Below are 57,671 nucleotides of genomic sequence, written 5' to 3'. Positions count from 1 at the left end.
TCAGGTGGTCGAGGAAGTACGACCTTTCATCGCCCACACGGTGCTGCAATGCCTGCGGGGTGCCTTTGTGCAACTGGTAGCAGTGCTGGCCAAAGGCCCACAGCTCCTTGTGCACGAGGTAGCGGTACAGCAGGTGGCTTACGTTCTTTGCCTGCCCGTCCGGCTTCGGGGCCTTGCGCTCCTCCAGCAGGTCTTTGGCATTCCCGATCAGGTACAGCCGGTCCATGGGGCGGGTGAGGGCCACGTACAGCATGTTCAGGTTCTCGATAAAGGTTTTCTCAATCTCGGTGCTGTACTGCTCTGTCAGGATAGTATTCTCCAGTTTAGAACTTATGTTAACTGCCACGCTGCGCAGCTTGCCCGTCACGCTCACCCCGTCCGGCAGGTGGCTCCACATCAGCGAGCCCCTTTTGGGCTCCGTGCCCCAGTCCGCAAAAGGCACAAGCACGACAGGGTAGGCGAGGCCCTTGGACTTGTGGATGCTGGTAATGGTGATGGCGTTACGGTCTTTGGGGGTGTTGATGCTCAGCTTTTCCTTCTGCACATCCCAGTAAGCCAGGAAGTTGTTCTGGTTGTTGCTGTTTTTGAGGCTGTATTCCAGCACCAGGTCCAGGAAGCGGAAAAGGTACTCGCTCTCGTTGTTCTTGCCGAGCAGGTCGAAAACGCGGATGAGCTTTTCGGTGAGTTCGTAGATGGACAGGTTGCCCGTCTCGCGCTCCTGCACATCAAAGCCAAACACGCGCAACTGATCAAAGAAGGATTGGTTCTCCTTCTCATTGGCAATGTCGGCAATGGTTCTGGTCATCTCCACATCGGGCACCGACTCCAGCGCCACCTTGCACACCAGGTACAGGGCCTCCGACTTTGCCAGCGAATCGTGGGGGCGGTTAAACACGCGGAACATCGCAATGATCAGGTTGATAACCTCGGCAAACTGCAACGACAGGGAGTCCTGCGAAATAATGCTGAAGCCTTTTTCCTTAAGGAAGTTGGCGATGAGCTTGCTCTTTATGTTGGTGCGGCAAAGGATGGCCATGTCCTTCAGTGCATAGCCCTCCTCCCGGCAATGGTTTACCAGCTGCAGCACCATGTTGAGTGTACTCTCGTCGTAGGTAAGCGCTTTTTCCTGCGTGTAGCCTTCGTAAAGCTCCCCGGTGCGGCTGCAGCTGTTCAGGTCATACTTGTAGTTGCTGTCGTCGTCGTGGGTGAACATCACCTGTATGTGGCCGCCGCTTTTGTCGCTGCCTGTGGGCACCTGCTGCGCAAAGTCCTTGTCGTAGATAGACGTGAAGATGCCAAACTGCGGATGGCTCTGGCTGATGAAGGTAAAAAGCTCGTTGTTAAAGCCGATGATTTCGGAGCGGCTGCGGTAGTTGGTGCTCAGGTTATTGGGCTGCAGCGCCTGGTCCACCGACTCATACCGCTCCCGTATAAGCGGCCCGTGCCGCCGGTTCTCATACAGCTGGCGGGTGCTGTTCTTATAAAGGTGCAGGATCTGCTCCATCTCGCCGCCTCGCCAGCGGTAAATGGCCTGCTTGGCATCGCCCACCACCATGCTGAAGTGGCCGGAGGCCAGGGCATTGTCCACGAGCGGGAGCAGGTTGTTCCACTGCAGCACCGAGGTGTCCTGAAACTCGTCGATCAGGATGTGCTTATACTTCTCGCCGAGGCGCTCATAGATAAACGGTACCGGCTCCTTCAGCACAATATCAATGATGCGCTTGTTAAACTCGGAGATGTGCACGGTGTTCTTGTCCAGCTTTATCTCCTGCAGGCACTTCTCCAGCTCGTTCAGCAGCGATACTTTGTACAGGTGCGGCACCACCTGCTGCACCAGCGTAAAGGTGGCGGCATACTGCTCCTTTATACTTTCGATATGGAAGTACAGCTCCGTGAGCGGCTCCTTAATGCTGTCGATCTGCGCTTTGGCGTAGGCGCTGGCCTTGCCGCCGTACCACTTGTCTTCCTCCACCGTTTTCTGGGCGTTGCTGTTGCCGTAGTTCAGGTCCACCGACTTCAGCCAGGTGTTAAAGTATGACCAGATGCCGCGGGTGCTCTGGTAGAGGTCGGCAGGGGAGACGTCTGCGTTTCCGAAGAGCTGCATGGCCTGCTGCGCCGCCTCCTGCACCGTTTCGGCCACCTGCTGCTGCACCAGGAACAGTTGCTCGCGCACCTCCTTAAAATCCTCCAGGCTCAGCTGCTGCAGATCCGTGATAGCCTCGTACACCTGCTCGTTCAGCAGGTTACGGGCGAAGTCCATCAGGTCGTCGGGCAGCATGGTCCAGCTCTTGCCTTCGCGGGCCTTCTCCAGGGCGTACTGCTCCAGCGTCTGCGAGAGCAGGTCTTCTTTTGAGTCCGTCACCTTGTCCAGCAGCAGCGAGACGGCGGTGCTCAGCAGCGTGTTGGAATCCAGGTCTACCTCGAAGTTCTGCGGGATATTCAGCTCGCGCGTAAACGCCTGCACAATCTTGTTGACAAAACTATCGATGGTGCTCACGCTGAAGTCGGAGTAGTTGTAGAGGATCTGCCGGAACAGGCTGGCGGCACGCCGGCGCACCTCCTCCTTGTCCAGTTTCTCCTCCGGGTACTCCAGCTGTAAATCCTGTGTTATACCTTCGAGCAGCTCCTCGCTTTTCCGTTTATCCCTCTCCGGCAGGCTGTTGTCGTTAAAGTTTCGCAGGGCCCCCAGAATTCGCTCCTTCATCTCAGCGGCAGCGTCGTTGGTGAACGTGATGGCCAAGACCGAGCGGTAATAGTCCGGGTCGCTGCTGTGGAGCGCCAGCTTCAGGTATTCCTTTGTCAGGTGATACGTTTTGCCGGAGCCGGCCGAGGAGGAGTAAATCTTAAAAACTGATGGCATTGCGATGGTATCTATACTTTAAAGATACAGCTTTGGCAAGGCACCAATCAAGCCTCAGGCTAAAAATATTAGCAACGCATATGTAAACCCCATACCCACAGCAGCTTATTCCACAACAAAGCCTCTACCCGGAAAGGGCAGAGGCTTTGTTATACGGGCGGCGCAGAGAGCTTTTCCGGCTATTGCGCGTATACCAGTTCTCCTTTCGCCTCCTGGGCTAAAGGAGCAAAGTCTTTCACACACACATGGTACATAATACGGGCCATGGAGAGCGAGTAATCGGTTATAAGGCAGTGCTGCTGCTCGGCGCTCATCAAGGCCTTGCTGCTCCCTAAGTTAAACTTGTTCAGCTCTATCACTTCATCAAAATTCTGGCGAAGAACCTTCATGGCTTTAAACGAAAGCTCATTGAAGTAAACCGGAATCACCTGGCACACGGCATAGCTTCCTTTCTTGCGCTCCTGGGCAATCATCTCACACAGCGCGTCGATGTTAGTTCTGTCAACATCAGAGAGGATAACATAGAAAACATTGCGGCGGTCGGCCGTCAGTGTTCTGGCCGGCACGCTGCCCAGCAGCATGTTGCGGTTGATTTTTGCTCCTTTCTGGTGGAACGTCTCGTCCTTGAGAATCTTGTTATGGATCTTAAAAGCCAGTGCACCTGAGGCAATAAGGTTAAAATCTTTGCCTTTTGTTGAGATTTTGGAGAAGTGTAACATAGTATAGGACTTTAGGGGTTAGGGATTATGACAAGTGTAAGACTAACGGAAAAGGTTTAGGCAGCGCACTGAACAGCAACTACGAACACCACCATTCGCTAAACCGGTGCGTGCGCATGGCGCCAAAAGGCAGGAACAGCTCTGCAACGGTGCAAATTTCAGCTTGTAGCATTTGTATGGAGTGTTTTAGTAAGCCTAGGGGTAACGGTTGCAATAAGATATACTACGGCTGATCTGTGCAAATTATTCACGCCTTTGTATTAAAAGTGGCCAAGTATCTAAAAACCAGGGTCAACTGCATCTTTTTACGAGCCGCGATTTCCGTTGTTACCATATTCTAATAATTTATTTAACTTAAACACTAATGTAGAAAAAAAATTCCATTATATAAATCCTCTGTACAATAATCAGCCAACGGTTTATTTTCAGGGGTGAAACTCACGCCACAAGCGTCCAATTGCGCCCAAAGCATATAAATCGAGGCATCTGTAGTATATGTCAAAAAAAGTCCCTACCTTTGCGCCCTGTTTGGAACAGTCTGATTTACAGATAACTGGATATACCTCGTTGGCTACGCTAGTTGTTTTTATTTATTTGTCGCTCTCGTATAAAGCAGAGAATGGTTGATCAGCAGGCTGCCTCCAGATATTTCAGTTATTAAAAAATTAGATGAACAAAATCAGATTTGAAGAGCTTCCGCTTTCGCCGGAAGTACAGCGAGCCATCGCTGACATGGGTTTCGAAGAAGCCTCTCCCATCCAGACAGAAGCAATCCCGGTTGTTTTATCAGGTAAAGACATCATCGGCCAGGCCCAGACGGGTACAGGCAAAACCGCCGCTTTCGGCATCCCTACCATTGAAACCGTTGACCCAAGCGACAGAAGCGTGCAGGCCCTTATTCTGTGCCCGACACGCGAGCTGGCTATCCAGGTTTCCGGTGAGATTCAGAAACTGGCCAAGTATAAGCAAGGCATCAGCGTGGTTCCGATTTACGGTGGCCAGAGCTATGACCGTCAGCTGCGCGCCCTGAAGCAAGGCGTTCAGATCGTGATCGGTACGCCGGGCCGTGTCATGGACCACATCCAGCGCGGTACCCTGGTGCTTGACAACGTTAATAAAATCATCCTGGACGAAGCGGATGAAATGCTGGACATGGGCTTCCGCGAGGATATTGAGTTCGTGTTGGAGCGTATCCCGGAAGACCGTCAGACCATCTTCTTCTCGGCTACCATGTCCAAGCCGATCATGGAGATGACCAAGCGCTACCAGACCGACCCTGTGCTGGTTAAGGTAGTGCACCAGGAGCTAACGGTAACGAACATCGACCAGGCGTACTTTGAGGTGCGCAACAGCGCCAAGCAGGAAGTGCTTTCGCGCCTGCTGGACATGTACAACCTTAAGTCAGCCATTATCTTCTGTAACACGAAGCGTATGGTGGATGACCTGGTAACCGGCCTGCAGGCCCGCGGCTACTTCTCTGACGCCCTGCACGGCGACCTGAACCAAAACCAGCGCTCTGCGGTAATGAACAAGTTCCGCAACGGCACCCTGGAGATACTGGTGGCAACAGACGTGGCAGCGCGTGGCCTTGACGTGGAGAACGTAGAGGCCGTGTTTAACTACGACCTTCCGCAGGACGAAGAATCTTACGTACACCGCATTGGCCGTACAGGCCGTGCCGGCAAGTCTGGCAAGGCGTTCTCTTTTGTAGGAGGCCGCTCAGACGGGTACAAACTGAAGGACATCATGCGCTATACCAAAGCCAAGATTGTTCTGCAGCAGGTACCGTCGCTGGAAGACGTAAATGAGATCCGCACGAACATGTTCTTCGATAAAGTGAAGGAAGTGCTGGAAAAAGGACACCTGGCCAAGCATGTAGCGCGCATCGAGCGCTTCGTGAACGAAACCGACGGATACACACCGCTTGACGTGGCGTCAGCCTTGCTTAAAATGAGCATGAAGGAAGCCAAGGTGAAAGAAAAGGGTGCAGATGCCGAGAAGGGGCTTAGCGCCGCCAAAGAAGGCATGGACCGCCTGTTCATCACAATCGGCAAGAAAGACCGTGTGCATCCGCGCGACCTGATCGACCTGCTGGCGCAGAACTCCAGCATTCCGGAAGGGCGTGTGGGCGATATCGACCTGTACGACAAGTTCAGCTTTGTGGAAGTGCCAACAGAGTACACGGCTGAGATCGTGGAAAACATTGGCCGCGTAGAGTATGATGGCCGCATGGTGATCGTGGAGAAATCGCAGAAGAAAGGCTCAGGCCCTAAAGAAGGCGGTGAAGACTTCGGCTTCGGCGGCGGTGGCGACAGAGACAGAGACCGTGGCGGCCGTAGAAGCGGCGGCGGTTTCCGTGGCGGCGATCGTGACCGTGACCGTGACCGTGGTGGCTTCCGCGGCGACAGACGCGGCGGCGGCGACCGTGATCGTGACCGTGGCGGAGACAGAAGAAGCGGTGGCGGTGGCTTCCGTAAGAAAAGATTCTAAGCATCCCGCAACCAAGGCACTTTGGTGCCGTATAATAAAGTATTACAGCCCAGAGGATTAAAACACTTGACAGCTGAAAGAAAAGGCCGACTTGAAACGTCGGCCTTTTTGATTTTAAAATTATTTAACAAAAGCATAACCTTCCTCTACAGCAGCCCGTAAAAGGGGTATCATAAAAAGGTTGGAAGATTAAGCTAGCTGCTTCGGCAGTTAGATTTGACAAGGGTAACATCAGACGGATGTTACCCTTGTTGCTTTTAGCCTGTTATGATGGTAGGGCTTTAAGCCTTCCGGCTGCCTCACGGCTCCAGCCGCTGCGATACCGACAGGAGAGGAGAGACGGTGGGCGAACTTCAGCTGCACCTCCTCCTGAAACATCTTCTTAAATGATTTAGACAATCCATTAACAGCATTGCAGAAACAAAAAAAGGAGCCTCTTGAGGCTCCTTTCATACGTTTATTAGCTGTGGTTACGCGCCTTTAGAAGCATCCCGCAGAGAGCGGATGTGGTCATGCGCGTTTTTGATATCATTGTACTGTTGTTCCACAATCGGCTTCAGGTTGCCGGGAAGGTTCTTGTTTAACGCCTCCTGGTAAGACTTAACGGCGTAATCCTCACCGCGCTCGCACTCCGCCAGCACACGGTGCCTGTCTTTGGACGACAGGGCAGACTTGATGTCGATCCATGCTCTGTGCACGGTTCCCTCCAGGGAGCTCGACTCATCGTCGGTGTGGCCCATCTTGTGCAGCTGGTCCTGCAGTTCGGTGATCATGCTATCGCGCTGCACCGCATACTTGCGGAACAGGTCCTTCAGGTCCTTATCCTCTACATCTTCAGAGGCGGTCTTATATCCTTTGGCACCATCCTTACAACGTTCGATGAGGTGATGCACCGTAGAGAATACTTCTTTATTGTTTTCCATAGTTTTATCCATATTAGTTTCTATATGCTATATTACTGATATGGAATCTTTTTTGTTTCCAAAGCAGGAAGCTTAAGACGCAGGGGCAGGGACGGGTGCAGCCATTTGCCGGCCGGCCAGGAAGCCGGTGGTCCAGGCAGCCTGAAAGTTAAACCCGCCCGTGATGCCGTCGATGTCCAGCACCTCTCCGGCAAAGTATAGCCCCGGCTGCAGTCGGCTCTCCATGGTCTTCATGTTCACCTGGCGCAGATCAACGCCGCCGCAGGTAACAAACTCCTCCTTAAAGGTAGTTTTACCGTTTACCTCCACGGGCAGCCGCAACAGCGCCTCCACCAGCTTATTCGTATTTTTGGCCGGGAGGTCTGCCCACCGTACCTGTTCCGAAATGTCAGCTAACTGCGACAACCCGCGCCAGAGCCGCTGCGGCAAACCGAAGAGCGGGTTAGTGGCAACCGTTTTCTTCGGGTGCGCCTGGCGAAACTGCTGCAGGCTCTCCCGCAGGCTCTCCTCGCTAAACTCCGGCACCCAGCTGATAAGGGCTGTAAAGGTGTACTTCTGCTCAAAAAAATGACGCGCTCCCCAGGCGGAGAGCTTCAGCACGGCAGGGCCGGAATACCCCCAGTGGGTGATCAGCAGCGGCCCCTCATACTCCAGCTTTTGCCCGGCAATACGCACACGGGCCTGCGGCACCGACACCCCCTGCAGCTCTTTGAGCGGCGAGGAGGGCACGTTAAAGGTAAACAGCGACGGCACCGGCTCCTGGATCGGGTGGCCCAGCTCGCGCAGCCAGTCGTAGCCCTGGTTTTTCGGGTGGCCGCCTGTGCTCACCAGCACTTTATCGGCCTGTATGCTTTCGCCGCTGCTGAGCTGAAGCTTAAAACGCCCCTGCTCCGGCTGAATGCTTTCCACACCGGCACCTGTCTTTATCTGCACCCCCGCACGCTTTGCCTCCTGCATCAGGCAGTCGATGATCGTTTCGGAACTATCCGTAACAGGGAACATGCGGCCATCGGGCTCGGCTTTCAGCTGCACGCCACGCCGGGCAAACCAATCGATCGTTTCCTGTGCGCCGAAAATCTTAAAAGCCTCCTTTAGCTGCTTGGCTCCGCGCGGATAATGCTGCGAGAAAACCGTGGGCACAAAACAGTGGTGCGTTACGTTACAGCGCCCGCCGCCCGACACGCGCACTTTTGCGAGCAGTTTATTTGTCTTTTCGAGCAGTATAACCCTGGCCTCCGGGTTTGCCTCAGCACAGGTAATGGCTCCAAAAAAGCCGGCCGCTCCGCCTCCAATCACTATTACCTGCATGGGTTTCAATATTTGCGTCATATAAATGCACCTTGCCACAACACAGAGGCTCTGGAACAAGGCGGGTACGAATTTACGAAAAGAAAGTCATTGGATCGGGGTGGATGAAGGTATAGGCCATCTCATCCTTCAGTTTCTGGCTGCTGATGAGCTTAAACTCCGTTTTGGGCATGTCCTCAAACACAGGCGGAACAAGACCCAGTGCCTGCGCAGCAGCAGTATAGAACTCCCGGCGCATGGGATGCCCATCGGCGCATGCATTGTACACGCTGTTCCACTTATCCTGCTCTATAATCCGCTGCAGGAGCGTCACGCAGTCATCGAGGTGTATCAGGTTAACGGGCGCGTCTCCGTTGGGCACGTTCGTTTTTCCGGCCAGGAAACGCCCCGGCTGGCGGCTCCCGCCTACCAGGCCGCCGAAGCGCACGGTGGTGGTCACCCAGTCCTCCCGTTCCCGGAACAGCCGCTCTGCCTGCAGCAGCATGTTATCCGGCTGCTGCTGCTCCGTAAACACGATATCCTCCTCCGTCACCACCCGGTTCAGGTCCAGGTAAACGGAGGTGGAGGAGACAAACAGGACCCGGCTCACCGGCGAATCCAGCAGCTTTTTGAGCAACAGGTGCATCTGCCGCAGATAGCTTTCGCCCCCGTCAGAGCGCAGGTGCGGCGGGATGTTAAGCACCAGCACCTGTGCCTGCAGAAACTCCTCCAGCGCCGGCTCACTAACTTCTTCGCCAGCCAGGTTCAACAAATAGGGGGTAATACCTTTCTGCTCCAGCAGGCCCAGCTTGCCTGGGGTGGTAGTGGAGCCTTTCACCGTGTAGCCCTGCTGCACCAGCCTTTCAGCCAGCGGCAGCCCAAGCCAGCCGCAGCCCATGATACTTATGGTTTGTGTTTCTTCCATTGTTTTAGTTATCTCTTTTTGGGAGCGCACATAACAATACGGCACACCCGCTGTTGAAATGGCGATGCCCGCTACAAAGTAAAGAATAAATGAAGTATGATGTCGTCCTGATCGGCTCCGGCTTTGGCTCCCTGACAGCCGCGGCGCTCCTGGCAAAGCGGGGGCTGCAGGTGTGTGTGCTGGAACAGGCCAAGTATCCCGGTGGCTGTGCCACGAGCTACAAACGCAAGGGGTACTGGTTCGAAACAGGCGCCACAACGCTGGTGGGGCTGGATGAAGGCATGCCGCTGCGCTACCTGCTGGATACCACCGGCATCCGGGTACCGCTACGGCAGCTGGAGGTGCCCATGCAGGTGCACCTCCCCAACGGGCAGGTACTCACACGCTACGGTAACCTGGAGGAGTGGATCGCGGAGGCAGAACGCGTGTTCGGGTCGCACAACCAGCGCCCTTTCTGGAAGCACTGCTACAGGATCAGTCAGCAGGTCTGGCACACCTCCCTGCAGCAGCGCAGCTTCCCTTTTTCCGCTCCAAAAGACCTGCTGCGGGCTGCGCTGCGGGTAAGGCCCGGCCAACTGAAGCTCCTCCCGGCAGCCTTCAGAACCATGGAAGAGGTGCTGCGCAAGTATGGATTGCTGCACAACCAGCTGTTCGTGGACTTTGTAAATGAGCAACTGCTGATAACGGCCCAGAACTACCTCGAGGAGGTAAACGAACTGTTCGGCGCCACGGCCCTCTGCTATACCCTGTACAGAAACTATTATGTGCCGGGTGGGCTGATAAACCTGGTACGGCCTGTGGAGGCCTACCTCACGGCAGCAGGTTCAACCATAAGGTATGGGCAGCAGGCACAGCGCGTGGAGCGGCTACCGGATGGTTACCGCACCACCACCAACAAGGGCAGTTTCGAGAGCCGCTACCTGATATCGGGCATTCCGCTCAATAATACATTGAAGCTGTTCCAGGATGAAAAGCTACAACAGCGGCTTGAACCTTACCTCATGCCATCGGAGCAGCTGAACGGGGCCTTTACCATGGGCCTGGTACTAAAGGGAGAGGAGCCGCCGAAGGTGCTGCACCACCAGGTGCATATTCCGGAGGGCCTACCTGTTACCGGCGGCAAAAGCATCTTCATCAGCTTCAGCGACCCGGCTGATGTACAGCGCGCGCCGGCAGGGGAGATGGTGGCCAGCATCAGCACCCACGTTCCAAACCCCGGCCACCTGGTGCTACACGATAAGGCGGTACTGGAAGAGGCTATTTTGGAGGCGCTGGCACGGCAAGGGCTTTTAATGCGGGAGAACATACGCTCCCTGCAATCTGCCACGCCCGGTGCCTGGATTTTCTGGACACACCGCGCATACGGCGCTGTAGGAGGCTACCCGCAGTACAAGCACATCAAACCGTGGCAGATGAAAGACGCCCGCCTGGATCATCATGGCGCGTATGTCTGCGGCGACACCGTGTACCCTGGCCAGGGCATCGTGGGTGTCTGCCTGAGCGGAATCATTGCTGCAGAAAAACTGGTGCAGGACCACCTTTAAGCAGCGCCCCGGCTTTACTCCTTCTCGTCAATCGTGGCCTCATCCTGCACCATCATGGTGCGTAAGCCTGCAAAATGCCCTTCTCCCGCTTTTCCCAGCATGTATACTTCAGTGCCGATCTGTGTCATGCAGTATACTTTAACGCCCTCCAGGTGGTGCCGAAGAGCCTCCGCCAACCGCCGGCGACCGGCTTCTCCGCCTGGCGTGCTTTCACGGGCATCCGACACAATCGACTTGTTCTTCTGTAAAAACTCCTCCAGCTCCACAACGTCCACCTTCATGCCGGAGGGCTTGCCGGCATACTCTGCCACATCGCTTGCCTCCAGGCCTTTACCCGGCCGCAGCTCCAGGTACACGAACTCAAACGGAGCGTCTATCTCACTATGTACCAGCAGCCCATCCACTGCCTGCATCAGCTCTTGCTGTAACTGTTCTTTATTCATTGCCATCTTCTTATTAAAAAGAGTATATTAGTAGGCGTACATGCTTGCCTGTACTAATTTTTACTGATTCTGTTGCGGTTGCTTACAGCCGCTAAACCTTAAACGATAGACCTATGATTAAAGCTGAACCAATGCTAAAGGAAGGCGCTCTGAAAGACAAAACCATTATTGTAACCGGTGGCGGCACAGGCCTGGGCCGCTCTATGGTAAAGTACTTCCTGGAGCTAGGGGCCAATGCCGTTATCTGCAGCCGCAAACTGGATGTGCTAGAGCAAACAGCCAAAGAGCTTGAAGACGAAACAGGAGGCACCGTTCTGCCTGTCGCCTGCGATGTGCGCAAGTACAATGAAATTGAAGCCATGCTCGAAACCACCTTAAAGCGCTTTGGCCGCGTGGATGCACTGGTAAACAACGCCGCCGGCAACTTTGTGAGCCCAACGGAGCGCCTGAGCCACAAGGCCTTTGATGTTGTGACCGACATCGTACTGAAAGGCAGCTACAACTGCACCCTGGCTCTGGGCAAGCATTGGATTGAGCAGAAGCAGGAGGCAAACATACTGAACATTGTCACCACCTATGCCTGGACGGGCTCCGGCTACGTAGTGCCATCGGCCTGCGCCAAGGCGGGCGTACTCGCCATGACGCGTTCCCTGGCTTCGGAGTGGGCGAAATACGGTATCCGCTCTAACGCCATAGCACCCGGCCCTTTCCCGACGGAAGGTGCCTGGACACGCCTGTTCCCGAAGCAGCTGGCCGATAAACTCGACCCGGTGAAGCGCATCCCTGTAGGAAGATTCGGGGAGCACCAGGAGCTGGCTAACCTGGCTGCTTACCTGGTGTCGGACTACGCTTCTTTTGTAAACGGCGAGGTTGTGACGATTGACGGAGGCGAGTGGCTGCACGGTGCCGGAGAGTTCAACTCTTTCGACCAGATTCCGCAGGAAATGTGGGATGCCATGGAAAAGCAGATGCGCGGCAAAGGGCAGTAACACGACACTCTGATTAATTTGTTAAAGCACTACGGGGCAGTAACCCATCTGCCCGGTGGTGCTTTTTTTTGCAGCCCTCTGCCTGTTGTAGCGGCAGTTTATACTGCCATTAAAAGCAGCAGGCGTATTCCCCAACAACCTACAGATCAACCAACAGCCAAAACAGTAGCAGCAATATACTTCGTACTCTTCGTTAGTGCTTACAAGAGCCAATGAAGAACTCGTGCTCTTCTTGAGAACACATACCGGTTGCATTGAGGTTGGTAAGTATGAAAAGGGAGAAACCACAACACGTATACTTTCCAATAAATCCGCTGAACGAAGGCAATGGCTGGCGGGGCTTGAAGAAATGTAGCCGTCGAGGTTCTTCCGGGCCAGCGTAAACTAAATCCTATAGGCGCTAACCTGCCTCACATCTAGCTTCACCACCTTATCGCCAAGCCCGTTTGCCAGATGTTGCTGCTTCTTAAGATAACCTGTGCAGCTTTGTGGGAAAACATCTGGCCCGCTTGTCTGGTATACTTTAGAAACAATTGCCAGACAAATAACTGAAACTATGGAACGAACACAACAACTTACATTAGAACACTTTAGCCGTGCCTTTACCAATCTTGCGACAAGCTGTTTCTGTATATTCATGCTTGCCGCTTGCAGCGGGGAAAACAACACCAGCGTGATTGATAAAGTTAACCCGGAGGAGCGGGAAACGGAGGAGATAGTTGCAGAAGAAGGCGCTAAGCTGGAGACCAGGTCCACAGAAGAACTCGGGGCCTACCTGACCGACGCGTCCGGGCGAAGCCTGTACATGTTCGAAGCGGATTCATCAGCGCAAAGCAACTGCTACGACGCTTGTGCCGAAGCCTGGCCGCCCTATACTACGGAGGGCACAGCAGAGGCTGGTGTAGGCGTGGATGCCGCTTTGGTAGGCGCCATACAGCGCACAGACGGCCGCATGCAGGTTACCTACAACGGCATGCCACTCTACTACTATGTAAAAGACAGCGGGGCAGGGCAGACCACCGGGCAGGATATTGAAGATTATGGCGCAGAGTGGTACCTGGTTACTCCTAGCGGAGAGAAGGTACATGCCGAAAGCGGCTCCTAAGCCTCACATGCCACGCTCAACTATATCCCTATAAAAAAGCCGCCTCTGTTCAGGTCAGGGGCGGCTTTCTTTTTACTTTACTTCGTTGGCCTTAAAGACCCTCATAAAATTGCCGCCCAATATCTTTTTAATGTCTTTCTCCCCGTAGCCGCGCGCCAGCAACTCTTTGGTTACAAGCGGATAGTCCTGCACGCCGTCCAGCTGCTGAGGGGCAGAGGAGATACCGTCAAAGTCAGAGCCAAGGCCTACATAATCCACCCCAACCAGCTTTACAATATAGTCCAGGTGGTCTAGTAGCAGCGAGAGCGGGGGGCGCAGGTTCTGCACATCCGCAGGATAGGTGGTCGCCAAATAATCCATGATACCCTCGTTCTGATACCCCTGTGCTTTGAGAGAGTCTGCTTCTTGCTGATGCGCCGCCTGGAAGGCATTGACGCGGCTTACGAAGGTAGAGTCGAGGAAGCCCGAGAAAAAGTTAAGCTGCACGACTCCGCCGTTCTTGGCGATCGCCCTGATCTGCTCATCCTTCAGGTTGCGGAACACGGGATTGATGCTGTACACACTGCTGTGCGAGACCAGCACCGGCTTTTTGGTTACTTCCATCACATCCCAGAACGTCTTTTCGCCCACGTGGCTCACATCTACCATCATACCCAGCTCGTTCATGCGGCGCACAATCTGGCGGCCCAGGTCGCTCAGGCCTTTTTCCGACTCTTTAAGCTTACCCGAGGTTTCGTCCATGGCGGAGGTGGCCCAGGGCGTGGAGTTGTTCCAGGTGAGGGTAAGGTAGCGGGTGCCGCGGTTGTAGAGTTTCTCCAGCTTCTGCAGGTCACTCTCTATCATATGGCCGCCTTCCACGCCAATCAAAGCCGCCATCTTTCCGCCTTTCACCGCACGCTGTATGTCTGCCGTACTGTTGGCCAGCATCATCTTGTCGGGGTGGCGCCTAGCGATGGCCTGCAGCGAGTCGATCTGCTGGTTGGCATACTTAAACGTGCCTGTTTCGTCGCTCCAGACGGAGAAGAACTGAGCATCCACGCCGCCTTTCTTAAAGCGGGCCAGGTCTGAATGCGTTTTGCCGCTCAGGTCCTGGCTGATGTCCAGCCCCTCCATCACGGAAATCAGCACATCATTGTGAGTGTCCACCAAAAGGGCGTTTTGGTGCAGTTTCTTATAGTCCTGTGCCGAGGCTGTGTGGCTTGCAAAGCCAAGGCCGAGCAAGGCAGTTATACTGAAGAGCAGGTGCTTTTTTTTCATAGGGTGTCATGTTGATGCCTTTCTTAGAGGCTTTCCGTGTGATCTGTTTACACGGATGCCTGTTTTACTATCCCTCAATATAGCATATTTAGATGACACTATACGCACCCGGCCCTGCATTAAATGCCCCCGCGAACTACCGTATGGTCTGTATGAAACGGCTGCTCTCCGCCAAAACGAGCTCCTGCGCCTCCCGGTGAGGAGTGTGCCCTATGCCAGGGATAACCAGCTTCTGAGCCTGGCCCTGCACCTGCCGCACAACCGCCTCCACCTGTGCCAGGGTGCCGTACTCATCCGCCTCGCCCTGCACAACCAAAGCCGGGCACCGAATGGCAGACAGGAAACCCTCTATGTTCCAGTCGCGGAAAGCGTCTGAAAGCCAGATGTCGGCCCAGGCGTGAAAAACAGCATCGGTTTTAGCGCCGTGATACTTGCGCAGCTTTTCCGGGAGGCTTGTGGTTTGGTATGCCTGCACGGCAGCACGGATGCCTGCCAGCGTTAGCTCCTCCACAAAAACATGCGCGCCTTCGGTAATAATGCCCTTTATGCGTTGCGGGTATTTGGCTGCGGCAAGAAGCGCAATGCTCCCCCCGTCGCTGTGCCCGAACAGTATAGCTTCCGGGATGTTGAGTTTCTCCAGCAGGTGCTCCAGCACATCGGCTTCGCGCTCCAGGTAGTCCGGGTTGCGTTGGGTGCTGCTAAATGGGGAGGAGGCCCCGTAGCCGCGCCGGTCGTACACCAGGGCAGGGCAGCCGGTCTGCTGCACCAGCCGCTCCGGGAAATCCCGCCACAGCGTTATGCAACCCAGCGAGTCGTGCAGGAAAACAATAACAGGCTTTTGTGCTGCGTCAGCTGCCTGCGGCCTGAGCCAGCGCAACTGTAACTGGTAATCCTCTAGTTGGAGTGCTTGTTCTTCTGTGTTTATCTGTAGCAAAGTATGTGTCGTGTCAAAGCTTGTACTTGTAAAGCAACATTACCCTGCCAATTTACTAAAAAGCAGGGGCGCAGCGAAAGCAGCAACGGCCTAAAAGCAAAATCCCCAGCCGGTGACCGACTGGGGATTGAAAAGCACAGGAGAAGCAGCTTACTGCGCAGCAGCGGCGGCTTTCTCTTTCTTCTTGCGCTTCTTGTCTTTTTTAGACGGCTTTTTGTCTGCCTTGCGGGCATCAACCTGGGGCAGGCCGGAGGTATCATCCGTCACCAGCGTCATTTCCTCTACCAGGTGACCGGCACCGGCAAATTTATCGACAATGAACAGCATGTAGCGCGCATCCACGGCGATGTTACGCACCTGGTTCGGGTTATAGACGATATCGCTCATGGTGCCTTCCCAGTTGCGGTCGAAGTTCGTACCGATCAGCTGGCCGTTGGCATTGATAACAGGGGAACCCGAGTTACCGCCTGTAGTGTGATTAGAGGCTATGAAAGCCACTGGCATTTCACCGTTCACACCGTAGCGGCCGTAGTCTTTCTTCTCATACAGTTCACGCAGCCTGGCCGGAATGGCGTAGTCCTCCGCAGCTCCTGAAGCCGCTTTCTCCATGATGCCCTCCAGGGTGGTGTAGTATTTATACTTCACGCCGTCTACCGGCTCATACGGCTCCACAACACCGTACGCCACGCGCATAGTGGAGTTGGCGTCCGGGTAGAACTTCTTGTCGTTCTGCATTTCGCGCAGCCCGGTCATGTAGGTGCGGTAAAGCAGGTTCAGGTTATCATTCACGGTGGTATAAGTAGGCAGTACGTTGGCACGGTAATAGTCGGCCACGCTGCTGGCTACCACAAAGGCAGGGTCGTTTTTGATAATGTCTTTACCGGCTTTCGCCTCGGCCAGCGCCTTCTTTACGCCAGCCTCCGAGGTAAACAGGGACGCCTTGAAAACATCTTCCGCATACTTGCTGAAGTCGCCTTTATACTTCTCACGCACCATGTTAAACACCGTTGGGTGCAGTTCCTGGTCTATGTTGTCGTAGTACAGGCTGAGCAGGGCGGCAAACACTTTCTTGTCAGAAGGGGCATTGTAGTCCTTGAAGAAGTCTGCCGCGTATTTCTCCAGCTTCGCCACCTGTGCGTCAATTTCATTCTGCGGTGCCTTCTGCGCCAGCATGTTCTGCAGGGTAGTGAAGTTGTTTGCCAGCTTCACGATCTCCACGCCAAAGGCGGCTTCGTTTATGTAGTCGCGGGAGATGGTGATGCCTTCCAGCGCGTTGTAATTCTTTTCGAACTCAGCCAAAAGGTTGCCATACTTGGCCTGGCGGGATGGATCAGCGGCTACCCAGGAGGCAAATTGCTTCTCCAGTTGCTGCTTTTCGGCAATAGCGTTGGCCTTGCGGATGCCGCGGTTCTCACCGATCCACTTTTTCCAGTAGTTGGCGATGCTCGCATACTTGGCGGCATACTTAATGCGTACCTCATCAGAAGCTTTCATGTCCTTGTCCAGGATGTTCAGCTTTGTTTCGCGGATGTTGATCTTGGCTGGGTTCGACACCTCATAGATCTCCTTCACGGCCTGCGAGGTTAGGTACTCGTTGGTACGGCCCGGGAAACCAAACACCATGGTAAAGTCATTCTCCTGGATACCGCTCAGGGAGATGGGCAGGTGGTGCTTCGGCTGGTAAGGCTTGTTCTCGGGCGAGTACTCGGCTGGCTCGTTGTTTGGGCCGGCGTACACGCGGAACAGGGAGAAGTCGCCGGTATGGCGTGGCCACATCCAGTTATCCGTGTCGCCGCCGAACTTACCGATAGACGAAGGCGGGGCACCTACCAGGCGCACGTCCTTGAACGTCTCGGTAATGTACATGTAGTATTCGTTGCCGTAGAAGTATGGCTTGATCACCGCATCGTAGTGCGTACCGGCTGTAGCGGCCTTGCCTACCTTTGCTGTGTTACGCTGGATAATGGCTTCGCGCTCCGCCTCTGTTTTAGCCGCCTCAGTGCCCGCAAGGATATCTTTGGTCACATCCTCCATCCGAACGATGAACGTAGCTGTAAGGCCCGGATTCGGCAGCTCCTGCTCACGGTTCATGGCCCAGAAGCCATCGGTCAGGTAGTCGTTTTCCACGGTGCTGTGCGACTGCACAGAGCCATAGCCGCAGTGGTGGTTGGTAAGCAGCAGGCCCTCCGGAGAGATCATCTCGCCAGTACAAAAGCCGCCAAAGGAAACAATGGCGTCCTTCAGGCTGGACTGGTTGACACTGTAGATGTCCTCGGCAGAGAGTTTCATGCCTTTCTTCTGCATGTCTGCTTCGTTCAGCTGTTTCAGCAGCATTGGCAGCCACATGCCCTCATCGGGGCGTGCCGTGGTGATACCGATGCTCAGGAAAGCAGCCGCAAAAAAAGATAATATGCGTTTGCTGATCATGATTTGATGATTGTAGATAGAAATTTTAGCGCTTGAAGTTAGCTATTTAATCCTGATGGAGCAATTACGGTACCAAACAGCTTGCACGGTGGCTAAAGGCACAATGCAGGAGAAGCGAGAGGGCGGGGCAGGCCTTACAACAAAGGAAGCACCCCTGGCGAGGGGTGCTTCCGGATATGCGTTAAGTATAAACTACGGCCGATGGGGTTATAGAAGGCTTTAGAGGCTACCGATATGGTCGAAGCTTGTATGCGCCTCCCACTCCCTGAACTTGGCAAGCTCCTTACTGAAAGCATCCACAAACCAGGCCATCAGGCTGATATCGTCCAGCAAACCAAAGGCCGGTATAAAGTCAGGGATAATGTCCAGCGGCGTTACCAGGTACAGTAGCACAGCCACCCCCAGCACCAGCGATTTCTTGGAGACATCGCGGTAGTCGCCACGAATGTAGGCGCGCACCAGCCGGATAAAGGTTTGCATCAGGTTTTTGAGCTGCTGAAACCCGCTTTCTTTGCTGTCTACGTTTACCAGTTTGCCATAGGCAGTCGTGAGCAGCAGGCCCAGTTTCATGGGCTTAGAAAGGAGCGCCCCAGCCTTACCCGTAAGCTTTTTGAATAAAGGATTCTGCGAGAACTTTATTCCTCTCTGTATCCAGTCGTTCAGCATATATGTCGTATGTTTAATGTTACTTAATTCCCTGTACGAGTGTGAGCGGCTAAAAGCTGCTTCTTATGGGCCAGGCGTCCCTGCAGGCTCAAATATATAAAATAATTATTCCTTCGCTGCTTGCTATGCTCACAAATGCTCCTTAAAATTGATGCGCTTAATCCTACTAAAAATACAAGGGAATTATACCTGAAACCAACGCTCATGAAGCTGTTCACACTATCACTGTTGTCGCTGCTGCTCCTGCTGGCGGCTGCCATTGGTTTCCCATACCTGCTGCCCACCCAGATAAGCGTTCAGCAATCGATTTACCTGCAAGAGCCCCCAGAGGAAGTTTACCCTTACCTGAACAACCCTACCCAGTGGGAGCACTGGAGCGTGCTGAGCAAGCGCCATGACCCGAGCATTATCCACCTGTACGGCGGGCCGCTGGAAGGCAAGGGCTCGCGCCTGCAGTGGAGCGGCGACAGAGCAGGAAACGGCTATATCCACTTCACGGAAAGCATTAGCCCCAGCACCATCACCTACCTCCAAACCGAAAAAGAGAACCCCGCGGGTTTGCAAGGCGCCTTTTACCTCAACCCAGCCGCTGAAGGCACGAAGGTGACCTGGCGGCAGCAGGTAGGGCTGGCCGACACGCCCCTGGCGAGATTGCAGGGCGCGCTGCGCAAGTATAAAATGCAACAGGAGCAGGAGCAGGGGCTGCTGGGGCTCAAAGCGTTGCTGGAGAGCAAAAGCAAAAAAAGGGCATCCCTCTGCCCCCCCCTCCCTACACGAACAAGGCCACACCCGCTGCAGCAGGTGTGGCCTTGTTCGTGTAGGGCATCTGTAAAAAACGCACCTCCTAAAGCAGCTCGTTGGCTAGGTTGGCCAGTTCGGAACGCTCGCCCTTCAGCAGTGTAATGTGCGCGTAGAGCGGGTGGTTCTTTGCCCTGTCAATCAGGTAGGAGAGGCCGTTGCTCTGCGAGTCCAGGTAAGGCGTGTCGATCTGGTAAATATCGCCGGTAAAGATGATCTTGGTGTTTTCGCCGGCCCTGGAGATAATGGTTTTCACCTCATGCGGGGTCAGGTTCTGGGCCTCATCCACAATAAAGATGATGTTCGACAGGCTCCGCCCCCGAATGTAGGCCAGCGGCGTGATCATCAGCTTTTCCAGCTCTACCATATCGCGCAGCTTCTGAAACTCCTTGCTGGACTCGGCAAACTGGTTCTGGATGTACTTCAGGTTATCCCAGAGCGGCTCCATGTAAGGGTTCAGCTTCGATTTGATATCGCCGGGTAGGTAGCCGATGTCTTTGTTGCTGAGCGGCACGACGGGGCGCGCCAGGTAAATCTGCTTGTACTCCCGCCGCTGCTCCAGCGCCCCGGCCAGGGCCAGCAGGGTCTTTCCTGTGCCGGCCACCCCCTGTATGCTGATCAGCTTGATCTGCGGGTTAAGGAGCGCGTGCAGCGCGAAGGCCTGCTCTGCGTTGCGCGGCTTCACCCCGTAAGCCGAGAGCTTGTCTACCCGCTCCAGCTGTTGCTCGGCAGCGTTGTAGAAAGCCAGCACCGAATTCTTGAAGCTCTTCAGGATGAAAAAGTGATTGTCCTGCGGCGGTTGCTGCAGCACTTTACCCGGTTCGCATACATTGTTTTCGTACAGCTCGTTTATGGCTGTGGCCGGCACGTCCTCAATGGTGTCGTTGCCGGTGTAAAGCCCTGCGACGTCCTGTATCTTGCCTGTTTCATAATCTTCGGAAGTAATATTGAGGGCACGGGCTTTCAGGCGGAGGTTAATGTCCTTGGAGACCAGCACCACTTTGCAATCCGGCCTTTCCTGTTGAAGCTTGAGTGCTGAGTTCAGGATGCGGTGGTCGTTCTTGTCTCCGAAGATGTTGATGGCGTTCACCTCGGTCGTTTCATAGTTCATCAAAACCTTGAAGTAGCCCTTGTTCTTACCGTTCAGCGGCAGCCACTCCTGCAGCCGGTGCTCAGCCGAGAGCTTATCTATGATGCGGATAAACTCGCGGGCCTCGAAGTTCTTGATGTCGTTGCCCTTTTTAAAGTTGTCGAGCTCCTCCAGCACCGTGATGGGGATGGCCACATCGTGTTCCTGGAAATTCTGGATCGCACTGTGGTCATAGAGGATCACGGAGGTGTCCAGCACAAAGACTTTCTTTCCCGTTCCGTTTTGGGGCGTCTTCTCTTTTGGCTTGGCTGGTTTGGTAGGCTTGGTCGCGGTGCCGGCTTTTTTGCGGGTGCTTTGGGTTGCGGCAGATACAGCCTTGGGTTCTTGGGAAGCTTTAGGCATAGGCGTGGGGTTAGGGTGAAACCTTATAATTAACCTGGTACTACACGCAGCGGCTGCTGTGGCGAATGGGTGCTGATGTTCCTGTTTACGTGATAAAAACAGGCTCGGCTGAAGAAGAGGCACAACAAAAAGCAAGGGGAGGGGGTGCCGCCCAAGCCCAAACATAAAACATCACCTATATAGTATTGATAACGAAAACATTATCCTCGCCCGTTCGTTGCAACTAAATGTTTAGTTGATAAATTATTTTTTTGTATCTTCCTCACAAAACCATCTAAAGTGATGAACATGAGCTACCCCATACTTACGAAACGACCGCATCGCCTCCTCTGCCTTGCGCTGTTACTGTTGCTTCCGGCTGCGTGCGCTGTGGCGCAGCAGCAGGAGAGTAGCCTGCCCAGGAAAGAAACGAAGCGTGTATTCCTGTTTTTCAGGATAAACAAGTTTGATGAAGAAGGCAGGTACCACGGCCGCTGGAAAGTATACTTTGGCGACGACGGTCAGGTGATCCGCAACGGGCGCTTCCGGCATGGCGTGGAGGTTGGCAAGTGGAAGTACTACTACACCGACGGCACGCGCTCTATGAAAGAGAAATACAACCGGCACGACAACACGATAAAGGTAAAGAAGTACCATGAAAACGGGAAGCTGGCACGCGTGGGGCAAGCCCGCATCATTCGGACGCCAGCCGAGACGCGCTACTTCTGGTTTGGGGAATGGCAGGTGTACGACCAGCAGGGGCAGTACTCCCACACGGAGACCTACCAAAGCGGCAAACTTATCAGCAGGTCAGGCAGCGCCAGCGCAAAGCGGTAGCGGGGCGGCAGGCAGTATAAACAACTTCCGGCTTAAGCAGCGACTGTCAGGCTAAAGTATAGAAATCCTCTTTCTCCTTGTCGTGCAGCAGGAGGTACCCATGGATGACCAGCTTTACCATGATCCGGTAGGCGCGCCGCTCCGACAGGTTGGCCATTTTCATGAACTCACGAAGCGTTACGCGCGGGTGCAGCCGCAGGTACTCCAGCACAGCCAGTTCATGCCGGTCCAGCGGCTTTTGCTCAAACTGACTCGCCTCCTGCTCCAGCACCTTGTTCACCATTTTGCTCGTCTGCACGCTGGTGTCCTTCACGCGCACGTAGCCGCGCCAATCGTTCTCCTTCAGTTTGGCGAAGTGCGGCTTGTGGTCACTCTCCGCCACAATCACCTTCAGCACCGTCCGGTCGTCCTGCTCCACCTCCTCATAGCGCACCTGCACCGGCGGGTCGCAGTAGAAGTCGGCGGCCAGTTGCAGCGTGTGCTTTTCCTCCTCCGGGTCTATGCCGCAGATATAGCCGTTGTCCTTCACGCCGATAAGGATCACTCCTCCGCGCGTGTTGGCAAAAGAAACCAGCGTGCGGGCTATTTTGTCGGGCTTGGTCACGCGCTGCTTAAAATCAACTGTGTCGTTTTCCCCATTCAGGATGAGGCGCTGTAGTTCGTCCATGGTCTTTGGTAGGGTGCATGATAAAAAAGCTGCGCTACTGGCGGCAAGGCTGCACCTGGCCGGGCAACACATGTATATCCAGTATACGCTTTTTAGCCGGCAGGGCATACGCAGGCATACGGTGCACAAACAAAAAGCGAGCCTCTTCAGGCTCGCTTTGTATGTATGGCAATGAGATTAGCTGCTATTAGAATGGCAGGTCGTTGTCAGCGTCGCTGCTGTAGAACGAAGGCGCATCCTGCTGTGGAGCAGAGGCTCCGGCCGGGGCACCACCGAAATCGTTTGCGGCAGGCTCCATTCTCCAGGCTTGCAGGTTGGTGAAGTACATTGTCTGGCCGTTTTTAGTAAATGGCTTACCCGTCAGGTTGAATGTAACTTTCACTTCGTCGCCGTTCTTGAAGGAGTCCAGCAGGCTGCACTTATCCTGCGTCAGCTGAAACTTCACATACTGCGTGTAAGAGCCATCGGGAATCTCCAGCACAAACTCGCGCTTTTTGAATTTGTCACTGATCTGCTGCTCTTCGAAGGCCTCGTACAGCTTACCTTGGATATCAAAAGACATAATGAAATAAGTTAAATAGGTTATTTTACTGTAGACAAAGATAACTAATTTTCCCCGGAAATAGGTCCATTTCACAGCTTCAGTTAAGTAAAAAGGCGGAAAAAATGCGGCATCCAAAACGGCCGCCCACCGGCCGGCGTAAAGGAACCGGAAACAAAGCAAAAGCACCCACCGCATGAACAACATCGCCATAGCCATACACGGAGGAGCCGGCACCATTACCCAGGCCACCCTCTCCGAAGAACAGGACCAGGCATACAGAGCAGCCTTGAGAGAAGCCGTAGAGGCAGGTTACGCGCTGCTGGCGCAGGGAGCCACGGCTGTTGAGGCCGTGGAGCTGGCCGTGGTGCACCTCGAGGACACGCCGCTTTTTAACGCCGGCAAGGGCTCCGTCTTCACCAAAGAGGGGAAACATGAGATGGATGCAGCCATCATGTGCGGCAAGGATTTGCAGGCAGGGGCTGTGGCCGGCGTGCACCGCATCAAAAACCCCGTTAGGCTTGCCAAAACCATTATGCAGCACTCAGACCACGTGATGCTGAGTGGCTACGGCGCCGAAGACTTTGCCCTGCTGCACCAGCTGGAGTTTGCGCCGGAGAACTACTTCTTCGACAAGTACCGGTATGAGCAGTGGAGCGAGGTGCGCGACACCAACATCTTCATGCTGGACCACACCGAGCAGCGCGACGAGAAGTTTGGCACCGTAGGGGCCGTGGCGGTAGACAGCAACGGGGATGTCGCGGCGGCAACGTCCACGGGGGGCATGACCAACAAGAGCTACAACCGCATCGGCGATACCCCTATTATAGGCTCCGGCACCTATGCCAACAACCGCACCTGCGCTATTTCCTGCACCGGGCACGGGGAGTACTTTATGCGCGCCGTGGTGGCCTACGACGTTTCCTGCCTCATGGAGTACAAGGGCTACAGTCTTGAGAAAGCGTGCGAAGAAGTGGTAATGCGGAAACTGGTGGATTTTGGCGGGGAGGGTGGCCTTATCGCGGTAAACGCAGCAGGGGAGGTCGCCATGCCCTTCAACTCCGAGGGAATGTACCGTGCCTCCAAGTCACAGGACCAGGAGACGTTTGTGGCGATTTACAAGGAAAGCTAGCCGCACGGGCAGTATAGGCAACAGAACGTTAAACCCAACAGCACTGGCGCCTGACGCATTCATCAGTGGTTGATGAGCGGCTTCTCGGCTGCCTCCAGCTGGGCATGCCGGTAGGCTTCTTCGCTTTGGTAAAACGTGCGCGTGTTCATGTCGAAAAGGTTGCCCTTGGCCAGCACGTGCATTACCATGTGGTCGATGGCGACAGGGCGGCCTTTCTCCACCTCTTTGATGTTGGTATACTTTACCTCATGCCCGTCCACGATCACCACCAGGTTAGAGCCGATGGTTTCGATCATGTGCCCCTTGGTGATCAGCACGCCGGTGTCTTCGCCTAAGCCGATACCCACTGTTTTAGGGTGCGTCACCACGGCTTCCATAAGCCTGCCGAAACGCCCCCGGATAACAAAGTGCGTGTCTATCACCACACCGTTTATCAGGTGCAGGCCTTGCCCCATTTTAACCGCCCCGCGCAGCAGCGACTCCGTCGCGCTCCCGCCTTTGATCATTTCCCTGGACATGGCCATGGCGCCCGCGCTGGTACCCGCTATAATAAAGTCCTCGTGCAGGTAGCGGTGCTTGAGCACTTCCAGTATCTCAGTGTTCAGGAACATGCGCGTTATCCGGGACTGGTCGCCGCCGCTGAACATGATGCCGTCGCACTTCTTCACCCGCTCAATGTATTCCGGGTTGTGCGCATCCTCCTCCTCGCGGATATGCATCAGCTGCACATTATCTACCCCCAGGATGCCGAAGGCGCTGGTGTAACGCTCGCCCACCTCCTCCGGAATCATCGAGGCAGTGGTCACCACTTCGATATGAGGATTTTTAACAGGTATCTCCTTCAGGAAGCGCTTCAGGATGCCCAGCTCAAAGAAATCGAGGTAGTACTTCTTTTTGGAACGGGGGTTGGGGTAGCTGCCTTTATCTTCGTTTCCGCCTACGGCTATTAGTTTTCCTTTTGGTGTATCCACGGGTGCTTTAATCGATTTAAAAGTTCTTCGGTTACGGTTGCCAGGGGAGCGTATGGCTAAACACTCTCCGTAAGAGTACCGCTTTTGGGTGAAATCGTTTCAAGAAAGCGCAAGTATAACGGATCCTTTCCCATTGGCAGCGCCCACACCTGGCTTCTTAAATACAGCTATATATAAAATGTTATATAAAACCTTACGCTTGCTTGCAAATTTAAACAATTAGCTAATAATAAATTCTATTATTAAACCCGCAATGGATGAAGTCGTATAGTAGGTCTGAACAAACTAATGACTAGTTTTTTTAACGCGTAACCTTTCCAAGCTATGAAACTAAACAATTTAAAGGATCTACTGATCCACGAGTTAAAGGACATTTACAACGCAGAGCAGCAAATCACCAAAGCGCTTCCGAAGATGATGGACGCCTGCTCTTCAGATAACCTCAGAAAGGCTTTTCAGGAGCACCTGCAGGTAACGGAGAACCAGATCAAACGCCTGGAGAAAGTGTTCGATTCGATGGGAGAGAAGGCGACAGGAGAAAAGTGCAAAGCCATGGAGGGCATTATCCGTGAGGCCGAAATGATGATGAGCGAGCGCGCTGAAGCCAGTGTGATGGACGCCGCCCTGATTGCCTGCGCCCAGCGCGTGGAGCACTATGAGATCGCTGCGTACGGCACCGTGTGCACCTATGCCAAGCAACTGAACATGAACGATGCGCTGGAGCAGCTGAGCCAGACGCTGGAGGAGGAGAAAGCCACTGACAAGCGCCTGACCAAAATTGCCGAAGAGGCCATCAACCAGAAAGCACAACGCTAGGTTTAACTCAACCTAGAGAAGATACATGAGGGGCTCTGTACCTTCGCCTGGCCTAACCAGCAGGCAAGAAGGTTACAGAGCTCTTCCTTTATAGCCTTGTATAAAAGTAAAAAGGTGGCCTCTAGAGGCCACCTTTTTACTTTTTAAAGAAGAGTAACTGCTATTTCAGCATCTCATCCAGCGTAACGGTAGACACGGCGTGGTAGTTAGGCCGTGCCTTGGCATAAATGGCCAGGGCTTTTTTCTTGCCTTCCGGTGTGGCGATCAGCGCCTTGTAGATAGGCACCAGGAACTTGCGGCGGCCTACGTTGGTCAGGAAGGTTTCCAGGGCTTTGTCTGCCGTGGTGTAGTTGTTGCGGATGGCATGTATAAACCAGGCCGCCAACACCTCTGAGTTACCGGAGTTGGTGAAGTTAAAGGCCTTGTCCAGCTCGGCCATCTGCTGCTGGCTCATGTTCTCTGGCAGCATCCGGATAAAGTGCAGCCACTCATGGCTCGACCAGTCTTTGGTGTTCAGCTGTGCCGCCGGCTTGCCGTTTTTCCAGCTCTGGAACGCTTCCTCCACTTTTGCGAAGCGTGTGCTCGTTGGCTTCTGGAAGCCTTCCGGCAGGCCTGGGGAGTACACCCAGCCGTCGATGTCTATCTTCTTCGCCAGCTCCTCATCCCCCTGAATCAGCTCTGTGCGCAGGAAGTCCAGGAACTTGTCGGTATTGGTGCTTTGGAAGGCGAAGGTGTTAAAGTACTTGTTGATGAAAGCATCAAAGCGCTCACGGCCTACGGCATTCTCAATGTTACGCAGGAAGAAGTTGCCCTTCTCATAGGCGATATCGGTCAGCCCTTCGTCCGGGTCGCGCCCTTCCAGGTCTAGCTTCAGGCGCGTATCTTCACTGCCCGGGCCAATGTCGTTGAGGGTGTTGGTCAGGTCCTGGTACCCCAGCACCTGCAGCATATCGGCGTAGTCTTTCCCGTAGAGCTCTTCCATAATGCGGCGCTCAAAGTATACGGTAAAGCCCTCGTTCAGCCAGAAGTCGTCCCAGGTAGCGTTGGTAACCAGGTTTCCGCTCCAGCTGTGGGCCAGCTCATGCGCAATCAGGCTGGTAAGCGAGCGGTCTTTGGCCAGCACGGTAGGCGTCACAAAAGTCAGGCGCGGGTTTTCCATACCTCCGAAGGGGAAGGACGGCGGCAGCACCAGCAGGTCGTAGCGGTCCCATCTGTACTTGCCGTAGATTTTCTCGGCGGCATCCAGCATCTTGCCCATCTCGGCAAACTCGTAGGCGGCGGCGTCTATTGTGGCAGGCTCCGCGTAAATGCCTGTTTGCGTACCAATGGGCTCAAACACCAGGTCGCCCACCGACAGGGCCATCAGGTAGGAAGGGATCGGCTGCTTCATCTCGAAGCTGTACACGCCGCTATCGTTCTTCTCGATCGGGTTTTCAGCGCTCATCACCGCCAGCAGTTCTTTCGGCACCTTTACTTTGGCGTTGTAGGTGATACGAATGCCCGGGCTGTCCTGAATCGGAATCCAGGTGCGGGCAAGTATGGCCTGCGACTGCGTGAACAGGAACGGGTTTTTCTTACCGGCTGTCTGCTGCGGGTTCAGCCACTGCAGGGCGGCCGCATCCGGCGAAGTTTTATACTTGATGGTGACCTTCTTTGTATCCGGCTTGATCTTAACATGGAGCGGACGGCCCAGGAACTCCTTCTCATCTCCTAACTCAAAGGTGGTTTCCTCCATACTATCGCCCAGGTACACGTTCTCTATCTGCAGGTTGCGTGTGTCAAAGATGATGCGGTCGGTGCCGGTTTTGTTCTCGATGAGGTAAGAGGCGGTACCGCTGAGCACTTTCTGGCCGAAGTCTACGGCAATGTCCAGGTCCAGGTGCTGGGCTACGGCCTCTGCCGGCTGGGCAAAGCTGTGCACATCGGCGGAGGCGCTTGCCAGGGCACTTTGTTCAGTTGTCATAGTTTGATCTGCGTTTGAGGTATTGGTGGAGCAGGCGGCTAGCTGCAAGCTGCTGGCCACCCCTAAGCCAAATAGGCAACGGTGGTAAAATTTCATATGGTTCAGTTAGTACATTCAAGTGGTAAGTTAAGGATTCTGCGTGAATACTGAAAACAGGCCACCCGAAGACAGGCGCCTGCAGGCCGCTCAGAATATACCTTTACTTGTGTTTTAAGCATGGTTTTTGAGCCGTTTAAGGGTAAGGCGGCTGATCCGGTGGCGCAGCACCGGGAGGCTTTAAAAATAACTTTTTGCACCATTTTGAAGTACATAAAGCTATAACGCCAAAAAAAACGTATCAGCAGTTTTGTTTTTGTACTATACAAGGATATTTAGATAGCGTTAGCAGCCTGGCTCTCTCGCTTGCAGCACAAAACTGCGAATTAAGTAAAACGACTACTATATGAACCCTTATACTATAAAACAGACCACACTGGGGCTCCTGGCCCCGATTCTCATGTTCCTGCTACTCAGTTGCAGCGAAGGAAACACCGATACCAAGAGCGAAGGGAAGAGCATCAAAGAGGTAGCCACCGGCCTTTTCGGCGGGAAAAAGCTTCCGCAGGCCTCCACCGACAGCATGTTTGTCAAAAACTATATCAGCAAAGAGCCCGAGTTTGAGGAGCACGCCGACCTGATGTACCTTTTCTACGGCGACCGCGACTACAAACTGGCCTGGTTCCGCGATAACGAGCTGGTGCCGGAGGCCCAGCGGTTCCTGGGGGTAATCGACAGCTCTTCGATAGAAGGCCTTGACCCGCAAAAGTATAAACTGGTAAACTTCAACGAGCTGTTTAAGAAGTACGAGCAGCTGGACCCGCAGGACTCCGCGCGCTTGGAGCTGCAACAGCAGATAGACGTGGCGCTTACGGCCTCATACTTTAACTACGCCTCCGACTTTTACCGGGGCCGAGTAAACCCGCGCAACGAGAGCAACAGCGTGAACTGGAACGTGAAGAAGAACAAGGTGAAGCTGCACAAGGCCCTGCAGACCATCCTGAAAGAGCGCGAGAGCACGTACCCGTACTATGAGTTTGAGGCCCTGCACGCCGGGTATACGCGGCTTCGGGACAAGCTGCAGGAGTACCGGGAGCTGGAGGAGAAAGGCGGTTGGCCAAAGGTGGAGCTCGGCAAGCAGAAGCTCCTGCAGAAAGGCGACACGGCCGCAGCCGTACTTACCGTACGCAAACGCCTGAACCTGAACCAGCGCCTGAACACCTCTGACAAGAGGCTGCGCGTGTTTGATGACAAGCTGGAGCAGCAGGTAAAGCACTTCCAGATGCTGCACGGGCTGAAGGAAGACGGCATTGTGGGAGGCAACACGCTGGCTACCATGAATATCCCGGTGTCTGACCGCATCAACCAGATCATGATCAACATGGAGCGCTGGCGCTGGATTCCGAAACGGATGGTACCGAAAAGCCTGGACCAGAAATACATCTGGGTGAACATTCCGGAGTATAAACTCTATGTGTACGAAGACCCGAACGACGACCTGGTGGCAGAGCGCGAGTACAAAAAGGTAAAGGAAATGCGCGTTATTGTGGGCAAAACGATGAACTCGACCCCCATTTTCAGCGATAAGCTGGAGTATGTGGTTATGGCCCCGTACTGGAACGTCCCCAACAGTATCGTGGAGAAGGAAATAAAACCGCACATGCTGAAAAACCCGGGCTGGTTAGCCAGCCAGAACATGGAGGTGGTGACAAAGGAAAAGAACCCAAGAACCGTCTCGCCATACTCCATTAATTGGTCTGGTGTAACGGCCTCTAACTTTTCGTACCGCGTGCGCCAGAAGCCCGGCCCTGACAACTCGCTCGGCATGATCAAGTTCCTGTTCCCGAACGAGTACGCCGTGTACCTGCACGACACGCCGGCCGATGCCCTCTTTAGCCAGAACGACCGCGACTTCAGCCATGGCTGTGTGCGGGTAGAGAAACCTGTGGACCTGGCCCAGTACCTGCTGCAGGACATGCCGGAGTGGGACGAGCAGCGCATCAGGAATACCATGCGCGGGGGAGATGAGACCTGGGTTACCCTGCCCAAGCGCGTACAGGTGTACCTGGTGTACTTTACCAGCTGGGTCGATAAAGACGGACAGATTCACTTCCGGGAAGATATCTACGGGCACGACAAAAAGCTGGCCCAGGAGTATTTTGGATAAGAAACCGGAGCAGCCGCAAAGCTGCCCCCTTTACTTTGAGAGAAGCACATGAAAAAGAACTGGATTAACATACTGTCGCTGCTGCTAGCGCTGTCGCTTTTCTGGGGCTGCAGCCCCCCCGAAGCAGAAGGCGATCTGGACGTAAGCGATCCTTTGAAGGACACCGCCACTGCGGCCAGCGCCCCTCTGGTGGAGGACCAGGACACGACGCTGCAGCCAGTACAGGAGCTGAACTTACACGCCCTCGGCAACACGCTGGAGGAGATCAGGTACAGCAAAGACACCTTAGAGGTAAAGGCGGGCGCTCTGGTTAAACTAAACCTCGTGAACGAAGGGATAGACATGCCCATGGTGCACAACGTGGTCTTTACAGAGCCCGGCAAGTATAAGGAAGTCGCCCTCGCCGCAGCCGAGGTAGGCGCCTCCGGCAGCTACGTTCCTGACAGCAAGCTGGTGATTGCCGCCACGCCCATGGCACTGCCCGGCCAGACCGTGGAGCTGGAGTTTACGGCACCCACAAAGCCAGGCACGTATGATTTTGTCTGCACCTACCCGGGACATTGGGAAAAGATGAACGGGGTGCTGCTGGTAAAGTAAAAGCGATATAATAATAGGAAAGTAGTCGGGGCCCGGGTAGATCAATCTGCCCGGGCCCCGACGGCTTTCAAGCTTCTGGCAAACCACAGGAGGCACAGGAAGGCAGAAACAGCGAAAGGACCGACCGGAGAGCTTACTGCGCCGATACAATCTGTCACTCAAACGGTTTAAACATCTCGCACACGTATAAATAACAAAAGGCAGACTGCATCACAGTCTGCCTTTCTACGCTCGCATGGTCTATACGACACGTAACACCATTTATACTTAACTAAACACTAAACTTTTTATACCTTAACTGCTGCTCCTGCTTCAGGGCCGCAACGAAAACCATGCACCCGGTACTAAGCAGCAACACAAGCTTAACTATTTCCAGCGCCACGTACACAAGGTGCAGCACACTCTCCCCGGGGTCCTGCCCGGCAAGTATAGCCAGTGCCCGCACATCCAGCGCAGGCAGCAGCCAGAAGGACTGCAGCAGCAGCAAGCTTGTTAGCGACAAAACCCACAGCCACACTTTGCCTGTTGACTGGCTGTAGAGGGCCCCTAAAAACACCGCGGCGCACAGCACCAACTCCACCTTGTTGAGGTAACCGAACACCAGCCTCCCGATGCCGAGCCCGATCTCCAGGGTAACGTGCGGGGCTGTAAACTTTACAGGGGCCTCCAGGAAAGATATTCCTGCCACCATGCCAGCCCATACAAAGGCGGCCATTACCATCATCAGCTGTAAAGTCTGCTTTTTCATGCCGGTTTCCAGCTCCAGAGAAAGCAACAGGCTATGCTCAGGCTGATTTTCATCGATGTTTACAAAAGCAAATTTCTCCCTATCTGTGCTCTAAAACACTGACATGTATCACATCCTTAACTGACATTCATCATCTTTTCTGCAAGCGGCTCCATCTACCTTTGTATGAGAACCTTAATGAAGATTCGTGATGGAAACCGCACTCCAAACAAAGATTCAAACCTGTTACCACTGTGGCGACTCCTGCGTGGATGAGCTGATTATCGCACATGACAAGTCATTCTGCTGTGCCGGCTGCAAAAGCGTATACGAGCTACTGGAAGAGAACAACCTCTGCACCTATTACTCGCTGGAGGATAACCCGGGCATTTCCGGGAAGCAGCCCCTGGCGCAGGCGCGATTTGCCTACCTGGATGACGCAGGGGTGGAGGCGCAGCTCATCAACTTTAAGAACGACAGCATCTGCAAACTGACTTTCTATGTTCCGCAGATGCACTGCAGCTCTTGTATCTGGCTGCTAGAGAACCTGTTTAAGCTTAATCCTGGCGTTGCCGAGTCTACTGTGAACTTCCTGCGCAAGGAGGTGTCGCTAACTTATTTTCACCAGAAAACCTCGCTGCGCCAGGTGGTAGAGCTGCTGGCGCAGATAGGCTATGAGCCGGCCATTACCCTGGCCGACACTGACGGGAAGAAGGAAACAAAGAAGAACTACTCACTTATTTATAAGCTTGGCATTGCCGGCTTCTGCTTCGGCAATGTGATGCTGCTGGCCTTTCCGGACTACCTGGCACTGGGCGAGGAAGTGCAGCGCGATTACGGCCGCTTTTTCGGCTACCTGAGCGTGCTGCTGTCGCTGCCGGTGTTTTTCTACAGTGCCCGTGGCTTTTTTGAGTCGGCCTGGCAGGGCATTCGCCAGCACATGATCAACATTGACCTACCCATTGCCACAGGCTTGCTCGCGCTCTTCATCACGAGCCTTTACCAAATACTAACCAACACTGGGGCAGGCTACCTGGACTCTTTTACCGGGCTGGTGTTCTTCATGCTGATCGGCAAGTACTTTCAGCAAAAGACCTATGACACACTTTCTTTTGACAGGGACTATACCTCCTATTTCCCGGTGTCGGTAACGGTACTGAAGGAGAACGGTGAGGAGGAGTCGGTGGCGGTGCGTAACCTGAAGGTGAGCGACCGCATCCGCATCCGTAACCAGGAGCTGATACCCGCCGACGCCATGCTGCTGCACGGCACCGCCATGATTGACTACAGCTTTGTGAGTGGGGAGTCGGAGCCGGTAGAGAAGGTGGTGGGCGAGGTGATTTACGCCGGCGGCCGCCAGGTAGGAGAGAGCGTGGAGCTGGAGGTAGTGAAGGAGGTGTCGCAAGGCTACCTGACACAGCTCTGGAACAACAGCGTGTTCTCCAAAAACGAAGAGCAAAGTATGGAAAGCTACGCCAACGTTGCCGGCAAGTGGTTTATCATCGTTACATTGCTGGTAGCGGCGGGCGCCCTGGTGTACTGGGTGCCGCGCGACACGAGCATGGCCATGAAGGCCTTTACCTCGGTATTGATCATTGCCTGCCCATGCGCCCTTTCCCTGTCTACGCCGTTCGTACACGGTAACACCCTCCGTATCTTTGGCAAAAACAAGTTCTTCCTCAAAAACACCAGCGTTGTGGAGACTCTGGCTAAAATAGACACCGTGGTGTTTGATAAGACCGGAACTCTGACGGAGCCAAGCGCGGCCGAGGTTAGCTACACAGGCAAAGTGCTTACGCCGGCGCAGGAGCAAAGTATAAAATCTGTGCTGAGCCACTCCACGCACCCGCTTAGCCAGCGTATTTTCCATTTCATACAGGGAGACACGCTGGAGGTGCAGGGCTTTCAGGAGTTTGCAGGCAAAGGGGTGGCAGGCGAAGTAAACGGCCATTTCGTGCGCGTCGGTTCGGCAGCATACTTGGGCGTAAACACCTCCCAGGAAAAGGATGCCCTTAAAACAACCGTTTATGTATCGGTGGATGGTGTTGTGCTAGGTTACTACACCTTCTTTAACGTGTACCGCCAGGGCCTGAAGGAGGTACTGCAAGGGCTGCACATCGATAAGCTGGCCGTACTTTCCGGCGACAACGACCATGAGGCGGCCCGGCTGCGGGAACTGCTGGGTGAGGAGGCTGAACTTAACTTTAACCAGTCGCCGGTGCAGAAGCTGGAGTACATCAAGAGCCTGAAAAACCAGCAGCGCCACGTGCTGATGGTGGGAGACGGCCTGAACGATGCCGGTGCCCTGAAGCAGAGCGACGCCGGCATTGCGCTCACCAACAGCATCACCAACTTCTCGCCCTCCTGCGACGCCATCCTGGATGCCACCGCCTTTGATAAGCTGAGCCGCTTCATCGGTTTCTCCAAAAAGAGCATGAACATCATCCTGGCCAGCTTTGCCGTATCGCTGATCTATAATGTGGTGGGGCTTACACTGGCTGTGCAGGGGCTGTTCACCCCGATCATCTCGGCCATACTTATGCCGATCAGCTCGATCAGTGTCATCCTTTTTGCAACGCTGTCGGTGCGCTTTGCGGCCAGGAAAGCCGGTCTATAGCCGCTGCGCTGCTGTTGCTACACTTAACAAGTATACATACCTTAACCGCCAACAACCATGTTTATCATATTCTTACTTATCGGTATCAGTGTAACAGTAGCCAGCGGATTTCTGGCCGCGTTTCTGTGGGCCGTAAAATCCGGCCAGTACGAGGATGACTATACACCCGCCGTCCGTATGCTGTTCGAAAATGAACCTGCCTCCAAAAGCGGCGGCACAGAGCCGAAGAAGGCGTAGCTGGCTATTCATTCCTCACAACCGCTGTAGGGCAAGGTGGTACGGCTACAGCAGCCGTACCACCTTGCCCTGTCGTGTAAAAAAGGGACATGGTTAAAGTATAGCTCTAAGCTGAGAGATGCTTTTGAACGCCGTGCCAGGTCAAATGTCTTCCGCATTTTCCTGTGGATTTTTCATTTCCCCTTCGCTGTCCCGTTGCAGCAAATCCACTTATAACCGGCACCAGAGGCCTTCCTGCGGCCTCAGCTGATATCAATCACTTACCCGAGTGACATTCGTCATCTTTTAGAAACGCATTCCTGCGCAATTTTGAACTGTTGAAAATGACGTGCCGCCTTGCTCCGAACGGAAGCCAGCAGTACCAGAGAAATCACACAACAAATCACATACAACACTTTAACAAATGGAGGACACCGCACATGTCAACTAATGTAGCAGAAGTCTTAGAAAATGCTCCGGACAGGGTCGTGCCGAAAGGTAAAGACCCGGGGGCGACCGACACATTCTTTTATGACAACAAGATTGTTCGGGATTTTGGTATCGCCACGGTATTCTGGGGTATCGCCGGCATGCTGATCGGAACGCTGATCGCGTTTCAGTTGGCTCGGCCTGAGCTGAACATGGGCACGCAGTATACTACGTTCGGCCGTATCAGACCACTGCACACCAATGCGGTGATCTTCGCCTTTGTGGGCAACGCCATCTTTATGGGCGTGTACTACTCGCTGCAGCGCCTCTGCAAAACGCGTATGTACAGCGACTGGCTCAGTAAAATCAACTTCTGGGGCTGGCAGCTCATCATCGTTTCTGCCGTTATCACGCTTCCGTTGGGCTTTACCACCTCTAAAGAATATGCTGAGCTGGAGTGGCCTATCGACATAGCTATCACCCTGATATGGGTGGTGTTCGGCTGGAACATGTTCGGTACGATTGCCAAGCGCCGGGAGAAGCACCTGTACGTAGCCATCTGGTTCTACATCGCTACTTTCCTGACAGTGGCCGTGCTGCACATCGTGAACTCGTACGAGATGCCGGTGAACTTCCTGAAAAGCTACTCTGGCTACGCCGGTGTACAGGATGCGCTGGTGCAGTGGTGGTATGGCCACAACGCGGTGGCGTTCTTCCTGACAACGCCGTTCCTGGGCCTGATGTACTACTTCCTGCCTAAAGCGGCCAACCGCCCGGTTTACTCTTACCGCCTGTCCATCATTCACTTCTGGTCCCTGATCTTTATCTACATCTGGGCGGGCCCGCACCACTTGCTGTATACGTCGCTGCCTGACTGGGCACAGTCGCTGGGTGTGGTTTTCTCTGTGATGCTGCTTGCCCCGAGCTGGGGTGGTATGATCAACGGTTTGCTGACGCTGCGCGGCGCCTGGGATAAAGTACGTGAGAACCCGATCCTGAAATTTATGGTGGTGGCCATCACAGCCTACGGTATGGCTACGTTCGAAGGCCCGATGCTGTCGCTGAAAAACGTAAACGCCATTGCCCACTTTACTGACTGGATTGTAGCACACGTACACGTAGGTGCTCTTGGCTGGAACGGCTTCCTGACCTTCGCCATGCTGTACTGGCTGTTCCCACGCCTGTACAAAACACCGCTGTACTCTGTTAAACTTGCCAACACACACTTCTGGTTGGGCACCCTAGGTATCCTCTTCTACGCCATCCCGATGTACTGGGCAGGCTTTACCCAAGGCCTGATGTGGAAACAGTTCTCAGAAGAAGGCATGCTGCAGTATCCTAACTTCCTGGAGACTGTGCTGCAGATCGTGCCGATGTACTACCTGCGCGGTATCGGCGGGGTGCTTTACCTGAGCGGCGTGTTCCTGATGGTGTACAACCTGATAAAAACTGCCAAGTCTGGCAAACTGGTTGCCAACGAGCGCACAGAGGCTCCGGTAGTAGTGCCTACTGCCAGCAACAACGCCGGCCACTGGCACAGCTGGATTGAGAAACGCCCTACTCAAATGGCCATCTTCGCTACGGTTGCGATCCTGATCGGCGGTCTGGTAGAGTTTATTCCAACCTTCGTGATCAAATCAAACGTGCCGACCATTGCCAGCGTGAAGCCTTATACTTCGCTGGAACTGCAGGGCCGCGACCTGTACATAAAAGAGGGTTGCGTTAACTGCCACACCCAAATGGTGCGACCGTTCAGATCAGAGACAGAGCGCTACGGCGAGTACTCTAAAGCGGGTGAGTTTGTGTACGACCACAACTTCCTGTGGGGCTCCAAGCGTACCGGTCCGGACCTTCACCGCGTAGGCGGCAAGTACCCGCACTCCTGGCACTACCACCACATGATGGACCCAACCTCAATGTCACCAGGCTCTATCATGCCGGCTTACCCTTGGCTGTTTGAGCAGGAGATTGACCAGAGCACTACGCAGGCCAAACTGGAAACGCTGAAAAAGCTGGGCGTTCCTTACGAAGAGGAGTACATCGCCAACGCCAACGAAGAGCTCATGGAGCAGGCCAGAGGCATCTCAGCAGACCTGGCCAAAGAAGGCCTGGAAGTGAAGCCTGAGAAGGAGATCGTAGCCCTGATCGCTTACCTGCAGCGCCTGGGAACCGATATTAAAGTGAAAACGGAAGAAGTAGAATAGACACAAGACGCAAGTATCAAGACACAAGACCAAATCTGTATAAGACCTCTTTACTAAAAGTCTTGTGTCCTGTGTCTTGCTACCTGTGTCCTAAATATAAAAGCCATGTATAAGAATGTTTTGCAAGCCATAGACGGCATCGAAATATATCCGATCATCTCCTTCAGCATCTTTTTCCTCTTCTTCCTGGGTTTACTCGTGTATGTATTCCTGCTGGATAAGAAGCATGTGGACATGATGAGCAGCATCGCCTGCGGCAAAGAAGATGAAGACACTACCATGGGAGGACTAAGACAATGAGCTGGAACACTGTAAAGATCAAAAAAGGCAGCCTTGCCCTGGCGGCCGGCCTGCTGCTGCTGGGCACCACCGCTGTGCAGGCCCAGGATGCAGTAGAAGGAAAGAAGATATTTGACGCCAACTGCTCCGCCTGCCACAGCATAGAAACAGACGTGGTGGGCCCTGCGCTGAAAGACGTGCACAAACGCCGCGACGAAGCCTGGATAAAGAAGTTCGTGAAGAACTCTACGGAGATGATCCAATCCGGCGACCCGACAGCCAAGGAGGTATTCGAGAAGTACGGCAAAGTACAGATGGCCAGCTTCGGCGGCCAGCTGTCCGACAGCGACATAGACAACGTAATTGCCTATGTGAAGGAGGAGAGTGAGAAGCCAGCGGCTGCCGCAGCCACGCCTGCCGCTGACAGCGGCACCGAGGCAGAAGCCGCGGCTGCCCCCAAAGAGGTGTCTTTTATGGAGCTGCCTCCGCTGGTGCACATCACGATTGCCCTGTCCGGCATTATTGTGCTGCTGATTATCGCCACGCTGATCATGCTGATCCGCCTGTTTATACCGATGCTGGGCGACTCGATTTACGACGAGGACTTCCGCAGCTCCTTTGCCGGGCGCGTTCTGTTCCTGATGCGTGGGGATGCCACCGTGGTAACTGGCAAGGCAAAAGACGAAATCCACTCCAACCACGACTTCGACGGGATCCAGGAGTACGACAACGACCTGCCGCCTTGGTGGAAGTACATGTTCTACGTGTCCATCGTATTTGCCATAGGCTATATGCTGCACTTCCACGTGTTTAACAGCGGCTTGTTGCAGGAGCAGGAGTATGAGCTGGAGATGCAACAGGCAGCCCTGTTTGCCGCCAGCGCCGATAACGACCCGAACGCGGTTACCAACTTTGAGGTGCTGACAGACGCTGCTGCGCTGGAGTCCGGTAAATCTACGTTCCTGACCAACTGCGCTGCCTGCCACGGCCAGGAAGCACAGGGTACCGTAGGGCCAAACCTGACGGATGAGTACTGGCTGCACGGCGGCAACGTGAACGACATCTTTAAAACGGTGAAGTTCGGTGTACCGGCCAAAGGCATGGTGCCATGGCAGGGCAAGCTTTCCAAAGATCAGATCCTGGAGGTTTCCAGCTATATTCTGTCTCTGCAAGGCACTAACCCGGCCAACGCCAAAGAGCCGCAAGGCGAAAAGCAGTAAGCAGATCCAACAGCAAGTTGAAAGCTGCAGGCACCCCGGTGTCTGCAGCTTTTTGTTTCAGTAAGGTTTTCGGCTACGAAACCGCTTAGAAGTACAGGAAGCCACCGTTAGTGACGATAATCACTGGCGTGAGTGACCTAGGTCATCTTTTGGCATGTGGTAATTGTGGACTTTTGTCATAGTAGATTTTTCTATCTGCTAAGTTCTTTTTTCCATTTTAACCAACAGGCAGGATTAATATCCGCACAAATTAAACTGCCATGCCAACAACAACTAAACAAAAGCCCACCGAAGAGTTTCGGGATCACCTGTCTACAGTAGACGCGGAGGGCAAAAGAGTCTGGGTTTACCCCAAAAAGCCGCAAGGCAAACTCTACAACTACCGTAAATACGTAAGCTACGGTCTGCTGGCGCTCCTTTTCGCCGGCCCATTCATCAAGATAAACGGCTTGCCGCTGCTCATGCTTAACATCGTGGAGCGCAAGTTCGTGATATTCGGCGTGCTGTTCTGGCCGCAGGACTTCTTTCTGCTGGTGCTGGCCTTTCTGGCCATGACCCTCTTCATTATTCTCTTTACGGTTGTCTATGGCCGTGTTTTCTGTGGTTGGGTTTGTCCCCAGACCATCTTCCTGGAAATGGTTTTCCGAAGAATCGAGTACGCCATAGAGGGAGACTACACCAAGCAGAAGGCACTGGACAAGATGCCCTGGAATGCAGAGAAAATCCTGAAGAAAGGCTCTAAAACGGCAATCTTTCTCGCCATTTCCTTTCTCATCGCCAACACCTTTCTGGCCTATGTTATTGGTATAGATGCCCTGCGGGAAATCGCAACGGACAACCCCTTTAACCACTTGGGCGGCCTGGGTGCCATTGTGGTGTTCACCGGCCTGTTTTACGGCGTGTTCGCCTGGTTCAGGGAGCAGGTCTGCACCATCGCCTGCCCGTACGGCAGGTTGCAAGGAGTGATGCTCGACAAGAAGACGGTGGTGGTAGCCTACGACTACGGCCGGGGCGAGCCGCGCGGCAAGCTGCGCAAAAACCAGGAGCGCACCGAGGGCGACTGCATTGACTGCAAGCAGTGTGTGCACGTTTGCCCGACCGGGATCGACATTCGCAACGGGGCACAGCAGCTGGAGTGTATTAACTGCACCGCCTGCATCGACGCCTGCAACGACATCATGCGCATGATTGAGAAGCCGGAGGGTCTTATTCGCTACGAATCTGAGGAGGGTATAGCCGAAGGCAAGAAGTGGAAGTTCTTCACGCCCCGCGTGATTGGCTACACCGCCGTGCTGGCAGTGCTGCTCACGGCGCTAAGCACACTGCTGCTCACCCGCGATGAGGCTCAGGCAACCATCCTTCGCACCCCGGGCCAGCTGTACCAGAAAACGGAGCAGGGGCACATCAAGAACCTCTACAATATCTCCGTGATCAACAAGACCAACCACGAGATGCCTCTAACCCTCAAGCTGCTGGACAAGCAGGGAACGATACAGGTGATAGGAGGAGAGCAACTGGTGCTGCCGGCGCAGGGCATAGTGGAAGGCGTGTTCTTTACAGAGATACCGCTGGAGGAGCTTCAGGGAATGAATTCGGAGATTGAGGTAGGCTTATTCTACAACGACGAGCTCATCACCGTGCAGGACACAAAGTTCTTAGCACCTGCACACTAGCCCTCTTTACCTAAAGCAGGAGTAATGCCTTTTTGCTTTAGAAGGGCGACACAAAAAAATCATAAAGAAGAATATCATGACAACTGAACATAAAACCACAACACTTTGGCCTTACGGCATCATCGCAGCAATCGTACTGTTTGCCGGCTACATTATCTTTTTCGTGACAAAAGCCATGCGCCAGGACGTAGACCTGGTCAGCAAGAACTACTATGAGCAGGAAATCGCTTACCAGGACCACATCAACACCGTGGGGCGCACTGTGGCTGTAGGCGAGGTGGCGATCACCTATAAAGCGGAGGACCAGCACATACTATTGCAGCTGCCGGAAGGATTTCAGGGGCAGGCTGTGCGCGGTGCCGTCAGCTTCTTTCGCCCGTCAGACGAAGGGCTTGACTTTGAAGTGCCGCTGCAACTGGGCCGTGACCAAAGCCAGCTGCTGGAGACAGACACGCTGCAGCAGGGCCTTTGGAAGGTGCGCGTAAACTTCAGCGCAGGCAACGAAGTGTATTTTGCAGAGAAAGCAATCAGCATAAAATAAGAAAGCCATGATCTGGGCAGGTTTTCTATTCGGACTTTTAGGCAGTTTCCATTGCGTCGGGATGTGCGGCCCGATTGCCATGGCCTTACCATTTGGCGGGAGCAGCGGCTGGCGTTACTACGCGGGTCGCCTCCTGTACAATGGGGGGCGCTTGGCTACCTATACTTTGTTAGGCGCACTGGCAGGTGCCTTCGGGGCCACGTTACAAATGGCGGGACTGCAGCAGGTGGTTTCCGTTGTTTCGGGCCTCCTTATACTTCTACTGTTGGTTTTACCCGCTGCCCTCAAGGGCAAAGCCAGCAACATGTTAGGCACTGACAAGCTGATGCTCTGGGTGCGCCAGAAGCTGGGCTACTTCTTCGGCCAAAACAACCTGGGCGCCCTGTTTATGGTGGGCCTGTTGAACGGGCTGCTGCCCTGCGGTTTTGTTTACATTGCACTGGCCGGGGCCATCAGTGCGCCGGGCGTGCCGGGGGCTATGCTTTACATGCTGCTCTTCGGGCTGGGCACTTTTCCGCTCATGTTCCTGGTGTCCCTTTCCGGTAAGTTTATCAGCCTGAAGCTGCGCCGCTCGTTTAACCGGGCAGTGCCTTATGTAGGTATGGCGTTGGCCGTACTGTTCATTATGCGCGGCCTGAACCTCGGCATCCCGTACGTGAGCCCGAAGATAGCGCACACGGCACACCACACGACAGAAATTACCTGCTGCACAAAACCGAAGTAGAGGGATTGGCATAAAATCAGGGGAAAGTGACTTTGGTCATTTTTTGAGTGAATGAAAGGAAACATCTTACGACTGAAAAGATAAGACTATGAACGAGGCAGTATATGTGAAGCGGGTGCTGGTACCAGTAAAGTTAGACCAGTTAAGTGAGGCGCTCTTAAGCTATGCCGGATCTTTTGCCAAAGCCGTGGGAGCGGAGTTGCTACTCCTGCACTGCACCGGGCAGGCAGAGGTTACCTATACGCAAAAGAGCCGCATCATACAGTCGCTGCGTGCCTTTGGGGAGCGGGCACTGGGAAAGCAGCAGAAGCCCGGAGCTGGATTTGTGCATTTCGATTGCGTGGTGCGCCCCCTTTCGCTGCGCGAGAACATCAAGAAGGTAACACAGGATTATGCCGTGGACCTGGTGCTGATGGAGGCATGCCCGCTGCCTGCCGAGCAGTGTGTTGGCAGCGACCACGCCGCTGCCGTTATGGAGCAGCTGGAGGTGCCGGTAATGGTTGTGCCACAGCAAAGCTCCTACCAAAAGCCCCGGAACCTGGTGTTCGCCACCGACTTTACCGACCGCGACCCGCTCGTGCTGCGGCGCATCCAAAGCTTTGCGGAGCAGGCAGGAGCCAGACTAACCCTGGTGCAGGTTTACAGCCCGGCAGAGCGCGCGCAGCTGTGCAGCCTGAAGGCGGCTATGCGGGAGGTGGAGAAGCTCTTAAAAGGCAAAGAGGTAAAGTTTAAGCTCCTGGAGGAAGAAGACATGCTGGAAGGCATCAGCGACTTTGCCGAACAGCAAAACACCGATATGCTTATACTGGCCACGCAGGACAACCACCTGATGCAGCGCCTGTTCAGCAACGCTTATGTCAAGACGATGGCTTACCACACGCGGGTTCCGCTGGTCACCTTCCGGCAGCTGAAGCAAAAGCCGTGCTCCGGCTGCTGTACAAACTGTGCCAGCAAGCTGCAGCACCACCACAAGCCCAAAGCAGCCCTGGCAGGCATTAAAACCGCCTAACTCCCAAAAAATGATTCCCGCCCAAAGCCTGCACACATGTTGAAAGGCTGTTTGTGAAGTATAAAGCGCAGCGCAGGCCTAAAGCCTGCGCTGTGCTTTTTTGCTAGAAGGTCTCTCACCCAGCCCGCCTGCTCTCACGGCAACACCCTGCCTCTACAACGCAACGCATCCACCTGAAAGCCAGCCACAACTGCATGCACTACGCTTGCTTTGCTAAACCTGCACCGGAAAGTATAAGTATGAGCAACAGAGAGGCGCTGTGCCCGCAGCAGCAGCCTCGGCCCATACTATGAAAAGACTAATCAGCCACCTGAAGTTTCTGTACCAGTACATCACCACCAGTATTGGCTTTTACCCGACCCTTATCTCCGTGTGCTTTTTCGCGCTGGCGCTGCTGATGCTCTACCTCGAGACGCAGGGCCTGAGCAAGAGCCTGAAGGATAACCTGCCGCTCCTGATCATCAGTAACGGAGAAACGGCCCGCCTGATTCTCAGCACAATAGCCGGTGGCATTATCTCGCTGACAGTGTTTAGCTTTACCATGGTGATGCTGGTGCTCAACCAGGCCAGCGCGAACTTTACGCCTCGCGTTATCCCGGGCCTGATCTCCCACAAGTCGAACCAAAGTGTGCTGGGCCTGTATCTGGGCACCCTGGTTTACACGCTGGTGGTGATGGTGAACGTGAGGTCCGATTACTACAGCGTGCCGCTGCCGGGCTTTACCATTTTCCTGGCCATGTGCTTTGCCATTATCTGCCTGGGCTTTTTTGTGTACTTCATTCACGCGGTGTCGCAGTCCATCCAAATCGAAAGCATCCTCGAAAACATCTTCTACGTCACCAAGAGAAGCCTGGAGGGGGAAATCGACAGGGACAGGGGAACGGCAATTCCGAACGTCTTTAACCAGCAAGCGGAGTGGCAAACACTGGAGAGCCCCACCACCGGCTACCTGCAAAGCCTGGACACAGGCGCGGTGATGGGCCTTTTGCGGGAGTATGAGGTGGTGTTGGACTTTTTCGAGCCGCTCGGCAGTTTTCTGGTAGAGGGAGTGCCCTTTGCGAGGGTCAACAAGAGGCTGCCTGACATGAAGGAGTTTACCAGCCGCCTCTTCGGGCACGTTAACTTTTACCGCGAAGAGCGGCCGGATGTAAACTACATCTTCGGCTTTAAGCACATCACCGAGAGTGCCGTAAAAGCCTTGAGCCCGGGAATCAACGACCCGGGCACAGCCATCAAGGCCATCGACTACCTCACCGCCCTCTTCGCATTGAGAATGGATCTGACCGATGAGAAAGTGCTCTACGACAAAGACAACGCAGGGCGCATCCACTTTAAGCACGAAACCTTCGGAGACCTCTACGCAGTGTCGCTTAGCCCCATCCGGCTGTACGGCAAGGGCAGCGTAATCATCGTGCTACGGCTGCTGCAGCTGCTGCAAAGCCTGCTGCATAAGGTGGGCCCGCACCCAGAGCTAAAGCCGGTGCTGTACGGGGAGGCCATTTTACTCATACATGACGCGGATGAGAACACCGAGAACCCTGGTGACCGCGAAAAAATAAACAGCCTGCTGCGGCAGCTGAACAACATGCAGGTACTGGATAAACCTTTGCCGCTGCTGAAGCGGGAAACTAGCTGCGTCTGAGAAAATTATTTAGTTTTGCAGCCAGCTTACTATTTCAGTTATGTTTTTCCAAGCCCTTAAAAAATCGCTGGGGCATATTCTCAACATCCAGCACGAGACAGACGAGCCCGGCACCATCCGGGAGATTAACGACAAAATACCGATCCGTGGCAACAACACCTGGATGCTGATCTGCTCTGCCATGCTGGCCTCCATTGGCCTCGACACCAGTTCCGGGGCAGTCATTATCGGTGCCATGTTAATTTCGCCGCTCATGTCGCCTATACTTGGCGTGGGCCTCTCGGTGGGCATCAACGACCGCGAAATGCTTATTGCCTCCATCAAGAACCTGGCTTTGGCAGCTGCTGCGGGTCTTTTGGTGAGCACGTTATACTTTAGCATAACACCGCTCGGCGAACCTACAAACGAGCTACTGGCCCGCACGCAACCTACTTTACTGGATGTGATGGTGGCTATTTTCGGGGGGATAGCCGGTATCATCTCAATTTCGCGCTCCGATAGGTCCAATGCTATTCCGGGTGTAGCCATTGCCACCGCCTTGATGCCGCCGCTCTGCACGGCTGGCTTTGGGCTTGCCGTAGGCCGCATTGATTATTTCTTCGGGGGCTTTTACCTCTTCTTTATCAACGCCGTCTTTATCAGCCTCTCCACCTACATGATCGTGAAGTACCTGCACTTCCACACCAAATCCTATGTAGACCAGGCCAAGCAGAAGCGCGTTGCCCAGATCATGGGAATCATGTTATTTATAGTGGTGCTGCCAAGTGTTTACTTCCTGTACAACGTGTACGTAGGGGTTAAAACGAAAAAGAAAATCGAGAGCCTAGTTATCACAGACTTCACAGACCGCAACAACGAGGTGCTAAAGTGGGAGATGCAGGAGACAGACTCTTTAAAGTACATCAAGATATACAGCGTGGGCAAGCAGGTAGACGAGAAACTGGTGCAGCATTACAACCAGGTGCTGGCCCAAAACAGCCTGAAACAGTACCGGGTACGGCTTGTTCAGCTGGATGTGTCGCCGGAGGAGGTACAGCAGATTGCCTACGACATAACCCACAACCTGACGCAGGACATGCTCAAAACCATGGAGCTGCAAAAGCTGCAGGAGCAGCGGTCGGATAGTGTGCGCCGCCAGCAACTGCATCTGTCCAGGAGCAGTGCCACACAGGACCTGAAGCTACTTTTCCCTGAAATCCAGAAAGTGCAGGTAGGAGAGATGATCAGCACCACCAACCCCGCGAAGCCAGACACCGTGACGCTGGTAATGCTCGATTGGCGAAAACCAGAGACAGCCGAGGCCACCGCCAACAACGCTAAGAAAAAAGCGGCGGAACAAAAGCAAAGAACAGCGCAGGTGAAGGAGTATGAGGGCCGCATCAGGTCTTACCTGGCAAGCAAGCTACAGCGCGACTCTGTACGGGTAGTATCCACTTTCTAAGCGGAATGAACCCTGGCTGCCAGCCTGGCGCGGACTTTTACGTAAAGGGGCTATAAACCCTTTACATAAAAGCCCGGCATGACTAGATCTAGCACTTTAAAGCAGAGGCTGTATACGATTATCTTTGAAGCAGAAACACCGGGAGGCAAAGCGTTCGATGTTATACTGCTCCTTTTGATCCTGGCCAGTGTCGCCACGGTTTCGCTGGAGAGCGTGGCTGAGCTAAGGCAGGAGCACCTGCGCTTGTTTCTGGCGCTGGAGTGGTCTTTCACCATCATCTTCACCGTGGAGTACATTCTCCGGATTTACAGCACGCCCAGGCCGTTTAAGTACATCTTCTCCTTTTTTGGGCTGGTTGATTTACTCTCCATCATCCCCACGTACCTGAGCCTGTTTATACTTGGCACGCAATACCTGCTAGTGGTGCGGGTACTGCGCCTGCTGCGGATAGCGCGCATCTTTAAGATGACGCGCTTCATAAACGAAGGGCAGCAGCTATCCAGCGCCCTGAAAGCTAGCTTAACGAAAATTGCCGTTTTTCTGGGCACGGTGATCACGCTCGTGATCATCATCGGCTCCTTGATGTACATCATCGAAGGCGAGGCGAGCGGCTTTACCAGCATCCCCACCAGCGTTTATTGGGCCATTGTTACGTTAACCACCGTTGGATACGGAGACATAGCCCCGGTGACGGCGCTTGGCCAGGTGCTGGCCAGCTTTGTGATGATCATGGGCTACGGCATTATAGCTGTGCCGACAGGCATCGTAACGGTAGAAATGTCCAGGTCTGACAAGAAGATGGCCGGCACGCGCACATGCCCCAACTGCCACGAAGAGGGGCACCCGGCCGAAGCCAACTATTGCTATAATTGCGGTTACGCTCTCCAGGCCCCCGAAAGAGCCTGATGACACACGGCCTTTACCTGATGATGAGCGTGTGGTAGGTAACACCATAGCCTCCCCACACGCCCAGGCCACCTTTGATGTTGGAGCGCGTAATGTTAGGCGACCCGATAGGGCTGCCGTTGCTGTTCTGCTCGTTCTCCAGGCTGCTCCAAAAGCGGTAGTGCGGCAGGTCGATAGCGGCCCAGCGCACTGTCACCGTGTCACCCACTCCAAAATAGCTGTACAAATCCTCATCAATCTCTTCCTGCCCCTTCGGCTCCCCCCGGTCCAGCGGGAAAGTAATGGAGCCCCCATTGATCAGCTCATCGTTAAAAACAGAGTTAAAGAGCCCCGGGTAAAATGGCTCACTGTTCCGTTTGGTAAAGTAGCGGATGCTGTTGCCGATGGTGTCGGGGTCGGTGTAGGAGTAGTTCAGGATGCGCAGGCTGTCCTCTTCAGGTTTGGGGTGTGGCGAGATGGTTAGCTCGCTCAGCGGGTTCAGCTGCGGAATGGTCGTAACAGCGGTAAGCGTTTTACCCTGATGGCTGATGCGAAGGCTGTAGCTTTTCCCCACCTCGCCCTGCAGTTCTTCCGAAGTATAAACGTAAAAGTTAAAGCCCCCGGAGGCATTCAGCAGTTCCGGCCGCACCCCAATCTGCAACGAAACAGCCCTTTTAAGTTCTTCTGAGAAAGCCCCTGACGGCACCTCCTTTAAAGTATAGCTTTGCCCGCCTGTGGTAACAGTTACCTTGGCATCGTGCACAAAACTTTTCTCCAGCGTTTCCAGCGAGGCATCGGCAAACACGGGTACGGAACGGGTCAGGACGAGCACTGGCGGTGCGCCCTGCTCAATATGCCCTTCCACCACCAACTGTTCTTCGCCCGCGGGCAGGTCAATGGTCACATCCTCCTCACAGCCAAACAGCAGCGCCAGAGAAAGAACGGATAGGATGGTTTGCGCTAGTCTCATATTTATTTCCAGCTAAAGTTCCAGGTAACAGAAGGCAGCGGGAACGGGATGATGGAGGTTTTCTTCGCCTGCAGCTTTACGTTGTTCCCGAACGGCTCTCCTTCATTATCGATGTAATACAGAAACGGATTGCGGCGGCCGTACACATTGTAGATGGAGAAGGTCCAGCTGCTTTCGATATTCTTCCATTTCTTTGCCTGCAGGGTAGCCGACAGGTCGAGGCGGTGCGTGGGCTCCATCCGGAAGCTGTTGCGCTCGCCGTACTGGTAGTTTACGGAGCCCTCAATGTAATAGCGGCGCACCGGCAGGGTAGTAGCCTCTCCGGTGCCGTAGACGAAGCTGCCGCCAAAGGTCCAGCGGTCGTTATACTTGTAGCTTGCCACCACAGACAGGTCGTGGCGACGGTCGTATCGCGCCGGGAACAGCTTGCCCTCGTTCAGGTCCGGAAACGTGCGGGTAGTGCGGGAGAGGGTATAGCCAAACCAGCCCTGCAGGTTGCCGTAGTTTTTGCGCAGGAAAAGCTCCACGCCGTAAGACTCCCCGCCGCCGCTCACAAATTCATACTCCAGGTCGCGGTTGCTGGGGCCGGGGGCAAAGCCTTCGCGGTACTCCAGCTGGTTTTCCAGGTCCTTGTAGTATACTTCCACGGAGCCTTCGTACTGGTTACCCTTCAGTGTTTTAAAGTAGCCCAGGGCATACTGCGTGGCCCGCTGCGGCTCCACCAGTGCCGAGCTGGGCACCCACACATCCAGCGGCAGCGTGGTATAGGCATTGGATACCAGGTGCAGGTACTGCGCCGACTTCGTAAAAGCCGCCTTCACGGAGCTGCTCTTGCTTAAGGTGTAGTTCAGCGACACGCGCGGCTCCCAGGCACTGTAGGCCACCACCTCCTCGCCACTGCGGTACAGCGTGGAGTCTACCACTACCTGGTTTTCGTTAAACCGATACAGCTCAAAGGGCCCCACCTGGTTAAAGTAACTGTTTCGCAAACCAAGGCTAAGCAGCAGCCTGTCCGTTACATAAATATCGTCTGACAGGTAAAAGGACGTTTCGTGGGCGTACTTGGTGCGCAGGCGGTCTGTGTTAAAATCCTGACCCTCCACACCTTCGGCCACCCCGGAGCGCGGGCGCAACTGATGGTACGTGTACTGCACGCCGTACTGCAGGTGATGCAGCGCGCTTGGTTTATAGTCGAAGTCCAGGTTGGCGCTGTAGTCGCGCACGCCGGTCTGTACCACGGTATTGAAGCCGCCAAAATCCCAGGTAAACTCAAACTTATAGTCGCTCAGCACCCCCGAAACATCCACTTGCATCTGGTCGCTGAACCGATGGTTCCAGCGGGCAGTGGCGCTGGCATTTCCCCAGAAAAACTCAGACTGAAAGCGCCCATCCGACAAGGTTAGCTCACCCACATCGCGGCCGTAGTAGCCACTGAGGTAGAGCCTGTCCCGCTCCGAAAGCACAAAGCTGAGTTTCCCGTTAATATCATAGAAATAGTAGGGCACACCGCCCTGTTCTGTGTCCTTCAGGAAAGGGTTGAACACGGCGTCGGCATACGTGCGGCGGCCGGAAAGTATAAACGCGGCCTTGTCCTCGGCCAGCGGCCCCTGCACCGATAGCCGCGAGGAGATCAGCCCTACGCCACCGTCCACCTTAAAGTCTGACAGGCTGCCTTCCTTCATGCCGATATCGAGCACAGAGGAAAGGCGACCGCCGTAGCGGGCCGGCATGCTGCCTTTTATCAGCGTGGTGTTGTCGATGGCGTCGCTGTTGAAGACGGAGAAGAAGTTAAACAGGTGACCGGGGTTGTACACGGTGGCTTTGTCGAGCAGCACCAGGTTCTGGTCAGCGCCGCCGCCGCGCACATAGAAGCCGGTGCTTCCTTCCCCAGCCGACTTCACGCCGGGCAGGAGCTGCACCGTTTTCAGGATATCCACCTCCCCAAAGATAACCGGCAGGGTTTTAATTGTTTCCAGCGGCAACTCCAGCTGGCCCATCACGGGGGTCTCTGTGATGGGAGGTTTGCGGGTGGCAACCACCTCCACCTCCTGTACGTCATAGGCCGTGGGAGCCAGGCGGAAGGTGAGCGCGGTATTGCGGTCGAGCTGCAGCTGCTGCTGCTTTTCGTCGTAGCCAATATACTTGGACACAACGCTGTACGCCCCGGCAGGAGCCGTAAAGCTATAACTACCGGAGGCGTCTGTTATCGTGCCATTGCCCGGGCGCTCTTTCAGGAAAACGGTGGCACCCGCAAGCGCCTCACCCGTGGTGGCATCCAGCACCCGCCCCGACAACGTATAGATAGACTGCGCCACTGCCGGCGGCACCAGCAGGCAAAGCAGACCTACCAGAAGTATAAATGAATGATTGAATATCCGCAAACCTGTTTCTGCTGTTGAGTGACTACTGGGAAAACAGCAGTTTCTTGCAAAGGTTTAACGCGAAAAGTAGGGATATTTGTTCACCAGGATGTAAAAGGCCAGAGAGCACAGATACGCCATAAAGGAGCCCAGCAGGGCGCCCAAAAGCACATCCCCCGGAAAGTGCACACCGAGGTAAATGCGGCTGTAGGTAACCACCACCGCCCAGGCAATAAGTATGACCTTGAAGGCCAGGTAGCGGTCTGAGAGAATCAGGCTAAAGAAAACCGCCAGCGCAAAGGTATTGGCCGCATGCGAGGAGATAAAGCCAAACCGGCCGCCACAGCCCTCCACGATGTTGATGAACTCCGAGAGCGTGGGGTCGTGGCAGGGGCGAAGGCGCATAAAGTATGGCTTCATAATGCCGGAGGCGATAAAATCAGACAAGCCGATGGCTACGATCACCAGCAGCAGCATCAGTATACTTTTGCGGCGGTAGCGCCAGACCAGGTAAACAATCAACCCCAGGTAAAAAGGTATCCATACCAGCTTCTCCGACACAAAAACCATCACAGCATCCCAAAAAGGGCTGTGCATCTCATTCAGGTAAAGGAAAGCCTCCTTATCCAGCTGCTCGAGCATCTCCAGCATTACTTTCCGGCGTTAATCCAGTCGATGTCTTTTTTCAGGTACTCCTGTGTCTGCTCCTCCGGGCTGCCTGCCTCTGGCGTGAAGTTATAAATCCAGGAAGCGTGCGTTGGCAAGCTCATCAAAATTGACTCTATTCTGCCTTTGGTAAGCAGGCCGAATTTGGTGCCACGGTCGTACACCAGGTTAAACTCCACGTAACGGCCACGGCGCATGAGCTGCCATTGCTTTTCGCGCTCTCCGTAAGGCAGGTCGCGGTTTTGGTTGATGATGGATGTATAAAAAGGAGCAAAGGCATAGGCCACATCATGCACAAAGGCCAGGCGGTCTTCCATGCTTATCTCATCTGTTGCCATTAACCTATCGAAGAAAATGCCGCCCACGCCGCGTGTCTCGTCGCGGTGTTCGTTATAGAAATAGTCGTCGGCCCATTTTTTGAACTCCGGGTAATAGCTTGGGTGATGTTTATCGCACACGGCCTTCATCTGCTCATGGAACTCGCGTGCCTGCTTGAGGTCCAGGTAGATGGGCGTAAGATCAATGCCGCCGCCAAACCAGGCCTGTCCGTTGCCAGCCTCAAAGTAGCGCACGTTCATGTGCGTGATCGGCACCATGGGGCTGCTCGGGTGCATCACCACCGATACGCCGGTAGCAAAGTAGTTCGGGTCTGGCATTTGCAGCGCCTTCAGGAACTGAGGCGATAGCTCGCCCTGCACCGCAGAAAAGTTTACGCCGCCTTTTTCCAGCACATTACCGCCTTCAATCACGCGGGTGTTACCGCCGCCGCCGCCTTCATGCTGCCAGATTTCTGAACTGAACTTGGCACCGCCGTCGCAGGTTTCCAAAGCATGGCAAAGGTCTGACTGGAACTGGCGCATAAACGCCTCTACTTTTTCTCTAAACATATTCTTTAGACGCTAGATTTGATTTTTTAGACACAAGACTAAGGACACAAGATAAAAGACTAAAACATAAAGGTGCTTAGGGCCATTTGTGAAGTAGTATTCCATCATAAAGATAGGTACATGGTAAGTCCTGTGTCTTGTATCCTTAGTCTTATGTCTTAGATTAAACTTTGCCACAAAATTACCGATTCTCCGGCGTTTTGCCGAACGCATTCCGTATTTTACTTAAAAGCTGAAAATTTGTAAATTCGGGCAAACCTTAACACGCACTATGTCTAACGAAACCCTGGAAGCCATAAAACTTGATCTGGAACTACTCAAAAAGGCTTACCGACTGATGATTACTGCCAAAACCCTGGCAGATACTTACGAAGAAAACAAGGCGATTTGCAGCAAGTATGTGCACAGCACCTCGCGCGGACACGAAGCCATACAACTGGCCGCCGCGCTGCAGCTGCAACCTTATGACTTCGCCTCCCTCTACTACCGCGATGACTCGATGCTGCTGGGCATGGGCCTGCAGCCGTATGAACTGATGCTGCAGCTGATGGCCAAAGCCGATGATCCCTTCTCGGGCGGCCGCACCTACTATGGGCACCCGTCGCTGAAACGAGAAGGCTTCCCGACCATTCCGCACCAAAGCTCTGCCACCGGCATGCAGGCGATACCGGCCACAGGCATGGCCCATGGCCTGGCTTACCTGGAGGGGCAGGGCCTGCTGAAAGGAGAGGAGCGCCCTATTGTGCTCTGTTCTTTAGGGGATGGCTCCGTAACCGAAGGCGAAGTTGCCGAAGCCTTCCAAATGGCGGTGCTCAAGGGGCTGCCGATTATCTACCTGATTCAGGACAACGACTGGGGCATTTCGGCTACAGGCAAAGAAATGCGCGCCATGGACGCCTTTGAGTATGCCGCTGGCTTTAAAGGGATGGAGCGCCTGCGCGTAAACGGCTCCGACTTCGAGGAATCGTATGAAGGAATGCGTGTTGCCATCGAGTATGTGCGCAAAGTACGCAGACCGATTCTCGTGCACGCCAAAGTGCCGCTGCTGGGCCACCATACTTCCGGTGTGCGCCGTGAGTGGTACCGGGGAGAAAACCTGCAACAGCATAGCATAGATGACCCGATTCCGAAATTGCGCGAAGTGCTCCTGGAAGCCGGATTGTCGGTAGACGATGTGAAACTGCTGGAGCAGGAAGCCATGCAAACGGTAGCAGCCGATTATGAGCGTGCGCTGAATGCACCTAATCCAGACCCGGCTTCTTTTGACAAGCATGAGTTTGCGCCAACGCCGGTAACGGAAGAAAAAGGAGAACGAAGCCCAGCAGGTGCCGAGAAAGTGACCATGGTAGATGCTGCCCTGCACGCTGTGGATGATATCCTGAATACTTACCCTGAGGCGCTTTTTTACGGCCAGGATGTAGGCGGAGAGCTAGGCGGTGTTTTCCGTGAAGCGGCATTGTTGGCAAAGAAGTATGGCGATGCCCGCGTGTTTAACACACCAATTCAGGAAGCTTACATAGTTGGCTCTACGGCAGGCATGTCAGCGGTAGGTGCTAAAGCGATTGTAGAGATACAGTTTGCTGATTATATCTGGCCAGGCATTAACCAACTGGTGGAGGAGCTGTCAAAAAGCTGCTACCTGAGCAATGGCCAGTTCCCGGTTCAGTCCGTTATTCGCGTACCGATTGGGGCCTATGGCGGCGGCGGGCCTTACCACTCCGGAAGTATAGAATCTACGCTGCTGAACATACGCGGCATAAAGGTAATTTTCCCGAGCAACGCTGCCGACATGAAAGGATTGATGAAAGCCGCTTTCCTGGACCCGAATCCAGTGGTGATGCTGGAGCACAAAGGCATTTACTGGTCTAAAGTACCGGGCACTGAAGACGCCAAAACGTTTGAACCAGACGAAGATTACATCCTGCCACTGGGCAAGGCGAACATGGTGCAGCAGGCAAGCGAGGAGGAGATGCGCATGGGCAACAGCATGACGGTGATTACCTACGGCATGGGCGTATACTGGGCAAAAACCGCTTCAAAGCAATTCCCGGGCAGTATAGAAATCGTGGACCTGCGTACGCTAAACCCGCTGGACTACGAGACAGTACGCGCCTCAGTGGAGCGCCACGGCAAAGCGCTGGTGCTGACAGAAGAACCGCTGATGAACTCATTCGCTGAATCCCTGGCTGGTCGCTTGTCTAGAGATTGCTTCCAGAAACTAGATGCGCCGATTTATACGTTGGGTGCCGCCAACCTTCCGGCCATTCCTTTGAATGTGGAGCTGGAGAAAATGATGCTGCCGAATGCAGAGAAAGTGGCAGCCAAAATGGAAGAATTGCTGAACTACTAAGTATAGCTAACAAGTATAAAAAAAGCCCTGCCTATACCTGGCAGGGCTTTTTTTATGCCTAGGGCAGGCCTACCATAGGCCTGCCACACTGAAAACATCTGGTTTAGAAAGGATAGCCGATACCGATTTGTAAGGTGCTTTGGTTGTTCCGGGTAAAAAAATCGGTCAGCTTAAAGTTAGGCAGCACAAACTTATCGTTCTTCCAGTTTGCCGGGTCGTATACTTTGGTGGCCAGGTCAAAGCGCAGAATCAGCACCGACAGGTCAAAGCGAAGCCCGAATCCGGTACCCACCGCCAGCTCTTTGTAAAACCTATTGAACTGGAAATCGGCACCCGGTTTGTTTCTGTTGGGCTCCAGGAGCCACACGTTACCCGCATCCACAAAGAAAGCCCCGTTTATAAAGCTGAACATGTTAAAGCGGTACTCCAGGTTGGCCTCCACCAGCACCTCACCCGGCTGCTCTATACTGTAGTCCCGCACCACCTCAATGTTGCCCTCCTCGTCATCTACGGTGCGCAGGGAGGCGTAAGAGCCCAGGCCTAAGCGCCGCGACTGCCAGGCACGCACGCTGGAGGCGCCGCCGGCAAAGAAGAACTTGTCGTACGGAATAGTGTTCTCGCCAAACATGGGAGAGACCACACCCGCATTCAGGCGATACACAAAGTAGCGCTGCCCGCCCAGGGGGATGTAGCGACGGAAATCCGGGTTAATACGCCCGTACTGGTAGGTGCGCAGGTTGTTTATATTCAGCTCCAGCCCCAGCTCTTTGGAAAGCCCGCCCAGCTCCACCAGGGTTCTGAAGTAGCGGGCATTGCGGGTCTGCGTAAAATCGTTGGTGTTATAGATAAAGCTAAAGCCGACGAAGGAGATAATACCGTCGTCAAAACTTTCGAGGAGCGAGCGGCCGCCGGAGCTGTTGTTTTCCAACGTATTTCGAAAGTTCTCATCCCGTATATCGCCCTGCACAATGTTCAGGTTAACAGGGGAGAAGATAAACTGCATCACCGGGGGCTGCAAAGGGTTGCGCGAACGCTGCCAGATATAGTCCAGGCCCAGCTCGTAGGTCGATCGCACGTACTCCTGCCGGTCTTCGCTGCTGTAGCCTGTGTACACTCGCGTACGCGGGCTGTACTCCGACAGCAGGCTGTGGTTTGTAAAGGGCAGCAGGATAACCGGGAACGAGAGGGCGGCATTGGCGCCAAACTCCTGTATCTGCACCGTCTCGTCCGGGTCTGTAAAGCTCACCTGGTACTCCAGTCCGCCCCGTATCCCCAGGTCCAGGTTCTCGGCACCGCCGAACACATTGCGCACGCGCAGGGTCAGGCTCGAGAAGGGGCCCGGGCGCCGCTCCGTAAAGTTTACCCCCAGCTCAGCCGTCTCCTGAAACTTCTTGGCCGGCAGGGCATTCACCAGCGCATTCAGCGCATAGGTGGAGTCATTGGGGTCTACCTTGGTGTAGAGCACGTTGTTGAACTGGAACACATCCAGGTCGGCCAGCTTACGCTGTGTGGTAGAGGTGCGCAGCTGGCTGTAGCGCTGGCCCGGGTAAATGTCAATCTTTTTGTCCAGGATGAGCGGCGAGTACTTCTGGTCGTAGGCCACGTACTTTACCCCGTTGTAAACCATGGTGTCGCGCGGAATACCGAAGCGATCGGAGTCCGTTTTAAAGTATACATCGTTGATGGTGTACACTTTGTGGGTGGAGTCCTGCTCGGGGTTCTCTATAATGGTTTTGATGCGGGTCGTGTTGCCGGCATAGCTCGTATCAACCTCAAACTCAATGTAGGCACGGGCAAAGTCGTAGTAACCGCGGTTCTTTAGCAGCTGGTACAGCCGGTCGCGCTCCAGTGTCAGCTCATCCTCGTCATACTTCTCGCCCAGTTGCAGCAGCGAGCGGTCCTCGGTGGCCTTTACAATGCGCAGGACACGCGGGTCCTCAATGTCATAGCTCAGCTCAGAGTAGCGGTAGGGCTCGTTTTCATCTATGTTGATGTCAATGTATACGAGCTTGTCCCTTTTCACGCTTTTGGTGTAGCTGGCCTCATGGTTAAAGTAGCCTTTGGAGTTCAGGTACACATCGATCTGGTCCATCGTCGCCTCCATCAACGTCGAGTCGTAGATGGCGGGCGGCTCCCCAAGCTGCATAATGAAGTTGCCCTCCTTCAGCTTGTTCTTCAGGCGCTCAATGCGGTTGTCATATTTATCGCGTAGCTTTACGATCTGCGTGGAGTCGCTGCCCGCCTCTTCGATCTTGCGCGCCTTTCTGGCCTGCTGCTTTTCTATCCGCGCCTGGATCTTCTGCGGGTCGTAAAACTTTTTACCGAAATTGTAGAGCGCCAGGTAAGGGGTGGAGCCGAGCACCATGCGGTTGGGCTCCTGCTGGTAAAGGCTCTGAATAGCAGTCGGATCCACCGTCTCCAAGCCCTGTGGCTCTATACTTACAAGCAGCTTTTCGTTCTCACCCAGGTATTTCGTGGGAACGCAGGCGTTAACGCCTAGCATTGTAAAAATCAGGGCAGATATGTATAATCGTGATCTCAAACGTGTAACCTAGCTATGTTGTCGAAAGCAGTTGTAAAGTATATTAAATCCCTGCAAGTAAAAAAATACCGCAATCAACACCAAGCCTTTGTGGTAGAGGGTGCCAAAAGTGTACTGGAGCTGCTGCACTCCGGCTTTAAGCTGCAACACCTGTTCGTAACCGAAGCCTTCCTGCGTGAACATACCGCGATCCTGGGCAAAGGTTATGCTTATGAGGTGGTAAAGGAGGAGGAACTGGTAAAAGCCGGCACCTTCGCCAGTAATAACGCAGCCCTGGCCGTGGCAAGTATGCGGCAGCTGCCACCGCTGCAGCTAAGCCCGCAGGAGCTGGCTATCGCCCTCGACGACATCCGCGACCCCGGCAACCTCGGCACCATCATCCGCATTGCCGACTGGTACGGCATTAACAAAGTCGTCTGCTCCGAAACCTGCGCCGACTTCTACAACCCGAAAGTTATCTCCTCCACCATGGGCTCCTTTACCCGCGTAAACGTGTACTACCTGGGCCTGCCCGACTGGCTGCAACAGCACACCGCGAAGTATAACATCTATGGCGCGGCCCTCAGCGGAGAAAACCTGCACCGCATGCAGCTAAAGCCCGAAGGCATTGTGGTGCTCGGCAACGAGGCCAATGGCATTCGGCCGGAGGTGGCTGCACAGGTAAACCAACTGGTCAAGATCCCGGCCTTCGGAGGAGCCGAGTCGCTCAACGTGGCCACGGCCACGGCCATCATCATCGATAACTTTAAGCGCAACAGCTGATAGAGTAGTAGCATAACAGAAAGAGGAGCCTCACGGGGCTCCTCTTTCTGTTTCACCTTATCACAATCAAACGCTTTTTATACTTACAGGAACAGGCGCAGGCCAAAGCTGACCACACTTGTTTCGGGGCCGCGGTTGTCTTTAAACAGGTCGTTCATGTTATACTTGCCAAAGAGCGTTACACCGCCGTACCCGATCACGCCTTCGGCACCGTACTGCATGTCGCTCAGGTTAAAGCTGTCACGGTCTTTCTCCTTGTCTCCGTTAAGCTTGATTTTGGAGTGGCTGCCCAGGCGGTAGCCAACAAAGGGGCCTGCGCCGATGGTAAAGCCGTCTTTCCCGTTTTCGCGCTTAAACTCCAGCAGGGCCATCAGCGGCACGTTAACAGAGGAGTGGGTGAGCTTTGACTTTTCGAAACTAAGCTCTTCCGCCTCCTCGAAAACCGTTACGCCGTCTACATCACGCACGATAATATCGTCTTCGAACATGTAGTTGTTAAAGGCGAACTCCAGGCCGGACAAGAGGTAGAATGGGCTGGTGCGGCCGCCGATCTGCGACCGAAGGCGCCAGTTCAGGCTTACGTACCGCGAGCCCCAGGCTTTCAGGTCCGGCGTGTTGTCGATATCGGTAAAGGTGTTGAAGCCCAGGTCAATGTCAAAACCCCAGCGGGTAGATTTGTAGTCCTCGATTTCCTTCACATGGCGGATGCTGTCGCGCTCCTGCTTGCTGGGCATGTCCACGTTTACGCGGGTGTTTTCCCCGTCTTCCTCCACATCCACCTTAATCTTAAAGCTTTTGTTGATCACCACCTCGTGTGTTTCCTTGGTTACCCCGCCCGTCTGCGGGTCTTCTTCCTGCACGGTGATGGTCACCTGTTCCTCCTTGCCGTCCTCTGCCTTGGCTTTGTTGAAGGTAACTGTCATTTCTTTAGACTCCTGGTTCGAGTTTTCCATGTTGTCCAC

General features: G+C 54.3%; 47 protein-coding genes (2 of these 47 only partly in view). 24 read left to right on the top strand and 23 right to left on the bottom strand.

Annotated elements, in window-relative coordinates:
* Positions 1–2,860, bottom strand: partial view of a UvrD-helicase domain-containing protein gene (locus CA264_RS05935; protein ID WP_025605445.1) — the 5' portion only. It extends 539 nt beyond the left edge of the window; only the first 2,860 of its 3,399 coding nucleotides appear in the window; its start codon is at positions 2,858–2,860; its stop codon lies beyond the left edge, outside the window.
* A gap of 179 nt (positions 2,861–3,039) precedes the next feature.
* Positions 3,040–3,579 carry a hypothetical protein gene (locus CA264_RS05930; RefSeq protein WP_025605443.1) on the bottom strand — a complete coding sequence of 180 codons (540 nt, stop codon included), beginning with the start codon at positions 3,577–3,579 and terminating at the stop codon, positions 3,040–3,042.
* 669 nt (positions 3,580–4,248) lie between these two features.
* Here CA264_RS05930 and CA264_RS05925 point away from each other — a divergent pair.
* Positions 4,249–6,069 (top strand): DEAD/DEAH box helicase, encoded by a 1,821-nt coding sequence (locus tag CA264_RS05925; protein WP_025605442.1) that lies wholly within the window; start codon positions 4,249–4,251, stop codon positions 6,067–6,069.
* A gap of 231 nt (positions 6,070–6,300) precedes the next feature.
* Here CA264_RS05925 and CA264_RS21785 read toward each other — a convergent pair whose 3' ends face one another.
* The 4 genes from CA264_RS21785 to CA264_RS05910 all read right to left on the bottom strand — a co-directional run bounded on the left by CA264_RS21785 (position 6,301) and on the right by CA264_RS05910 (position 9,204).
* Complete coding sequence (locus CA264_RS21785; protein ID WP_157593651.1) at positions 6,301–6,468, bottom strand: hypothetical protein; 168 nt, start codon at positions 6,466–6,468, stop codon at positions 6,301–6,303.
* Between the two features lie 71 nt (positions 6,469–6,539).
* On the bottom strand, positions 6,540–6,992 hold the full coding sequence (locus tag CA264_RS05920; RefSeq protein ID WP_025605440.1) for a ferritin-like domain-containing protein: 453 nt from the start codon (positions 6,990–6,992) through the stop codon (positions 6,540–6,542).
* Positions 6,993–7,064: 72 nt separating this feature from the next.
* The gene (locus CA264_RS05915; protein WP_237151181.1) at positions 7,065–8,321 is read right to left on the bottom strand and encodes a BaiN/RdsA family NAD(P)/FAD-dependent oxidoreductase; all 1,257 of its coding nucleotides are present in this window, start codon (positions 8,319–8,321) and stop codon (positions 7,065–7,067) included.
* 52 nt (positions 8,322–8,373) lie between these two features.
* Positions 8,374–9,204 (bottom strand): SDR family oxidoreductase, encoded by an 831-nt coding sequence (locus tag CA264_RS05910; protein ID WP_025605438.1) that lies wholly within the window; start codon positions 9,202–9,204, stop codon positions 8,374–8,376.
* Positions 9,205–9,293: 89 nt separating this feature from the next.
* Between CA264_RS05910 and CA264_RS05905 the strand changes: the two genes are divergently transcribed.
* Positions 9,294–10,748 carry a phytoene desaturase family protein gene (locus CA264_RS05905; protein WP_025605436.1) on the top strand — a complete coding sequence of 485 codons (1,455 nt, stop codon included), beginning with the start codon at positions 9,294–9,296 and terminating at the stop codon, positions 10,746–10,748.
* A gap of 14 nt (positions 10,749–10,762) precedes the next feature.
* On the opposite strand, the gene CA264_RS05900 is transcribed toward CA264_RS05905, so the two are convergent.
* Complete coding sequence (locus CA264_RS05900; protein ID WP_025605434.1) at positions 10,763–11,191, bottom strand: nuclease A inhibitor family protein; 429 nt, start codon at positions 11,189–11,191, stop codon at positions 10,763–10,765.
* A gap of 113 nt (positions 11,192–11,304) precedes the next feature.
* On the opposite strand from CA264_RS05900, the gene CA264_RS05895 reads away from it, so the two are divergent.
* A complete protein-coding gene (locus CA264_RS05895) occupies positions 11,305–12,180 on the top strand; it encodes an SDR family oxidoreductase (protein WP_025605433.1) in 876 nt (291 codons plus the stop codon).
* A 673-nt stretch (positions 12,181–12,853) separates the two neighbouring features.
* Positions 12,854–13,285, top strand: coding sequence for a COG4315 family predicted lipoprotein (locus CA264_RS05890; protein ID WP_162912061.1), 432 nt, complete (start codon positions 12,854–12,856; stop codon positions 13,283–13,285).
* Between the two features lie 72 nt (positions 13,286–13,357).
* On the opposite strand, the gene CA264_RS05885 is transcribed toward CA264_RS05890, so the two are convergent.
* The 4 genes from CA264_RS05885 to CA264_RS05870 all read right to left on the bottom strand — a co-directional run bounded on the left by CA264_RS05885 (position 13,358) and on the right by CA264_RS05870 (position 18,569).
* Positions 13,358–14,542 (bottom strand): dipeptidase, encoded by a 1,185-nt coding sequence (locus tag CA264_RS05885; protein WP_025605429.1) that lies wholly within the window; start codon positions 14,540–14,542, stop codon positions 13,358–13,360.
* Positions 14,543–14,678: 136 nt separating this feature from the next.
* A complete protein-coding gene (locus CA264_RS05880) occupies positions 14,679–15,476 on the bottom strand; it encodes an alpha/beta fold hydrolase (protein WP_211233381.1) in 798 nt (265 codons plus the stop codon).
* A gap of 150 nt (positions 15,477–15,626) precedes the next feature.
* On the bottom strand, positions 15,627–17,903 hold the full coding sequence (locus tag CA264_RS05875) for a S46 family peptidase (RefSeq protein ID WP_071784575.1): 2,277 nt from the start codon (positions 17,901–17,903) through the stop codon (positions 15,627–15,629).
* A gap of 219 nt (positions 17,904–18,122) precedes the next feature.
* A complete protein-coding gene (locus tag CA264_RS05870; protein WP_025605423.1) occupies positions 18,123–18,569 on the bottom strand; it encodes a YkvA family protein in 447 nt (148 codons plus the stop codon).
* A 204-nt stretch (positions 18,570–18,773) separates the two neighbouring features.
* On the opposite strand from CA264_RS05870, the gene CA264_RS05865 reads away from it, so the two are divergent.
* A complete protein-coding gene (locus tag CA264_RS05865; RefSeq protein ID WP_025605421.1) occupies positions 18,774–19,472 on the top strand; it encodes an SRPBCC family protein in 699 nt (232 codons plus the stop codon).
* Here the strand turns inward: CA264_RS05865 and CA264_RS05860 are convergent.
* Positions 19,414–20,859: a PhoH family protein gene (locus tag CA264_RS05860; RefSeq protein ID WP_025605419.1), complete on the bottom strand. Its 1,446-nt coding sequence runs from the start codon at positions 20,857–20,859 to the stop codon at positions 19,414–19,416. The two genes, CA264_RS05865 and CA264_RS05860, sit on opposite strands and share 59 nt — an antisense overlap.
* Positions 20,860–21,141: 282 nt before the next feature.
* On the opposite strand from CA264_RS05860, the gene CA264_RS05855 reads away from it, so the two are divergent.
* The gene (locus tag CA264_RS05855; protein WP_211332063.1) at positions 21,142–21,675 is read left to right on the top strand and encodes a toxin-antitoxin system YwqK family antitoxin; all 534 of its coding nucleotides are present in this window, start codon (positions 21,142–21,144) and stop codon (positions 21,673–21,675) included.
* A gap of 46 nt (positions 21,676–21,721) precedes the next feature.
* On the opposite strand, the gene CA264_RS05850 is transcribed toward CA264_RS05855, so the two are convergent.
* Both CA264_RS05850 and CA264_RS05845 read right to left on the bottom strand, forming a co-directional pair.
* Entirely contained in the window at positions 21,722–22,342 is a 621-nt protein-coding gene (locus CA264_RS05850) for an AlbA family DNA-binding domain-containing protein (protein WP_025605416.1), read from the bottom strand.
* A 187-nt stretch (positions 22,343–22,529) separates the two neighbouring features.
* Positions 22,530–22,904: a DUF3127 domain-containing protein gene (locus CA264_RS05845; RefSeq protein ID WP_025605415.1), complete on the bottom strand. Its 375-nt coding sequence runs from the start codon at positions 22,902–22,904 to the stop codon at positions 22,530–22,532.
* Between the two features lie 175 nt (positions 22,905–23,079).
* On the opposite strand from CA264_RS05845, the gene CA264_RS05840 reads away from it, so the two are divergent.
* On the top strand, positions 23,080–24,015 hold the full coding sequence (locus CA264_RS05840; RefSeq protein WP_025605413.1) for an isoaspartyl peptidase/L-asparaginase family protein: 936 nt from the start codon (positions 23,080–23,082) through the stop codon (positions 24,013–24,015).
* A gap of 62 nt (positions 24,016–24,077) precedes the next feature.
* Here the strand turns inward: CA264_RS05840 and CA264_RS05835 are convergent, their stop codons facing one another.
* A complete protein-coding gene (locus CA264_RS05835; protein WP_025605412.1) occupies positions 24,078–24,986 on the bottom strand; it encodes a cyanophycinase in 909 nt (302 codons plus the stop codon).
* Positions 24,987–25,310: 324 nt separating this feature from the next.
* Here CA264_RS05835 and CA264_RS05830 point away from each other — a divergent pair, with 324 nt between their 5' ends.
* Positions 25,311–25,802 (top strand): YciE/YciF ferroxidase family protein, encoded by a 492-nt coding sequence (locus CA264_RS05830; RefSeq protein ID WP_025605411.1) that lies wholly within the window; start codon positions 25,311–25,313, stop codon positions 25,800–25,802.
* A gap of 160 nt (positions 25,803–25,962) precedes the next feature.
* On the opposite strand, the gene CA264_RS05825 is transcribed toward CA264_RS05830, so the two are convergent.
* The gene (locus CA264_RS05825) at positions 25,963–27,765 is read right to left on the bottom strand and encodes a M1 family metallopeptidase (RefSeq protein ID WP_036775643.1); all 1,803 of its coding nucleotides are present in this window, start codon (positions 27,763–27,765) and stop codon (positions 25,963–25,965) included.
* A gap of 442 nt (positions 27,766–28,207) precedes the next feature.
* On the opposite strand from CA264_RS05825, the gene CA264_RS05820 reads away from it, so the two are divergent.
* Both CA264_RS05820 and CA264_RS05815 read left to right on the top strand, forming a co-directional pair.
* On the top strand, positions 28,208–29,968 hold the full coding sequence (locus CA264_RS05820) for a L,D-transpeptidase family protein (RefSeq protein WP_025605407.1): 1,761 nt from the start codon (positions 28,208–28,210) through the stop codon (positions 29,966–29,968).
* A 48-nt stretch (positions 29,969–30,016) separates the two neighbouring features.
* Positions 30,017–30,565: a plastocyanin/azurin family copper-binding protein gene (locus tag CA264_RS05815; protein ID WP_025605405.1), complete on the top strand. Its 549-nt coding sequence runs from the start codon at positions 30,017–30,019 to the stop codon at positions 30,563–30,565.
* A gap of 271 nt (positions 30,566–30,836) precedes the next feature.
* Here CA264_RS05815 and CA264_RS05810 read toward each other — a convergent pair whose 3' ends face one another.
* Positions 30,837–31,313: a hypothetical protein gene (locus tag CA264_RS05810; RefSeq protein WP_025605403.1), complete on the bottom strand. Its 477-nt coding sequence runs from the start codon at positions 31,311–31,313 to the stop codon at positions 30,837–30,839.
* Positions 31,314–31,503: 190 nt separating this feature from the next.
* Between CA264_RS05810 and CA264_RS05805 the strand changes: the two genes are divergently transcribed.
* The 12 genes from CA264_RS05805 to CA264_RS05750 all read left to right on the top strand — a co-directional run bounded on the left by CA264_RS05805 (position 31,504) and on the right by CA264_RS05750 (position 46,193).
* Positions 31,504–33,909: a heavy metal translocating P-type ATPase gene (locus CA264_RS05805; RefSeq protein ID WP_025605401.1), complete on the top strand. Its 2,406-nt coding sequence runs from the start codon at positions 31,504–31,506 to the stop codon at positions 33,907–33,909.
* A 57-nt stretch (positions 33,910–33,966) separates the two neighbouring features.
* Positions 33,967–34,146: a cbb3-type cytochrome oxidase assembly protein CcoS gene (gene ccoS, locus CA264_RS05800; RefSeq protein ID WP_025605399.1), complete on the top strand. Its 180-nt coding sequence runs from the start codon at positions 33,967–33,969 to the stop codon at positions 34,144–34,146.
* Between the two features lie 419 nt (positions 34,147–34,565).
* A complete protein-coding gene (gene ccoN, locus CA264_RS05795; RefSeq protein ID WP_025605397.1) occupies positions 34,566–36,758 on the top strand; it encodes a cytochrome-c oxidase, cbb3-type subunit I in 2,193 nt (730 codons plus the stop codon).
* Between the two features lie 105 nt (positions 36,759–36,863).
* Positions 36,864–37,058: a hypothetical protein gene (locus tag CA264_RS05790; RefSeq protein WP_025605396.1), complete on the top strand. Its 195-nt coding sequence runs from the start codon at positions 36,864–36,866 to the stop codon at positions 37,056–37,058.
* Positions 37,055–38,257 carry a c-type cytochrome gene (locus tag CA264_RS05785; RefSeq protein ID WP_025605394.1) on the top strand — a complete coding sequence of 401 codons (1,203 nt, stop codon included), beginning with the start codon at positions 37,055–37,057 and terminating at the stop codon, positions 38,255–38,257. Before CA264_RS05790 ends, CA264_RS05785 begins: the two co-directional genes overlap by 4 nt.
* 260 nt (positions 38,258–38,517) lie before the next feature.
* Positions 38,518–39,930 (top strand): cytochrome c oxidase accessory protein CcoG, encoded by a 1,413-nt coding sequence (gene ccoG / locus CA264_RS05780; protein ID WP_025605393.1) that lies wholly within the window; start codon positions 38,518–38,520, stop codon positions 39,928–39,930.
* 76 nt (positions 39,931–40,006) lie between these two features.
* Positions 40,007–40,471 carry a FixH family protein gene (locus tag CA264_RS05775; RefSeq protein ID WP_025605391.1) on the top strand — a complete coding sequence of 155 codons (465 nt, stop codon included), beginning with the start codon at positions 40,007–40,009 and terminating at the stop codon, positions 40,469–40,471.
* A 7-nt stretch (positions 40,472–40,478) separates the two neighbouring features.
* Positions 40,479–41,195 (top strand): sulfite exporter TauE/SafE family protein, encoded by a 717-nt coding sequence (locus CA264_RS05770; protein ID WP_025605389.1) that lies wholly within the window; start codon positions 40,479–40,481, stop codon positions 41,193–41,195.
* Positions 41,196–41,283: 88 nt separating this feature from the next.
* Positions 41,284–42,204: a universal stress protein gene (locus CA264_RS05765; RefSeq protein WP_025605387.1), complete on the top strand. Its 921-nt coding sequence runs from the start codon at positions 41,284–41,286 to the stop codon at positions 42,202–42,204.
* A gap of 289 nt (positions 42,205–42,493) precedes the next feature.
* Positions 42,494–43,846, top strand: a complete 1,353-nt coding sequence (locus tag CA264_RS05760) for a DUF2254 domain-containing protein (protein ID WP_025605386.1) — start codon at positions 42,494–42,496, stop codon at positions 43,844–43,846.
* 40 nt (positions 43,847–43,886) lie between these two features.
* On the top strand, positions 43,887–45,287 hold the full coding sequence (locus CA264_RS05755; RefSeq protein WP_025605385.1) for a TIGR00341 family protein: 1,401 nt from the start codon (positions 43,887–43,889) through the stop codon (positions 45,285–45,287).
* Between the two features lie 78 nt (positions 45,288–45,365).
* Entirely contained in the window at positions 45,366–46,193 is an 828-nt protein-coding gene (locus tag CA264_RS05750) for an ion transporter (RefSeq protein ID WP_025605383.1), read from the top strand.
* A gap of 13 nt (positions 46,194–46,206) precedes the next feature.
* Here CA264_RS05750 and CA264_RS05745 read toward each other — a convergent pair whose 3' ends face one another.
* From CA264_RS05745 to hemF, 4 genes are read right to left on the bottom strand one after another with little or no spacing between them, the layout of a single operon-like run.
* Positions 46,207–47,142, bottom strand: coding sequence for a DUF4249 family protein (locus CA264_RS05745; protein WP_025605381.1), 936 nt, complete (start codon positions 47,140–47,142; stop codon positions 46,207–46,209).
* A gap of 2 nt (positions 47,143–47,144) precedes the next feature.
* The gene (locus CA264_RS05740; protein WP_237151180.1) at positions 47,145–49,523 is read right to left on the bottom strand and encodes a TonB-dependent receptor; all 2,379 of its coding nucleotides are present in this window, start codon (positions 49,521–49,523) and stop codon (positions 47,145–47,147) included.
* 54 nt (positions 49,524–49,577) lie between these two features.
* Positions 49,578–50,153: a phosphatase PAP2 family protein gene (locus CA264_RS05735; protein ID WP_025605378.1), complete on the bottom strand. Its 576-nt coding sequence runs from the start codon at positions 50,151–50,153 to the stop codon at positions 49,578–49,580.
* Complete coding sequence (gene hemF, locus CA264_RS05730) at positions 50,153–51,055, bottom strand: oxygen-dependent coproporphyrinogen oxidase (RefSeq protein WP_025605377.1); 903 nt, start codon at positions 51,053–51,055, stop codon at positions 50,153–50,155. Before hemF ends, CA264_RS05735 begins: the two co-directional genes overlap by 1 nt.
* Before the next feature lie 271 nt (positions 51,056–51,326).
* Here hemF and CA264_RS05725 point away from each other — a divergent pair, with 271 nt between their 5' ends.
* Positions 51,327–53,405 (top strand): alpha-ketoacid dehydrogenase subunit alpha/beta, encoded by a 2,079-nt coding sequence (locus tag CA264_RS05725; RefSeq protein WP_025605376.1) that lies wholly within the window; start codon positions 51,327–51,329, stop codon positions 53,403–53,405.
* Positions 53,406–53,508: 103 nt separating this feature from the next.
* On the opposite strand, the gene tamL is transcribed toward CA264_RS05725, so the two are convergent.
* The gene (gene tamL / locus CA264_RS05720; RefSeq protein WP_036775533.1) at positions 53,509–55,947 is read right to left on the bottom strand and encodes a translocation and assembly module lipoprotein TamL; all 2,439 of its coding nucleotides are present in this window, start codon (positions 55,945–55,947) and stop codon (positions 53,509–53,511) included.
* A gap of 15 nt (positions 55,948–55,962) precedes the next feature.
* Here tamL and CA264_RS05715 point away from each other — a divergent pair, with 15 nt between their 5' ends.
* A complete protein-coding gene (locus tag CA264_RS05715; protein WP_025605372.1) occupies positions 55,963–56,709 on the top strand; it encodes a TrmH family RNA methyltransferase in 747 nt (248 codons plus the stop codon).
* A gap of 83 nt (positions 56,710–56,792) precedes the next feature.
* Here the strand turns inward: CA264_RS05715 and CA264_RS05710 are convergent, their stop codons facing one another.
* Positions 56,793–57,671 carry the 3' portion of an outer membrane beta-barrel protein gene (locus tag CA264_RS05710; protein WP_025605370.1) on the bottom strand. It continues 240 nt past the right edge of the window, so 879 of the gene's 1,119 nt are visible here — the last part of the coding sequence; the start codon falls outside the window, past its right edge; the stop codon is at positions 56,793–56,795.

Source organism: Pontibacter actiniarum (assembly GCF_003585765.1).
Lineage (GTDB): Bacteria > Bacteroidota > Bacteroidia > Cytophagales > Hymenobacteraceae > Pontibacter > Pontibacter actiniarum.
The sequence above is the reverse complement of the archived record's forward strand: the minus strand, read 5'-3'. Positions and strand labels throughout refer to the sequence as shown.

What these genes read in the sequence shown, in the direction of transcription:
- CA264_RS05930 (WP_025605443.1), bottom strand. Translation starts at nt 3,579, where the DNA reads ATGTTACACTTCTCCAAAATCTCAACAAAAGGCAAAGATTTTAACCTT.
- CA264_RS05925 (WP_025605442.1), top strand. Translation starts at nt 4,249, where the DNA reads ATGAACAAAATCAGATTTGAAGAGCTTCCGCTTTCGCCGGAAGTACAG.
- CA264_RS05920 (WP_025605440.1), bottom strand. Translation starts at nt 6,992, where the DNA reads ATGGAAAACAATAAAGAAGTATTCTCTACGGTGCATCACCTCATCGAA.
- CA264_RS05915 (WP_237151181.1), bottom strand. Translation starts at nt 8,321, where the DNA reads ATGACGCAAATATTGAAACCCATGCAGGTAATAGTGATTGGAGGCGGA.
- CA264_RS05910 (WP_025605438.1), bottom strand. Translation starts at nt 9,204, where the DNA reads ATGGAAGAAACACAAACCATAAGTATCATGGGCTGCGGCTGGCTTGGG.
- CA264_RS05905 (WP_025605436.1), top strand. Translation starts at nt 9,294, where the DNA reads ATGAAGTATGATGTCGTCCTGATCGGCTCCGGCTTTGGCTCCCTGACA.
- CA264_RS05900 (WP_025605434.1), bottom strand. Translation starts at nt 11,191, where the DNA reads ATGAATAAAGAACAGTTACAGCAAGAGCTGATGCAGGCAGTGGATGGG.
- CA264_RS05895 (WP_025605433.1), top strand. Translation starts at nt 11,305, where the DNA reads ATGATTAAAGCTGAACCAATGCTAAAGGAAGGCGCTCTGAAAGACAAA.
- CA264_RS05885 (WP_025605429.1), bottom strand. Translation starts at nt 14,542, where the DNA reads ATGAAAAAAAAGCACCTGCTCTTCAGTATAACTGCCTTGCTCGGCCTT.
- CA264_RS05875 (WP_071784575.1), bottom strand. Translation starts at nt 17,903, where the DNA reads ATGATCAGCAAACGCATATTATCTTTTTTTGCGGCTGCTTTCCTGAGC.
- CA264_RS05870 (WP_025605423.1), bottom strand. Translation starts at nt 18,569, where the DNA reads ATGCTGAACGACTGGATACAGAGAGGAATAAAGTTCTCGCAGAATCCT.
- CA264_RS05865 (WP_025605421.1), top strand. Translation starts at nt 18,774, where the DNA reads ATGAAGCTGTTCACACTATCACTGTTGTCGCTGCTGCTCCTGCTGGCG.
- CA264_RS05860 (WP_025605419.1), bottom strand. Translation starts at nt 20,859, where the DNA reads ATGCCTAAAGCTTCCCAAGAACCCAAGGCTGTATCTGCCGCAACCCAA.
- CA264_RS05855 (WP_211332063.1), top strand. Translation starts at nt 21,142, where the DNA reads ATGAACATGAGCTACCCCATACTTACGAAACGACCGCATCGCCTCCTC.
- CA264_RS05850 (WP_025605416.1), bottom strand. Translation starts at nt 22,342, where the DNA reads ATGGACGAACTACAGCGCCTCATCCTGAATGGGGAAAACGACACAGTT.
- CA264_RS05845 (WP_025605415.1), bottom strand. Translation starts at nt 22,904, where the DNA reads ATGTCTTTTGATATCCAAGGTAAGCTGTACGAGGCCTTCGAAGAGCAG.
- CA264_RS05840 (WP_025605413.1), top strand. Translation starts at nt 23,080, where the DNA reads ATGAACAACATCGCCATAGCCATACACGGAGGAGCCGGCACCATTACC.
- CA264_RS05830 (WP_025605411.1), top strand. Translation starts at nt 25,311, where the DNA reads ATGAAACTAAACAATTTAAAGGATCTACTGATCCACGAGTTAAAGGAC.
- CA264_RS05825 (WP_036775643.1), bottom strand. Translation starts at nt 27,765, where the DNA reads ATGACAACTGAACAAAGTGCCCTGGCAAGCGCCTCCGCCGATGTGCAC.
- CA264_RS05820 (WP_025605407.1), top strand. Translation starts at nt 28,208, where the DNA reads ATGAACCCTTATACTATAAAACAGACCACACTGGGGCTCCTGGCCCCG.
- CA264_RS05815 (WP_025605405.1), top strand. Translation starts at nt 30,017, where the DNA reads ATGAAAAAGAACTGGATTAACATACTGTCGCTGCTGCTAGCGCTGTCG.
- CA264_RS05810 (WP_025605403.1), bottom strand. Translation starts at nt 31,313, where the DNA reads ATGAAAAAGCAGACTTTACAGCTGATGATGGTAATGGCCGCCTTTGTA.
- CA264_RS05805 (WP_025605401.1), top strand. Translation starts at nt 31,504, where the DNA reads ATGGAAACCGCACTCCAAACAAAGATTCAAACCTGTTACCACTGTGGC.
- ccoS (WP_025605399.1), top strand. Translation starts at nt 33,967, where the DNA reads ATGTTTATCATATTCTTACTTATCGGTATCAGTGTAACAGTAGCCAGC.
- ccoN (WP_025605397.1), top strand. Translation starts at nt 34,566, where the DNA reads ATGTCAACTAATGTAGCAGAAGTCTTAGAAAATGCTCCGGACAGGGTC.
- CA264_RS05790 (WP_025605396.1), top strand. Translation starts at nt 36,864, where the DNA reads ATGTATAAGAATGTTTTGCAAGCCATAGACGGCATCGAAATATATCCG.
- CA264_RS05785 (WP_025605394.1), top strand. Translation starts at nt 37,055, where the DNA reads ATGAGCTGGAACACTGTAAAGATCAAAAAAGGCAGCCTTGCCCTGGCG.
- ccoG (WP_025605393.1), top strand. Translation starts at nt 38,518, where the DNA reads ATGCCAACAACAACTAAACAAAAGCCCACCGAAGAGTTTCGGGATCAC.
- CA264_RS05775 (WP_025605391.1), top strand. Translation starts at nt 40,007, where the DNA reads ATGACAACTGAACATAAAACCACAACACTTTGGCCTTACGGCATCATC.
- CA264_RS05770 (WP_025605389.1), top strand. Translation starts at nt 40,479, where the DNA reads ATGATCTGGGCAGGTTTTCTATTCGGACTTTTAGGCAGTTTCCATTGC.
- CA264_RS05765 (WP_025605387.1), top strand. Translation starts at nt 41,284, where the DNA reads ATGAACGAGGCAGTATATGTGAAGCGGGTGCTGGTACCAGTAAAGTTA.
- CA264_RS05760 (WP_025605386.1), top strand. Translation starts at nt 42,494, where the DNA reads ATGAAAAGACTAATCAGCCACCTGAAGTTTCTGTACCAGTACATCACC.
- CA264_RS05755 (WP_025605385.1), top strand. Translation starts at nt 43,887, where the DNA reads ATGTTTTTCCAAGCCCTTAAAAAATCGCTGGGGCATATTCTCAACATC.
- CA264_RS05750 (WP_025605383.1), top strand. Translation starts at nt 45,366, where the DNA reads ATGACTAGATCTAGCACTTTAAAGCAGAGGCTGTATACGATTATCTTT.
- CA264_RS05745 (WP_025605381.1), bottom strand. Translation starts at nt 47,142, where the DNA reads ATGAGACTAGCGCAAACCATCCTATCCGTTCTTTCTCTGGCGCTGCTG.
- CA264_RS05735 (WP_025605378.1), bottom strand. Translation starts at nt 50,153, where the DNA reads ATGCTGGAGATGCTCGAGCAGCTGGATAAGGAGGCTTTCCTTTACCTG.
- hemF (WP_025605377.1), bottom strand. Translation starts at nt 51,055, where the DNA reads ATGTTTAGAGAAAAAGTAGAGGCGTTTATGCGCCAGTTCCAGTCAGAC.
- CA264_RS05725 (WP_025605376.1), top strand. Translation starts at nt 51,327, where the DNA reads ATGTCTAACGAAACCCTGGAAGCCATAAAACTTGATCTGGAACTACTC.
- CA264_RS05715 (WP_025605372.1), top strand. Translation starts at nt 55,963, where the DNA reads ATGTTGTCGAAAGCAGTTGTAAAGTATATTAAATCCCTGCAAGTAAAA.